This window comes from Butyricicoccus sp. (assembly GCF_977037065.1).
The window spans coordinates 1-54,752 of sequence record NZ_CDRQNY010000016.1; the positions used below are offsets into that span (position 1 = coordinate 1).

Below are 54,752 nucleotides of genomic sequence, written 5' to 3' on the forward strand. Positions count from 1 at the left end.
AATACTTGATGTATTACCGTGAAACTTCGGCAGCGCGGACGGAACTCGCGCAAGGAACCGAAGCCAAAGTCAGGACACAAAATTTCCGCAAAGCACCGCAGTCTTAATTGTGCGGTGTTGCCTTAAAAATGGCAGGCGCATGTCCTGCCATTTTTGTCGCGCACGCGCTCCATTTTATGCGCTCCGCGGCGTGATGGGTTCTCTGGGTGCAGAAATCCCTGCGGGATTTTATGGGATGGCGGAAACGCGGTCGCCAGCGGAAGGCGCGGCGGCACGCGCCGCCTGCCTTGTGGGTGCGGTTATGCAAGCAAACCGCGTATTTTATGCCGCGAACGTGGTTCGCGGTTGGCGTGCTCTTCACGCTCCACACGAATTCGCCATCCTCCATTCCGATTCGCTGAGAGCCGCCCACTGCGGTGGGTATCTCGATTTTTCCATTACTTGATTTCCTACCCAAACGCTTTCTTTTCGCCCTTTGTATGCAAACGGCGAAAAATATTATGCGGTGAGAAGAAATTTATCGAAAAATGATAATGCAATTTGCGGCATACTGTTGTATAATAAAGCTATATCGGAAAATCTGGTCGTATGACCCTTGAGAAACGAAAGGATTTCTGCGATGAATAAAGTAAATGCCGTCATGGTTGGCGGCCTGTTTGACGAAAACGGCATTTCCGCTTTTGCGCGTCCGGTGCTGTTCGGCACTGCGGGCGATGCAATGCGGGATGCGCTGCCTGATGCGGTGGAGGCGTGCTTCTTTGCGCACGACGACAGAGAGTCTGCCGTTGCCGGCGCACAGGACATCGCGCTCGATGCCGCAAATCGTTTTGCCTCGCTGGCTGCGCTGCCGGAGAGCGAGCACGTTCTGGTGCTGGCGGCTCCGTTTGCACTGGCCGAGGAGGACGCTCTGTTCCATCTGGCGGAGACGCACCTGAACACCGGTTACGGCGTCAGCGTACTGTCTGCCGAGCAGCAGGGCTTTGATGCGGAAGGTCAGCCTCTGCCGAGAGACAGCCGCTGCTATGCCGCCATGTTCACCTGGGATATGCTGAAAAAGGCACTCGCGAGCGGCGCTGATACGCTCGACGGCCTGGTTGCGGCGGCTGTTGCAGCCGGTGCGCAGAAGGGCATTGCTATCACCAACAAGATTTACGTCATCTGCGACGGCACTGCCGCCTTTATGGCGCAGGTCGAGATGATGCAGCGTGTCAACTACGGCCTGATTAAAAAGGGCGTGCAGATCTTCGATCTGACCAGCACCTACATTGCGCCGGACGCTGATATTGCACCGGGCGCGACCATTCTGCCCGGCTGTCACATCCGTCCCGGCTGCAAGGTCGGCGCGGGCGCGGTCATCGGCCCGAACACCATCCTCGAAAAGGCCGAGATCGGCGCAGGCACCACGGTAAACAATTCGCAGGTTTATGAATCCACCGTCGGCAGCAATACCACGGTCGGTCCGTTTGCCTATATCCGCCCGCAGAGCGTGGTCGGTGACGGCTGCCGCATCGGCGACTTCGTAGAGCTGAAGAAGTCCACCATCGGCAACGGCACAAAGGTTTCGCACCTGACCTATATCGGCGACGCGACCGTCGGCGAGCGCGTCAACTTCGGCTGCGGCACGGTCGTTGTCAACTACGACGGCTATCACAAGTACCGCACCGAGATCGGTGACGACTGCTTCATCGGCTGCAATACCAACCTCGTTTCGCCTGTCAAGCTGGGCGACCGTGCGTTTACGGCTGCCGGTACGACTGTCACCAAGGACGTTCCTGCCGGTGCGCTGAGCGTTGCACGTTCCCGCCAGACCAATCTTGAGGGCTGGAACGACCGCCGCCGCGCCGCACACGAGAAGGACAAGAAGTAAATCCATAAAACGTATATAAATCCACACGGAACAAAAAATATATTTATATGACGGAGGCAAATCAATGATTTCTCACGGAAAAAACATCAAAATTTTCTCCGGCAACTCCCATCCCGCACTGGCGATGCAGATCGCTTCTGCGCTCGGACTGCCGATCGGCAAGGCTGCCATCTCCACCTTCGCTGACGGCGAAATCTCGGTTTCCATTTCGGAATCCGTTCGCGGCTCGGACGTGTTCCTCGTACAGTCCACCTGCGGTCCGGTAAACAACAACCTGATGGAGCTGCTCATCATGATCGACTCCTGCAAGCGTGCATCGGCAGGCCGTATCACGGCTGTAATCCCGTATTTCGGCTACGCTCGTCAGGACCGCAAGAGCAAGGCGCGTGACCCGATCTCCGCAAAGCTGGTCGCAAACCTCATTACTGCTGCAGGCGCTGACCGCGTGCTGACCATGGACCTGCACGCTGCACAGATCCAGGGCTTCTTTGACATTCCGGTGGATAACATGCTCGGTTCTTCCGTTCTGATCCCGTACATTGCGGGCAAGTTCGGCGTCGGCACCGATGATACCGTTATCGTTTCTCCTGATTTGGGTTCGGTTACCCGTGCCCGCAAGTTCACCCAGAAGCTGGATATGCCGCTTGCCATCATCGACAAGCGCCGTCCGAAGGCCAACGTATCCGAAGTTATGAACATCATCGGCAACGTAGAGGGCAAGAAGTGCATTCTGGTTGACGACCTGATCGACACCGCAGGCACGCTCGTGCACGCAGCGGACGCTCTGGTAGAGCGCGGCGGCGCAACCGAGGTTTACGCCTGTGCAAGCCACGGTGTACTGTCCGGTCCGGCGATCGAGCGCATCCAGAACAGCCCGATCAAGGAGCTGACCATCCTCGATACCATCCCGCTGACCAACGACAAGAAGCTGGATAAGATCAACGTTCTGCCGGTTGCACCGGTGTTCACCGAGGCGATCGCGCGTATCTACGAGGAGACGTCCGTATCTACTCTGTTCGATTAAGTTTTTGCATGGAAAAGAGCTGCTGCATGGGTGCAGCGGCTCTTTTTTGTATATATTTTCTGCACCGACCAGCTGGGGGACACGAACTGCCGTAGGCGTGTTCGCCCCTGACGGGGCGGGGAGTTTTTTGCTGAACCTCAGCGGGGGGATTCGCCGTCTGCGGACGGCGGGAGCGTCGCGGCGCCCGCCGCGGGGGCAAAAAGGAAGGACAACCTGCGGTTTTCCTTCCTCTTTGAACTCCTACCTTTCCCTTGCTTCCTAATCTGGCGCAGATTTCCTATATGTGACCGCTTCGAAAAGGAGTACGGCAGAGGATTTTTTCTTCCGTATCTTTCTCAACCTGTTCGCAGTGTCAGATACATTACTGCTACACATACGGACTACTCTGCGCAAGCGCGGCACTGTCATGCCGCGCCCTGCGGAGATGAAACCACATGTGTAGCAGTACGGTATCTGACGCTGCGAATATGTCTCGGCATGGGAGCACACTGTGCTCCCCTACGATAGAAAAAAATCCTCTGCCGTTTCCTATTTCGCAGCGGTCACATGACGGCAATCTGCGCCAGGCTATCCAAGGGAAAGGGGAGATTCACAAGAGGGTGGAAACCGCAGGTGTCTACCCTCTTGTGCGCCTGCGCGGCGTCAGCGCACTCCCCCGCCGCGGGGCGCGGCATGCTCCCGCCGCAGCGGCGGCGCACTCCTCGCTGAATCCGGCGGAACCAATCAACGGCTTGCAGCAATGATAGAAAGAGGTAATCCATGAAACTATTAGTCATCGGCGATGTGGTCGGTGAGGCGGGTATCGACGCGCTTCACGGCCTGCTCCGCCGCATCAAGCGCGACACCGGCGCAGATTTCGTCATCGTAAACGGCGAAAATGCAGCCGGAAACGGCGTTCTCCCGCGTCAGGCGGATGACATTTTTGCCGCCGGCGCGGACGTGATCACGCTCGGCAACCATGTGTTCGGCAAGCAGCAGATCGTGCCGTATCTGGACAGCCGTTCGGATATTCTCCGTCCGGCCAATCTTGCGCCGCAAAGCCCCGGCCGGGGCTGGGGCATTTATGACGGCCCGCAGGGCATGCGCCTGCTCGTCATGAACCTGATCGGCCGCTGCGACATGAAATTCGGCCCGGATAATCCGTTCCTGTGTGCAGACCGCATCCTCAAGGAAAACGAGGGCATGTACGACGTGGCGCTTGCCGAAATCCACGCGAACGCCACGAGCGAAAAGCTGGCCATGGGCTATTACCTCGATGGCCGCGCGGCGGCTGTCTGGGGCACGCACACCCATGTGCAGACCGCGGATGAGCGCGTCAATCCCAAGGGCACCGGCTACATCACGGACATCGGCATGACCGGCCCGATCGTGTCCGTGCTCGGCGTGCGCGTGGAGCAGTCCATCGCCATGTTTCGCGGTGACCTGACCGAGTATTTCAAGACAGCCGAGGGCGACTGTGCAGTTTCCGGTGCGCTGTTCGATATTACAAGAAACGGAAAATGCAATTCCGTCACCCGCGTGTGGGAGCGCTGGAATGTGAGATAAAGTGTACGCAGATGCACAGTATCGCGCTTTTGATACACGATTGCGCATTATGAAACGGATTTTGCCATTCGGAAACGTTTTCGTAAAAAACTCCTATCGGCGGACAAGTGCCCGTGTCAGGAAAACAGTGAGAAATCCCTCAGGTTTTGTACATTTTGCAAGAACTTGCAATCAAACTTGCAAAAAAGCAAAATCACAGTTGACGAGAGGGTGGGTTTTGCGGTATGCTATAATCGAAAGACAATGGGGCAAGGGTTAAGAAATTTAACCGGCCCGTTTAGCATACCGTGGCGAGGGACTCCGCGGTGCTTAAGGAGGAAATGATACAGATGAACTCATTGCTCACCAAATTCACCTTTACCGATGAATTGACCGATGTCATCGAGAACTGCAAGGGCGTATTTGTTCCCACCAGCAAGGCGGAACTGTACGACATGGTATTCGGTCCGGAACATGCCGACGTGTACGACGTTGTATTCGACGTACCGGGCAAGGGCCAGATCAAGGAAGCTGACGTTGTACGCTGCAAGAACGGCGCATCCGTCAACTTTGCAGAGGATTACATGCGCCGCCGCGAGCCGGACTGCATGCGCATCGCAGACGACAAGCCGACCGACAAGAAGCGCTTTGCGGATGTGTACGGCTACAAGTTCGACAAGCTGCGCCGCGAGACCATGGACTGGTTCAAGACGCAGGAGCTGATCCTCATGCCGTTTAATTCCGGCGGCAACCAGTACGGCTACGGCTCCATGCTCGTATGCCCGAAGCAGTGCGCGTTCTTCGCATTTGCGCTGGCACATCTGCAGGGCTTTGTAAGCGCAGAGGAGACCGAGGGCTACAAGCCGCGTGCGATCATCTATGTTGCACCTCCGTTCCGTCACACCCACTTCGACGGCAAGCAGGTCGTTGTCCACAACCGCCTGGATGACTGCCACGAGGTATTCTCCTATAACCTGTATCCGGGCCCGTCTGCCAAGAAGGGTGTTTACTCCGTACTGCTCGACATTGGCGAGCAGGAGGGCTGGACCACCTGCCATACTTCCGCAGGCCGTCTGATCACCCCGTACGAGAACGAGCTTGTCATCATGCACGAGGGCGCTTCCGGCGGCGGCAAGAGCGAAATGCTGCAGGATATCGCCCGCGAGCCGGACGGCGAGGTGCTGCTCTCTACCAACACGGTAACGGGCGAAAAGACCTACCTGCATATCAGCTCCACCTGCAAGATCGAGCCGGTGTGCGACGATATGGCTACCTGCTATCCGGGTGTGCAGAACAACTCCGGCAAGCTGGTTCTGGTCGATGGCGAGGACGGCTGGTTCCTCCGTATGGACGGCGTAACCCACTACGGCTGCGATCCGGTTTACGAGCGCATCTGCACCGAGCCGAAGGAGCCGCTGTGCTTCTTCAACATGGAAGGCCATCCGGGTGCAACCCTGCTGATCTGGGAGCACACGCTGGATTCCAACGGCAAGCCGTGCTCCAATCCGCGTGCGATCGTGCCGCGCTGGGATGTTCCGAACATCGTCAAGGAGCCGGTAGAAGTAGACGTACGCTCTTTCGGCGTTCGTATGCCTCCCTCCACTCGTGACAACCCGAACTACGGCATCATGGGTATGCTGCATATCATTCCGCCGGCACTGGCATGGCTGTGGCGTCTGATCGCGCCGCGCGGCTTCAATAACCCGTCTATCGTAACCGGCAACGAGCTGAAGAGCGAGGGCGTTGGTTCCTACTGGCCGTTTGCAACCGGCAAGCGCGTAAAGCAGGCCAACCTGCTGCTGCGTCAGATCGTGGACAGCCCGAATACCCGCTACGTCCTGATCCCGAACCAGCACATCGGCGTTTACAAGGTCGGCTTTGCAGCTGAGTGGATCTCCCGTGAGTATCTGGCACGCCACGGCGGCGCGAAGATCCGCCGCGAGCACCTCGAGCCGGCACGCTGCCCGCTGCTCGGCTACGCGATGAAGGATCTGACCATCGACGGCCAGAAGATCCGTTCCAAGTTCCTGCGCGTTGATACGCAGGACCGCGTTGGCACCGACGGCTACGACGCAGGCGCGAAGATCCTGACCGACTTCTTCCGCAAGGAGCTGGCGAAGTTCGATACGCCGGAGCTCGATCCGATGGGCAAGCAGATCATCGATTGCTTCATGAACGGCGGCACGCTGGCGGACTTCGAGAAGATCACGCCGACCGGCCTCTGATAAAACGTAAAAGAAAATCACCGAAACAAATCGTTTCGGTGATTTTTTCGTTTTCGGCACGGAATAGACGGGGAACATGAACCGCCTGCGCGGTTTGTGCGCCCCGTGTAAAATTTACCGCAGAATAGTTAGCGACTCTCGATTTGCAGAACGGTCAGCAAGTCACCTTCCACGGTGAATTTTACCTCAAATCCCGCAAACGGGAACCCGTACACGCGGCCTGCCTCGTGCTGATAGCCCGGTCTCGGATCTTGTGCGAGCACGTTCAGCAGGGTTTGACGGCGTTCCTGCGGCAGCTTTTCGAGCAGGCTTGCCGGACATTCCACGCGCACAGCATCGGTCGTGAGCGCAAAGCCGCCGAGCGCCTCCGGATGCGAATCCGTGTACGCAAGGTACGGCTTGATGTCGAAAATCGGTGTGCCGTCCATCAGGTCTGCGCCCGAGATATGCAGCACCGGGCCGTCCGGGGTGTTGGGCTCCACGCGGTCAAGCCGCACCGAGGACAGTCCGATCTCGTTCGGCCGGAACGGCGAGCGTGTCGCAAACACGCCGATGCGCTTGTTGCCGCCCAGTTTGGGCGGGCGCACAGTCGGGGACCAGCCCTCGCGCACGGCTGCCGAAAACTGCCAGATCAGCCACAGGTGCGAGAAGCCCTCTATGCCGCGCAGCGCATCCGCGTTGCGGTATTCCGGCTCGAATACAATGCGCGCCGGTACGTCCGCCAGCCCGCTCTGCCGCGGAATGCCGAATTTGGTGGGGAAATCGCTGCGTATCCGCGCAATAATGTGCATTTCTACCGTCTGTGACATAAGAATTCTCCTTTTGGGTGATATATTCAGTATAGCACAGGAACTGTCAGGTGCAAAGCGGTGTTTTACAGATTGTTAATGCTTTTTCCTCAAAAACGCGCTATAATAGAATGAGATTAAACTGGGAAAGCAGGGGAGAACTATGCCCAAGAAGATATTGATCGTAGAGGACGAGGCCAACATCCGTGAGCTGCTGCGCCTGTATCTGGAGCGCGAAGGCTACACGGTGCTCGAGGCGGAAAACGGCGTGGAGGGCATCAAAAAGTGGAAGTCCGACAAGCCGGACATGCTGCTGCTCGATGTGATGATGCCGGTGATGGACGGCTGGGCGGTCTGCAGGGAGATCCGCGCGGAGAGCGATGTGCCGATCATCATGCTGACGGCGAAAGGCGAGACCGCGGACCGCGTTTCCGGTCTGGAGATGGGCGCGGATGACTACATCGTCAAGCCGCTCGAAATGCCGGAGGTCATCGCGCGCGTGCGCGCGGTGTTCCGCCGCATGGCGCCGGATGATGCGCCTGAGAAGCTGTCGTTCGACAATCTGGTGATCGACAAGCAGGCGTACGATCTGGTCATCAAGGGCAAGCGCGTAGATGCGCCGCCGAAGGAAATTGAATTGCTGTACTTCCTCGCGTCCAGTCCGAACCGCGTGTTCACCCGCGCACAGCTGCTCGACGATGTATGGGGCTTTGACTATTTCGGCGACACGAGAACGGTTGACGTACACGTCAAGCGCCTGCGCGAAAAGCTGGAGGGCGTTTCGGACAAGTGGGAGCTGAAAACCGTATGGGGTGTCGGCTACAAGTTTGAGACCAAGGAGTAAGCCATGGGCAGACGCAGTTTTTTCTTCAAGGACTATGTGGCCCATCTGATTTTGATCGTGTGCGCGTTTGCGCTGGCCGGCGTGGTATTCTGCTACCAGATGAGCAGCTACGCGCTGCACGCCAAGCAGACCGAGCTGCGCACGACCGTGCAGAACCTTGCCGAGCAGAGCAAGCTGCTCGAGGGCACGGACTCCGACGTGATCCGTCAGATTTACATGCTCTCCATCGCGCGCGTGGCCAAGGAGGATGAGCTGACCGTGCTCATCACGGACGCGGACGGCAACATTGAAATGGGTGCCAAGCCGGACGGCACGACCTACATGCTGCCCGGCTATCATATCTCAGCCGAAGTGGTTGCGGAGATGCACAAAAACGGCAGTTATGCGTCTGTCGGGTCGCTCGGCGTGCTGAGTGAGTCCTCGTTTTACACGGTGGGCACCTGTGTCAAGGATGATAACGGCGATGCGGATTTGATGATCTTCGTCTCCACGCAGGACCCGAATTCGGCAGGCGTGGTGCGCCACTCGACGCAGACGCTCGTGCTCATCCTGCTGGTGACGCTGGTCGTTATGCTGGTGATTTCGTTCATGATCTCTCAGCACGTCACGCGTCCGCTCAAGACGATTGCCGCCGCCGCCAAGGAATTTGCGGGCGGCAACTTCGATGTGCGCGTGCCCGAGGACAACCGCTGCTACGAGATTGACGAGCTGGCGGTCTCGTTCAACAACATGGCGCGTGACCTTGACCAGCTCGAGGAGCTGACCCGCGGCTTTATTTCCAACGTCAGCCACGAGTTCAAGACCCCGATGACGACCATCGGCGGCTTTGTGGACGGCATGATCGACGGCACGATTCCGCTCGACCAGCGCGACAAGTACCTGAAGATCATCGCGGAGGAGACCAAACGCCTGTCCCGCATGGTAAACCGCATGCTGGATGCCGCAAAAATTCAGTCCGGCGAGCTGATCCTCAGTCCGGCGCCGTTCGACTTTACCGAAATGACGGCGCAGATCCTGCTCTCGTTCGAGCAGAAGATTGAGAAAAAGAAGCTGGATGTACAGTGTGAGCTGGACGAGCGCCTCACCGTCATGGGCGACCGCGACCATCTGTACCGCGCGGTGTACAACCTGACCGATAACGCGGTAAAGTTCATCGAGGACGGCGGTACGCTTAAGCTGAAGGTCCATCAGGAGGGACAGCTGTGCGTGTTCGCCATCAGCAACACCGGCATTGGCATCTCAGCGGAGGATCTGCCGCATGTGTTCGACCGCTTCTACAAGACCGACCGTTCGCGCTCGATGGATAAGACCGGCGCGGGTCTCGGCCTGTATATTGTGAAGAACATCATCAACCTGCACGGCGGTGAGATCTCCGTCCGCTCGGGCGGCGGCGAAACCGAGTTTGAGTTCACCCTGCCGCTTGCACCGGAGCAGAACCGACAGAATAACACCTGATTTCCAAACTCTCACAGACCAAAATGGTCTGTGGGAGTTTTTGCGAATTGTGTACCTGCTACACGGAACCTTGACATAGTGTTCAAAAAATATTCATATTGTTTTCAACAAACTGCCACATTGAGAAACTATGATAGAAGCATCAACAGAGGGAACGGAATGTTCCCCCGAATAACAACAGGAGGTCAGTATCATGGACGACTTCAACATGAACAACAAAACACCGCTGAACAGCAGCGATCAGAATAACGAGCAGCCGGCCGCTGAAACCCGGAACACCGCACCGCAGAGCGAGCAGCCCGCACAGGCTCCGCAGAGCGAACAGCCGATGCAGCAGCCGCAGGCGGAGCAGTTCGCACAGGCTCCGCAGAGCGAGCAGCCGATGCAGCAGCCGCAGGCAGAGCAGCCCGCACAGGCTCCGCAGAACGACCAGCCGATGCAGCAGCCGCAGGCGGAACAGCCTGCACAGGCACCGCAGAGCGAACAGCCGCAGACAGAAGAGCCGCGCACGCCGTTCCAGACGCCGGTGCAGCATCCGGAGTTCCGTCAGGCGCAGCAGCAGACCGGCTTCGGCGAGGTTCCGCCGATGAGTCAGAAGCCGCACACCCCGAAGAATAAAAAGCACAGCAGAGGCTTAGCGCTCGGTCTGTGCGGCGTAGCGGCAGCGTGCCTGCTGTTTGCAGGCGGCGCAGTTGTCGGCAATATGGCGTTCGGCGGCAATGCAAACAGCGATTCCGGCGCTTCGGCATCGACCTCGGATTCCGCGCCGACGCTGCAGATCAACAGCAAGCCGGAGTCGGATTCGAGCAATTCCTCGGACAACTACGACACCGCGGACGGCATGGCCGGTGAGGATATCTACAAAAAGGTCAATCCATCGGTCGTTTCGGTTATTTCCACCACCTCTGAGGGCACGGGCAGCGGCTCGGGCGTCATCATGAGCAAGGACGGCTACATCATCACCAACAACCATGTTGTGGACGGCGCGCAGTCGGTTTCCGTACAGCTGAGCGACGGCACCTCTCTTGATGCTGATATCATCGGCACGGATGAGCAGACCGACCTTGCGGTCATCAAGGTAACGCCGACAAGCGATCTGACCGCCGCAGAGTTCGGTGACTCGGATGAGCTGGAGCCGGGCGAGTATGCCTACGCGATCGGTTCTCCCGGCGGCGTGCAGTTTGCGAACACCATCACCGGCGGCCGTATTTCCGCCATCAACCGCGATCTGACCGTCAATGACCGTGTTATGACGCTGATTCAGACCGATGCTTCCATCAACAACGGCAACTCTGGCGGCGCACTCATCAACAAGTACGGTCAGGTGGTCGGCATCACGTCCGCTAAGCTGTCCGGCAATGCGTTCGGCAGCGCCACCGTTGAGGGCATGGGCTTCGCCATCCCGATCAACACCGCCAAGGATATTGTTGATGAGCTGATCCAGAACGGTTACGTTTCCGGTCGTCCGTCCATCGGCATCACCGGCCAGAACGTCGAGTCCGCGGACGGCAAGGTGTCCGGCGTGCAGGTATATTCCATTGATTCCCGCGCAAAGGCAGCCAGTGAGGGTCTGCAGGTCGGCGATGTCATCACCGCTGTTGACGGTACCCCGACCCCGGACATGGATAAGGTAAACGAACTCAAGCAGGATAAGAAGGCCGGCGACAAGCTGACGCTGAGCGTATACCGCATTTCGACCGGCAAGACGCTCAATATCACTATCACGCTGACCGATTCGCACGACCTCGAGGGCGATGACCCGAATGCCCAGACCCAGCAGCGCCAGAGCAGCCAGAGCGATAATTCGCAGCAGAATGACGGCTACGGCAGCTATCGGTTCTCCAGTCCGTTTGGTTCGTTCGGCTGGTAATAAATAATTGAGAATTGAAAATGGAGAATGGAGAATTGATGTAACGGTCAGCCATTCTCCATTTTTTCATTTCGAGAAATATAATAGAGCGGTTTTCCGTAGGGTGCGACAAGGTGAATTGCGGCAACGCCGCAAGAGAAGGTGCTCTGGGGTACGACCTCGGCGCACCGCATCTAACGATTGGCACAATCTATCTCGTAGGGGAGCACAGTGTGCTCCCACGCAACGTAAAATCGAACGTGTTGCGGGCGCACAATGTGCGCCCCTACGGTATACCATGTGCAGATGGTTTACACGGTGCGCCGAGGTCGGCGCACCCTACGGTAGAGCGTATGCAATACCCAAAACATTCCGAAACAACGGAAATGATTCCACAATAGCAACAAAACGCAGACCTATGATTTTAAGGTCTGCGTTTTGTTTTATTTAGATGCAGAAATGAAAAATGAAATCATTCTCCATTCTCCATTTTCAATTACTTGCCATACTGCTCTGCCAGCTGCTGGCTGATAAACTGTCTTGCGGTACGCGGCGAACGTCCGTTACGGCGCAGCGCGAAGCGCTCTGCAAGCAGGTGCAGCTCGTCCGTATCAAGGTTCAGGTCGTTCTCCTTGGCCAGCTGCTCGACGATGTACAGGTACTCGTCCTTATCCGGCACGGAGAAGGTGATCTCCAGACCGAAACGGTCGGACAGCGAGGTAACGGTCTCGAGGGTATCACGCACGCGCACCTCATCGCCCTGACGGTCGGCCATGCTCTCGCGGATGAGATGACGGCGGTTGGATGTTGCGTAAATGACCAGATTGGACGGCTTTCCGGCCAGACCGCCCTCGATAAACGCCTTGAGCGCGGCAAAGTTGTCGTCCTCGCTGCTGAAGGTCAGGTCATCGAGGAACACGATGAAGCGGAACGGCGAACGCAGGGTCTGCTCGAACAGCTTGGGGAAATTCGTGATCTGCCGCGGAGACATCTCGATGATCTTCAGGCCGCGGTCGGCGTACTCGTTGGCAACCGCCTTGACGGTCGAGGACTTGCCGGTGCCCTTGTCGCCGTAGAGCAGGATGTTGTTGGCGTCGCGTCCGTCGAGGAAGGCAAGCGTGTTCCTGAGGATTTTCTGCTTCTGCATCTCGTAGCCGGGCAGGTCGTGCAGACGGATGGCGTCCGGATGTACGATCGGGGTCGCTGAGCCGTCGTCCTGCATGGCAAACGCAGAGGACTGTGCGAAGAAGCCGTAGCCCTCCTCGCGGTAGTAATCGGCAAGAGCCGCACCGGTGGAGAACGGAAGCGAGTCCGCGGCCTCGAAGTCCGGCAGATCCTCGAGGGCAGGCTCGTAGAACTTGTCCGCTGCTGCGGACTTGAAGGCTTCGCCGTCGAGCGCGAGCAGAGCATTCAGCACGTCCAGATCGTGGGTTGCGGCGTTGAGCACAGCCGCTTCCGGTGCGTTGATGGTATCGGTCAGGGTGTTGGTGTCAAAGTGCACGGCATCGAGCACTGCCTGCGCGATATCGCCGCAGGAGAAGCGGGTCGCGCACAGTGCGCCGTAGCGGTCGGCAAAGTCGGCGGCTGTGCTGTCGAGCGCGGTCAGCGTGTCGCCGTAGGCGCGCACCAGCGGATGGGAAAGCAGTCCGCGCAGCACGGAAAGCGCGCGCAGACGCAGGGAAAGGGCGGAAAGCTCCATTGTTTTCAACTCCAGTCGGGATTGTAGTTTATAACCTAATCAGCATAGCACACTTTTTCGCTCATTTCAACATAGTATGAGGGGAGAAACCCTGCGTTTCTCAGAACTGGGAGGGAGGAGTGCCTTTATGGGCGGTTATGCGCTGTTGATCTGCCGCAGTCAGACCGAGGCCATCGGCCTGCGGCGGCATTTGGCGCGGTTGGGTGTACCGGGAGAGGTCGCGCGCCCGCCGCGTCACGAACGAACCGAATCCTGCGGATGGGCGGTGCGCGTGAGCGCGCAGCAGGCGGACTGGGCTGTGCATCGGCTGCGTCAGCTTGGTGTGCCGCCGTGCCGCGTGCTGCGGGAGGACTGACATGATCTATCTGGATAATGCTGCCACCACCTTGTATAAGCCGCGGGCGGTCGAGCAGGCGGTTCGCCGTGCGATGTACGGCGCGGCAGGCTATGCACGAGGCAGCTACGCGGCAGCCAGTCGAGCGGGAGAGCTGGTGTACGCCTGCCGGGAGCAGGCAGCGGCGCTGTTCGGCGTGGGCGAGCCGGAGCGAGTCATTTTCACGCTGAATGCCACGCATGCGCTGAATATTGCGATAAATGCTCTGGTTGCGCCGGATTCCCGCGTCATTGTGAGCGGTTACGAGCACAATGCGGTCATGCGGCCGCTGACGGCTCGAAATATCGAGCCGACCGTGCTGGATACGCCGCTGTGGGACGGCACGGCTATGGTTTCTGCGCTGAAACAGGCGCTTGTGCAGGGTGCCGACCTGATGATACTCAGCCACGTTTCCAACGTGTTCGGCAGCATTGCGCCGCTGGACGAAATCGCGGAATTGCTGACGGAAAAAGGCGTGCCGCTCATCCTGGATGCGTCGCAGTCGGCGGGCGTGGCGGAGATTGACGTAAAGCGCTATCCGTGTCTTGCGGCGGTGTGCATGCCCGGACACAAGGCGCTGTACGGACCGATGGGCACGGGCATTCTGCTGGCGCTCGACGACCGGATTGCCGCGAAGCCGCTGCTGACCGGAGGAACGGGCAGTCTGTCCGAGGAGATGCGCCAGCCGGATTTTCTGCCGGATGCGCTCGAGAGCGGCACGCCGAACGTGCCCGGCATCGCGGGACTCGCGGCGGGCATCGCCTTTGTCCGGGCGGTCACGCCGGCGCACATTGCCGGGCAGGAGAGACGGCTGGTGCATGAGCTGGCCCGTGCGCTCTCCCGCGAAAGCAAAATCGAGTGCTTTGCCGGAAAGGAGCAGACCGGCGTGCTGTCTTTCCGCGTTCCCGGCACGCCGAGTGAGGTGCTCGCGGATATGCTCTCGGACGAGGGGGTGTGCACTCGGGCGGGGCTGCACTGTGCGCCGCTCGCGCACCGGACGGCGGGCACGGAGGACACCGGAACCGTGCGGCTGTCCCTGTCGTTCTACTCGACGGCGCGGCAGCTGGAGCAGGCCGCAGACAAAGTTTGCAGATTGGTAAAAAAACTGTGAACACGCTATACAGAAAGCCGGATTTGTGGTAGTATAAATAAGGTAAAACATGGCTTTCTGTAAAGGTAACAGACTGCGGCTTGTCGAAAAGAAGTCTGTGCTTTACCGATTTGTTTTTTCTTCGCGCGTCAGCGCGCATAAAATAGAATTTGCTCAGCAAATTCATAAAAAACGGGAGCATGTATCTCGTTTTTTATACACTGAGAGGGAGAAAGTTTCCGAATGGGAACTTTCGGACGACTTTGGAACGGCCCACGGTCCGTTCCTGTTGTCGGCCAAACCGTGGTTTGGCGACAGCCAAAAAATGAGGAACAAGTTAGGATAGGTGACAAAATGGGAGCGCTGCAAAATGTATTCTCACCGAATTTATCATGGCGGACCATGATAAGTTCGTTTTTCAGTGCGTTTGATCAATTCCGCACAATGACGCCGATCGACGTGGTGGATATCCTCGTCGTGGCGTATATCATTTACCGTGTTATGAAGCTGCTGAAGGATACCAGCGCCGCACGACTGGCCAAGGGTATTCTTATTCTGGTGCTTATCATGCTGTTCGCCAGCTTCCTGCATCTGACCATGATCTCGTGGCTGCTGCGCAACGCGCTCAGCGTCGGCGTATTCGCCGTTGTGGTCATTTTTCAGCCGGAGCTGCGCCGTCTGCTCGAGCAGATCGGCAAGGGCAACCTCAGCCGCATGCTGATTCCGGATACCGACCCGGATGTGGTAGAGAGCATGATCGTTGCAACCGTTTCCGCGTGCGCGGATATGTCCAGGACCAAGACCGGCGCGCTCATCGTGTTCGAGCGCAAGGAGCGTCTCGGTGAGATCATCGCCACCGGCACGAGAGTGGACGCGGCACCGTCTGCCGAGCTGATCAAGAACATTTTCTTCAAGAACAGCCCGCTGCATGACGGCGCCATGATCGTCCGTGCCGGACGGGTGTGCGCTGCAGGCTGCGTGCTGCCGCTTTCCGGCAATCAGGGTCTGTCGCGCGACCTCGGCACGCGCCACCGCGCGGCTGTCGGCATGAGCGAGACCGCGGACAGCGTGCTCGTTGTCGTCTCCGAGGAGACCGGCGCGATCTCTGTCGCCATCGGCGGCATGCTCAAGCGCCATCTGTCGCCCGAGATTCTGCAGAAGATGCTCGAGAGCGAGCTGCTCGGCGATGAACTCAGAAGCAAAAACGAAAAAAGCCGTATTGCCGCCATCCGCGACAAGTGGAAGGGAGGCGCCGGCAAGTGAAGAAGAATTTTCTGAAAAAGCAGGATTTTCTGCTGAAGATCCTGTCGCTGGCGCTGTCTATCGTTCTGTGGGCAGTTGTTATGGATATCGACAATCCGGAGCGCAACATGCGCTTTGACGATGTGCCGGTGCGCATCATCGGTGCGTCTCAGCTGAAAGCAGCGACCGGTCTGGAACTCATCGAGGGCGAGGACACAACAGTCACCGTCAGTCTGCGCGGTCAGAGCAAGAGCGTCGGCGAGGTCCGCGTCAGTCAGATCACCGCAACGGTGGATATCTCGGGTCTGACCGAGGCGAATGAATATGATCTTCCGGTCACCGTGTCGGTCAGCAAGTCCGGCATTGAGACCAACTACGTCAACCCCGGCAAGGTGCACGTCCGCGTGGACCGCGTGGAGAGCAAGGATGTTCCGGTCGAGGTCAATGTGACCGGCACACCGGGCGACGGCTACCGCGCAGGCAAGCCGACCACGGCAACCAAGAAGGTCACCGTTTCCGGTCCGGCAACCGATCTGGCGCAGGTGTCCAAGGCGGTTGCAGCCGTGGATGTTACCGGCCGCAATTCCTCGCTGACCGACTACGAATGCAGGGTAACCCTGTATGATCAGGACGGTGCGGCGTTCACCTCGAACTATATCACCAGCCAGACCGAAAAAATCAAGGTTTCGGTTCCGATCTACCGCGTCAACAACATTCCGCTGACCGTCACCCTCAAGGACGGCGGCAGCCTGACGCAGAATCAGGTGCAGTGTGTCATCGACCCGGAGAACGTAGAGGTTATCGCGAGCGATCAGGCGGTGCTGAGCGACATCAAGGAGATCAACCTCGGTGAGATCGACCTCGGCAGCGTCCACACGGGCACGCCGATCTCCATGTCCATCAAGGATAAGCTGCCGAGCGGCGTTTCGCTCGTCAGTGGTCAGCCGGAAATGGCAAACGTCATCATCTCGGTGGACGGTATTGCGACCCGCAAGGTTCAGGTCTCCAAGTTCGCGTGGAACGACACCGCGCAGGAGAATACGCCGTACAAGGTCGCTATCCTCACCAAGTCGGTCGAGATGGAGCTGCGCGGCAGTGAAAGCCAACTGCAGAAGGTCGATGTGAATAACCTGTCCATCGGTCTGACCTACGATTCGGTATCGCTCGGCGTCGGCAGGCACAAGGTCAAGGGCGTAGCTACGACCGTCGGTCTGCCGAGCGGCGTAACGCTCGTCGAGGAGGATATCGAGGTCGAGATTGAGATCACCGACCCGCATGTGTCGGATGAGACGATCACCTCGGATAAGACAGACAGCACAGACGATACGGACAGCACGGTCGCAGAGCCGACCGCGCACCGTACAAGGAAGGGCGGTGGCAGCCAGTGAGCCTGATGGTAATCGGCATCCGTCTGCCGTTTGATCTGCCGGAGCAGGCCGCCATTGCGGAGGCACGCCGGCTGACCGGTCTGACGGCAAACGACATACAAGCGGCGGTCTGCCGCGTCAGCATTGACGCGCGGCGCGGACAGATCAGCCGGGTATATTCGGTGCGCCTGGACGCGCCGTTCGACGAAAAGGCATTTGCGGAAAAACTGCAAATGCCCTTCGTGCGTTATAAACCCAATACGAAAATCGTCATTCCGCACGGCGAAAAGCGGCTCGAGCACCGTCCGGTGGTGGTCGGTCTCGGTCCTGCGGGACTGTTCGCCGCCTATGTGCTGGCAAAGCACGGCTACCGTCCGCTCGTGCTCGAGCGCGGCGGAGATCTGGACGAGCGCGACAAGGTCGTGGATGCGTTCTGGAAGAGCGGTGCGCTCGATACCGACTGCAATATCCAATTCGGTGAAGGCGGCGCCGGTGCCTACTCGGACGGCAAGCTGACCACGCGCATCGGTGATCCGCTGTGCGACAATGTGCTGGAAATCCTTGCCGCGCACGGTGCTCCGGCGGATATCGTCAAAAAGGCGAAGCCGCACGTCGGCACGGATATCCTCAAGGATGTCGTTCGTGAAATGCGCCGCGAGATCATCAAAAACGGCGGTGAAGTGCGCTTCCGCACGCCGCTGACCGGCGTTTCGGTCAAAAACGGTGCGCTCTGCGCCGTTCAGGCGGACGGGCAGGACATCGCCTGCGAGCGGGCGGTGCTGGCCATCGGTCACTCGGCGCGCGACACCTTTGCCGCGCTGCACGGAAACGGCGTGTACTTTGAGCCGAAGGCGTTCTCGGTGGGCGTGCGCATCGAGCACCTGCAGACCGAGATCGACCGCGTTCTGTACGGAAAGGCGGCGGGACATCCCATGCTGCCGCCTGCGGAGTACAATCTCTCGCGCAGAGCCGACGGACGCGCGTGCTATTCCTTCTGCATGTGCCCGGGCGGTGTGGTCGTTGCGGCACAGAGCGAGGAGAACACAGTCGTTACCAACGGCATGAGCTATCATGCGCGCGACGGCAAAAACGCCAACGCGGCGCTTGCCGTGTCGGTTGACCCGAAGGACTACGACGACGGCACGCCGTTCGGCGGCGTGGCGCTGCAGCGCCGGATCGAGCACGCGGCGTACGCGCAGACCGGCTCGTACCGTGCGCCGTGCCAGAAGGTCGGGGATTTTCTGAACGGCAAGCCGACCCGAAAACTCGGTGCGGTCAAGCCCAGCTATCCCATCGGCGTGGAGTTTGGAGAGGCGGCAGCCTGCCTGCCGGACTTCGCGCAGACCATGCTGCGGGACAGCCTGCCGTATTTCGGCCGTAAAATCCGCGGCTACGACACAGCGGACGCGCTGCTGACCGGTCCGGAAACGCGGACCTCGTCTCCGGTGCGTATGACGCGCGGCGAGGACCTGTTCGGACTCGGCTGCAGCGGCATCATTCCGTGCGGCGAAGGCGCCGGATACGCCGGAGGCATCATGTCTGCCGCCGTGGACGGAATCAGAGCGGCATTTCGGATTATGGAAGAGTTTGCAGATTGAAAATGGAAAATGGAGAATGAATGTGCTTTGTGCATGACCATAATTTTCAATTCTCCATTCTCAATTCCCCATTACTGCAACTGGTTTTGAATAATAGAGAGGAAGATTTCAACGTGACCCAACAGGGAACCATCAAAAAGCTGCTGCCGAACGGCCTGGCAGAGGTCGAGGTAACGCGCCGCTCGGCGTGCGGCCATGACTGTGCCAAGTGCGGCGGCTGCGGCGGTCTGGAAACCCAGACGCTTTATGTTACCGCACGCAATCACGCGCATGCGTCCGTCGGCGACCGCGTGCTGCTCGAGGGCGAGACCAGGCAGGTGCTCGGCTTTGCCGTGCTCGTGTATCTGCTGCCGCTCGTGCTGTTTTTTGTCGGCTACGGCGTCGGCGCAGGAATGAAACTTGGCGGCGGACTGTCCGCGCTCATCGGCGGCGTGCTGTTCGTCGTCGGCATTCTGGCGGCGATGTGGTACAGCCATAAGCTGAAGCTCAGAAATGAAGCGCCGTTTGCCATCACCGAGCGGCTTTGATGCGGAATAGAGTCGGCGAAACCGTGGTTTCACGACAGGCAGTTTTAATTTTTTATGAATTTTCGCCAATTTTCCGCGTTCGCCCTTGTCAGATACGCAAAAGTTCGGTAAAATAGATTGAATACGAAAGTCCGTGCACACCGCACGGCGGGAAAGGGCTATGCGATGTTTGGCTTTATCCGTCCGGTGAAGGCCGAGCTGCGGGTGAAGGAGGCTGACCGTTTTCAGCAGGTTTACTGCGGCTTATGCCACGCGATCCGCGCAGAATACGGCAGATTTTACACCTTGTTTTTAAGCTACGATATGACGTTTTTTGCACTTGTTGCAGGAAGTGAGGAGGCGGAGACTGCTCCGCCGTGCAGAAAACGATGCGACGCTTCTCCGTTTCGGCGGAAAAGCTGCGCCGAGACAGACGATGCACTTCGTCTGGCGGCGGACGCGAGCATCCTGCTGACCTATCACAAGTTTCAGGATGACCTGGCGGACGAAAAAGGCGCGAAACGCGCGCTTGCGGCGCTGCTGTGCCGCCTCGGCCGCCGCGGCTATGAGAAGGCGCGCGTACGCATGCCCGAAGCGGATGAGGAGATCCGGCAGGCGCTCGAGGATCTGCGCCGTCTGGAGGCGGAACGCTGCCCATCCATGGACCGTGCGGCGGATACGTCCTCGCGCATGACAGCTGCCGTTGTGCCGCGCACCGGAGACACCCGCGAGCGTATTCTGCACCAGATGTTCTACCAGATCGGCAGGTGGATCTACCTTGTCGATGCGGTGCAGGACATCCAAAAGGATATGGAAGAGAACAGCTACAATCCGGTCGTTCTGCGGTACGAGCTGCAAACGCCGGACATCTCTGCGGTAAGGGAACCGCTCGAGCGCACGCTCGAACGCTCACTGGCGGATATCTGCATGGCGTTTGACCTGCTGAGTCCCCGGAGAGATGCGGACCTGATCCGCAATATCATTTTTCTTGGTATGCCGACCGTCACCCGACAGGTACTGAACGGCACCTACCAGACGAACGAAGGAAGGGGCAAACATGGATCCCTATAAAGTGCTCGGTGTAACACCGCAAACAAGTGATGATGACGTCAAGCGCGCGTACCGCGAACTGGCGCGCAAGTATCATCCGGATAACTATGTAAACAATCCGCTGGCAGATTTGGCCGAAACCCGCATGAAGGAGATCAACGAAGCGTACGACATGATCATGAACGAACGCAGGAATCCGGCGGGAGGCAGCAGCGGACAGCAGCAGAGCTATGGCGGCGCATACAACGGTCAGCAGTACGGCGGTTATCAGCAGCGCACCTACACCGGTGCGAATGCCGCGCTGTACAGTCAGGTGCGGCAGGCCATCAATCAGGGCAACCTCGGCATGGCGGAGGCGCTGCTGCAGCGTGCCGCAGGACGGGATGCGGAGTGGTTCTATCTGACCGGCACGGTATACTACCGCAAGGGCTGGTACGATGAGGCCGCCCGCGCGTACACGCAGGCGTGTCAGATGGACCCGAACAACGCGGAGTATCAGCACGCGCTGCAGAATCTCCATCTGTCCGGCGGCTACGGCGGCTACCGGCCCATGCAGGAGACAAGCATGGGCGACTGCTGTGTGCAGACGCTCATCTGCAACTGCTGCCTGAACATGTGCTGCGGCGGAGGCGGCTGCTGATATGAGCACGCGCGAGATCGCCCGCGGCGGACTTCTGGCAGCGGCGGCCACGGCGTGGCTGTATTTCGGCGGTGTGATGCCGCAGATCGGACCGGCGGCCTGCCTGATAGCAGGTGCGGCCTCAGCGATACCGCTGCTGCGCCGCGCGAACGTAAAAACGGCTGTGCTGCTGTACCTCGTCACCTCGGTGCTGGGACTGCTGCTGACACCGCGCAAGCTGATCGCGGCGGCCTATGTGCTGCTGTTCGGCCTGTACCCGATCGTGAAATATCTGATCGAGTGCCGTCTGCCGGTTTTCATGCAGCTGAGCGGCAAGCTGGCGTATTTTAACATTGTGCTGGTGCTCGCGGCTGTTCTGGTAAGCTGCGGTCTGTTTCCGCAGCTGGAAATGCCGGGTATTTTCCGGCTTGCCGGACTGTGGATCGCGGCAAATATCGGCTTTATTGTATATGATATCGGGTTGTCAAAGGTGATCGCGCTGCTGCGCCGCACCCTGCCGCCCGAATAAGAAGGGAAAGAGATATCTATGAAGAGTATGACCGGCTACGGACGTGCCAAGCAGGAGCTGCACGGCAGAACCATCACAGCAGAGCTGCGTGCGGTCAACCACCGCTATCTGGACTGCACGGTAAAGGCTCCGCGTCAGTACGGCTTTCTGGATGATGCCGTGAAAAAAGCCGCCGCGGCGCGCATTGCACGCGGCAAGGTTGAAGTTTACATCGGCGTGGAGACACAGGAGGGCGGCGACATTGCAGTTACGGTGAACCATGCGGTCGCGGAGCACTATCTGGCGGCGCTGCATGAGCTGGCCGACAGGTACGGTCTGCGCGATGACGTGAGCGTGATGAGTCTGGCGAAGCTGCCGGACGTACTCGGCTCCGAGCGCATCGAGCAGGACGCGGACGAAATGACCCGCGATGTGCTGTCCGTATTTGGCGAAGCCTGCGACAATTTCGACGAAATGCGTACCCGCGAGGGTGCAAAGCTGGCTGAGGATGTGCGAAACCGTGCGTCCGAGATCGAGCGCATGGTCGGTGAGGTGGAGGTCCGCTCGCCGGAGCGCGTGCGCGAGTACCGCGAGAAGCTGCTTGCCCGCATGAAGGAGGTGCTGGCGGATACGTCCATCGACGAGACCCGCATCGTCACCGAGGCGGCCATCTACGCGGACAAGACCGCCGTGGACGAGGAGACCGTGCGTCTGCGCAGCCATCTGCAGCAGCTGGACGGCATGCTGAATGAGGTCAAGCCGGTCGGCCGCAAGCTGGATTTCCTTGTGCAGGAAATGAACCGCGAGACCAATACCATCGGCTCCAAGGCAAACGATGTGTCCATGGCGCAGATCGTGGTCAATATCAAGAGCGAAATTGAAAAGATCCGCGAACAGATTCAGAATATCGAGTAATTTACAGTATATCGAGGAGTGAGGTCAGCGATGAAGCTCATCAATATCGGATTTGGCAATATGGTCGCTTCGTCGCGGCTGATCGCCATTGTCAGCCCGGAATCCGCGCCGGTCAAGCGCACCGTGCAGGAGGCCCGCGACCGCGGCATGGTCGTGGACGGCACCTACGGCAGACGCACCCGCGCTGTGCTCATCATGGACAGCGACCATGTGGTGCTCAGTGCTCTGCAGCCGGAGACCGTTGCGGCTCGTTTTGCGGGCGAGACCGAGGAAGGAGAACCAGAAGATGCGTAAGGGAACGTTGTATGTATTCACCGGACCGTCCGGTGCAGGCAAGGGCACAGTGCTGTCCAGGCTGCTGAGCGAGGACGAGAAGCTGTTTTTCTCGATCTCTGCGACGACCCGTGCGCCGCGTCCGGGCGAAAAGGACGGCGTACAGTATTATTTCCTCACGAAAGAGGACTTTGAGGCGAAGATCGCCGCCAATGCGTTCCTCGAGCACGCGAAGTACGTGGATAACTACTACGGCACGCTAGAGGCTCCGGTGAACGAAAAGCTGGAGGCCGGCTATGATGTTATCCTCGAGATCGAGGTGCAGGGCGCGATGCAGGTGCATGAAAAGCGTCCGGATGCCGTGATGGTGTTCATTGCGCCGCCATCGTTCGAGGAGCTCGCAAACCGTCTGCGCGGACGCGGCACCGAGGACGAAGCCAAGGTGCAGAAGCGTCTGGAAACGGCGAAGGGCGAGCTTGCCCAGCAGGATAAATTCGATTACGTTGTCGTAAACGACACGGTGGAGCGTGCGGTTGAAGAATTGCACGGCATTCTCGCCAAGCGTCGATAAGCGACATTATATAAACAGAAACTTTCATAAAATAAAACTATATCTGGTAAATAAGGAGAACTGATTACTATGCTGAACCCTTCTATGCAGGAACTGATGAAACGAGTAGGCAACCGCTATCTGCTGGTAAACCTGGCAGCGCAGCGTGCCCGCGATATTGCCGATGAGGCAGAGGAAAAGGGCGAGCCGCTGCCGGACAAGGCTGTTAAGCTGGCGCTCGACGAGATCGCAGCCGGCAAGATCGTTTACCGTCCGGGTCCGCGTGTGGAGACTGCCATTCCGCAGAACAATGCCATTGCAGCCGCTATGGTTGACGTGGACGACACCCTTGATCTGGATGAGGACGAGGAGCACACCGACTCCGAGGCTGACGAGGACAAGGATGAGAATGCGGACGAGGTGCGCCGCCTGAACGAGTTTGACGACGGCTCTCTGAGCGACGGTGACATTCCGGAGGAGGACCTCTAAGCCATGCGTTTTGCAGGGAAAACGGTCGTTCTGTGCGTGACGGGCGGCATTGCGGCCTATAAAGCTGCCGATCTCACCAGCAAGCTGCACCAGAACGGCGCGACTGTCCATGTGCTGATGACCGAGTCCGCGACCCAGTTTATCGCGCCGATGACGTTTGAAACACTGTCCGGCAACCGCGCGGTCGTGGATACGTTCGACCGCAGCTTTCCGTGGGAGGTGGAGCACATTTCGCTCGCGAAGGCGGCTGACGTGTTCGTTATCGCACCCGCGACAGCCAACGTCATCGCCAAGGCCGCGCACGGCATCGCGGACGACATGGTGACGACCACGCTGCTTGCCACCAAGGCGCCGGTCGTTGTCGCTCCCGCGATGAACACCGGTATGTATGACAATCCGGTGACGCAGGAGAACCTCGCTGCGCTGAGAAAGCGCGGCTTCCACATCATCGAGCCGGACGCAGGTCACCTCGCCTGCGGCGACAGCGGACGCGGCAAGCTGCCGGACACGCCGACGCTCCTCTGGGGCATTGAAAAGGCGCTGACCGAGCAGGATCTGGCAGGCAGGCACGTTCTTGTCACCGCCGGTCCGACACAGGAGGCTATGGACCCGGTTCGGTTCCTGTCCAACCACTCCACCGGCAAAATGGGCTATGCTATCGCGGCCCGCGCAGCCATGCGCGGCGCTGACGCAACGCTTGTTTCCGGACCGACGGCGCTCGATACGCCGCACGGCGTCACTCGTGTGGATATTGTTTCCGCGCGGGATATGTACGACGCGGTGACGAGCCGCGCACCCGAGCAGGATTTCATCATCAAGGCTGCCGCCGTCGGTGATTACCGTCCGGCGCAGACTGCGGATGAAAAGCTCAAAAAAGGTGACGGCGAGATGAATATCGAGCTGACCCGCAATCCGGATATCCTCGCCGCACTCGGCAAGGATAAAAAGCCGGGACAGCTGCTGTGCGGCTTTGCGATGGAGACGCAGAACCTTCTCGATAACGCCGAGAGCAAGCTGCGCCGCAAGAACTGCGATATGCTTGTAGCGAATTCGCTGCGCGATAAGGGTGCGGGCTTCGGTACGGATACCAATGTGGCTACCTTGCTGTTCAAGGACGGACATAGAGAGACCCCGCCGATGATGAGTAAGGAAGATCTGGCGGACCTGATTCTCGATAGACTTCTCTCGATGAGTAATTGAGAATTGAAAATGGAGAATGGAGAATTAACGTCATGTTTTCCGTTTATCCGCAACCGATGAAAACAATGCCGTAGGGCGTGACGACCCCGGCACGCCGTATGGAACGGTATGCACCGATTGACAGCGGCGCGCCGAGTCGTACCCCAGGGCACCTTCTCTTGCGGCGTTGCCGCAATTCACCTTGTCGCGCCCTACGATAAACTGCAAGCGACGATAAAAGAAGAAGCGAAAGGTTGTGATTCTATGGCGGAAAAAATCTGTGCGGCCGCTGTGGATGCGGCAACCTATGCCATCGACAAGCTATATTCTTACCGTGTGCCGGACGAGCTGCGGGAACAGGTGCAGATCGGCACCCGTGTTCTCGTGCCGTTCGGCTTTGGCAATAAACGGGCGGAAGCGGTGGTGCTCGCCTTCCGCGAGGATGCGGGCGAGTTCAAACTCAAGCCCATCGTGGAGGTGCTGGACGAAACGCCGATCCTGACCGCCGAGCAGCTGAGACTCGCGGCGTGGATGCGGGAGAGATTGTACTGCACCTACTTCGACTGCGTACACGCCATGCTGCCCGCCGGCTTGTGGTTCAAGCGAAACGAGACGTACACGCTCGCGCCGGACGCGGATTTGGCGGCTCTGCGGGAGCGGGACGGCGAAGACGGCCAGGTGCTGGCGCTGTTTGAGCAGCCGGGACAGACGCTCTCGGTGAGCGAGATACGCGACCGGCTCGGCAAAGGCGCGGGACAGACACTGGACGCGCTGGCAGGCGAGGGGATACTCGTTTATCACAGCAATACGGCGCAGAAAACCGGTGATAAGACCGAGAAAATGCTCCGTTTGGATATGGAAGCAAGTGAAGCCATGTCGCACATCAGCCGCCGCAGTCCGGCGCGGATGGACGTGGTGTCGCTGCTGTCGGACGGCGGTGCGATGAGCCAGAAGGAAATCGTCTACATGACCGGTGTGAGCGACGCTGCGCTGCGCGACATGGTGAAAAAGGGCATCCTCCGCGCGGAATACGAGGAAGTGCTGCGCGCACCGGACTTTTCTGAGGTGCCGCGCACCGCGGCTCCGGTGCTTTCGGCGGCGCAGCAGCAGGCGTATGACGGCATGGCGGCGCTTATGGACGAAAACGCGCCTCGTGCGGCGCTGCTGTTCGGCGTGACCGGCAGCGGCAAGACGCAGGTGTACCTGCAGCTCATCGCGCACGCGCTCGAGCAGGGAAAGAGCGCCATCGTGCTCGTGCCCGAAATTGGACTGACACCGCAGCTTCTGCGGCAGTTTGCGGCTCGATTTGGCGAAGAAGTCGCGGTTCTGCACTCGGCGCTGTCCGCCGGTGAGCGGTACGACAGCTTCAAGAAGATAAAAACCGGCAGAGCAAGGGTGGTCATCGGCACACGCTCGGCGGTGTTCGCGCCCGCGAAGAACCTCGGCGTTATCATCATCGACGAGGAGCAGGACGCGGCGTACCGCTCGGAGCAGTCGCCGCGCTACCATGCGCGGGATGTGGCAAAGTACCGCGCGGCGCAGACGAACGCGCTGCTCGTGCTCGGCTCGGCAACACCGTCGGTCGAGACGTATTACGGCGCAAAACAGGGGAAATACCCGGTTTTCACGCTCACCGAGCGGTTTCTCGGTGCCGGACTGCCCGAGGTTATCATCTCGGACATGCGCGGTCTGGCCCGCGAGGGACGGAGCGGCATCATCGGACCTGACCTCGAGCGCGAACTGATCAGCACGCTCGAAAAGGGAAAGCAGGCCATCCTGTTCCTCAACCGGCGCGGCAACAGCCGCGTGATCGGCTGCGGCGTGTGCGGCTGGGTGCCCGAGTGCCCGTCCTGCTCGACCACCATGACCTACCATTCGGTGTCCGGCCGCGCGATGTGCCACTACTGCGGCGCATCCATTAAGATAACCGGCAAGTGCCCGCAGTGCGGCAGCACGAGCCTGTTCACCGAAACGCCCGGCACGCAGAAGCTGGAGGAGGAGCTGCACGAGCGGTTCCCGTCCGCACGGGTGCTCCGCATGGACGCGGACACCATGACTGCCAAGGGCGCACACGAACGCCTGCTGAATAAATTCGGCAAAGGCGAAGCCGATATCCTTATCGGCACCCAGATGGTGACCAAGGGACTGGATTTTGAGAACGTCACGCTGGTCGGTGTGCTGGACGCGGACCAGAGCCTGTACGCGCAGGACTACCGCGCACATGAGCGCACGTTTTCGCTCGTCACGCAGGTGGTCGGCCGCGCCGGACGGCGATTTGATACCGGACGCGCCGTGATCCAGACGTACAGCCCGCTGCATCCGGTCATTTTGACCGCCGCGCGGCAGGACTACGAGGCGTTCTACGAGAGCGAAATGCAGACGCGAGAAGCGCTTCGGTGCCCGCCCGTGTGCGACATCACCATGATCACCGCCGTCGGTGAACTGGAGCAGCAGGTGCTCAGCAGTCTGCTCGCGCTCAAAACACGCCTGCAGAGCCTGATGGAAGGGCAGTTTGCCGATGTGAAAGCACCCGTGCTCGGCCCCGCCGCGGCGCAGATGGTCAAGGTGATGGGACGGTATCGCTACCACCTCACCATTCGTGCGAAGGACTGTGCAAGATGGCGCAGGCTCATCTCGGGCGTACTGCGGGAGTTTATGCAGGACGGTAAAAACCGGGGTGTTACCGTGTTCGCGGATTCTAATAATGAAATGTAGCAGTAATTGAGACCCCGGCAAAGAAGGTTAATTCAATGAGCAAATTTGTAATTCGCAAGGCAACAGAAAACGATGCAGAATCGCTTTTGAAGATTTACGAGCCTTACATAACGAATACAACCATCACGTTTGAATATGATGTGCCGACGGCTGAGGCGTTTGCGGACCGTATCCGCGAAACGGCGGCTGCGTTTCCGTATCTCGTCTGCGAGCAGGACGGCATGATCATGGGTTATGCCTACGCGCACCGCATTCGTGAGCGCGCGGCGTACGACTGGGATGCGGAGCTGTCCATCTATCTGGCACAGGGCACCCACGGACATGGTGTGGGCACGACCGTGCTGGCGTGCCTGATCGACCTGCTCGAGCTGCAGGGGCTGCGCCACCTGTACAGCTGCGTGACCCTGCCGAACGAAAAGAGCATCCGCATGCAGCGCAGACTGGGCTTTGCGGACGCAGGTGTGTGGCACGACTCCGGCTGGAAGTTTGACGGCTGGCACGATGTGGCATGGCTGGAAAAGCATATCGGCAGCGGAAAACCGCAGCCGGTGACGCCGTTTCCGGCGCTCGATGAGAAAAATATACAGGAATGTTTACAAAAATACATGGATAAGCTGAATCAAGTGGAGGAATAAAACAATGGCACTGAGAAAGATTTTGACCGAGGGCGACGAGCAGCTGCTTAAGCACAGCCGCAAGGTAGAGAAGTTTGACGACCGTCTGCATACGCTGATCGACGATATGCGTGAGACGCTCGAGAACTCCGGCGGCGTTGGTCTGGCAGCACCGCAGGTGGGAATCCTGCGCCGCGTTGTTGTGCTGCTGGATGTGAACAAGGAGCCGGAGGAGATGGTCGAGCTGGTAAACCCGGAAGTCATCGAGCAGAAAGGCTCCGAGCGCGTTGTCGAGGGCTGCCTGTCCGTGCCGGGCGTTTACGGCTATGTGACCCGTCCGACCTGGGCGAAGATTCGCGCACAGGACCGTTTTGGCAACTGGTTCGAGCGTGAAGGCGAGGGCATTGTAGCGCAGTGCTTCTGCCACGAGACCGAGCATCTGGACGGTCATCTGTTCACCGAGAAGGTTGAGGAGTATATCGACCCGGAGGATATGCAGGGTGGTGACGAGGAATAATGCGTATCGTATTCATGGGCACGCCGGACTTCGCCGTGCCGAGCCTGCAGGCGCTCATCGACGCCGGACATGACGTCTGCGCCGTGTACACCCAGCCGGATAAGCCGCAGGGCCGCAAGCAGATTCTCACTGCACCGCCGGTGAAAACGCTCGCACTTGAGCATGATATTCCGGTTTTCCAGCCGAATACCCTCAAAAATGAGGACGAGCAGGCGCGTCTGCGCGAGCTTGCACCGGAAGTCATTATTGTTGTCGCGTACGGCAAGCTGCTGCCTAAGGCGGTACTCGACATTCCGCCGCACGGCTGCATCAACGTGCACGGCTCGCTGCTGCCGCGCTGGCGCGGCGCCGCTCCGATTCAGTGGGCGGTTATCGCGGGCGATGAAATGGCAGGCGTTACCACCATGCAGATGGCAGAAGGTCTGGACACCGGCGATATGCTGCTCACCTATGAGACCAAGGTTGGTGAGAAGGAGACCGCAGGCGAACTTTTTGACCGTCTGGCACAGTCCGGTGCGGAACTTTTGACCCAAACGCTCGTCAAATTAGATGAGATCACGCCGCGCCCGCAGGACGATGCGCAGAGCTGCTACGCCCACATGCTGGATAAGCAGATGGCGGTGATCGACTGGAGCAAGTCCGCACATGAAATCGACTGCCTGATCCGCGGCCTGAATCCGTGGCCGATCGCGCTGACCACGCTTTCCGGCGAAAGACTGAAGGTGTTCGCCGCCGAAAAGGCAAACGGCAATGGCGAGCCGGGCACGGTGCTCGAAGCTGACCCGAAAAAGGGTCTGACCGTGGCGTGCGGAGAGGGCGCGCTGGGACTGACCGAGATTCAGCTGGTCGGCGGCAAACGCATGAAGGCTACGGACTTTCTGCGTGGGCACGCAATCGAAGTCGGCACTAAGCTGGGAGACGAATGAAAAAGCGTGAGGAGTGAAGAACAGAGAGGACGTAAGTTCCAATCTTCAATTCTCCGCTCCGGTATGGAGGTTTTCTTATGCCTTATCATGGTTACTACTACGGCATTGACATGTACTACATCGTACTGGTTCTGCCGTGCGTTTTGTTTGCATTCTGGGCGCAGAACAAGGTAAACAGCACGTTTAACCGCTACTCGCGGGTGCAAAATCTGCGGGGACTGACCGGCGCACAGGCGGCGGAGGCGGTGCTGCGGTACAACGGCGTGTCCGGCGTGCGCATTGAGTACGTTTCCGGCAAGCTGACCGACCATTTTGACCCGAGAAGCAATGTTATTCGCTTATCGAGTGCGGTGTACTCGTCCACGTCGGTGGCGTCCATCGGCGTTGCCGCGCACGAGGCAGGGCACGCTGTGCAGTACGCCATCGGCTATGCACCGATCAAGCTGCGCGCGGCGATCATCCCGCTGACGCAGTTCGGCTCGATGGCGGCGATGCCGCTGCTGATCCTCGGCCTGATCCTTAACACGAGCACGCTCGTCACGATCGGCATTGCGGCGTTCGGTCTGTCCACGCTGTTCCAGCTGCTGACCCTGCCGGTGGAGTTGGACGCGTCCCGCCGCGCTTTGCATACCATTCAGCAGAACGGCCTGCTGACCGCAGACGAGTACCCGATGGCGAAAAAGACGCTCACGGCGGCGGCGCTGACCTATGTTGCCGCGCTGGCGACCTCGCTGGCACAGCTGCTGCGTCTGGTGCTGATTTTTGGAGGAAGAGACCGCAATGATAGATAAACGTCCCACAACACCGCGTGAGGTGGCGGCATTCTCGCTGTTTTCCATGGCAGAGGAGGCTGCTTGGTCGGACGGTGCGCTGCACCACTATTTATCCCGCGCGGGACTGGACAGCCGCGATGCGGCGCTGGCCTCGCGGCTGACCTACGGCACGGTGCAGAACCAAATTTTACTGGACTGGTATCTGCGGCACTTCTCGAGCGTGCGGCTGAAAAAGATCGCGCCGCGTGTGCTGGCGTGCCTGCGGATGGGTCTGTATCAGCTCATCCTGATGGATAAGATACCGGCGCATGCGGCGGTTGCCGAGACGGTCGCGCTGGTCAAGCACTACGGCCACGCAAATGACCGCACGGTCGCCTTTGCCAATGCGGTGCTGAGAAATGCCGCAAATGCGGCGCAAAACGGCTCTTTGCCGCGCCTGAACTGCCCGGATAAGGAAAGTTACTACGCGCTGCAGTACAGCCACCCGGAGTGGCTCGTGCGCCTGCTTTCCGAGCAGTACGGCCAGAAGCTGACGCAGAAAATCTGTCAGGCGGATAACGCGGACGCGCCGATTTCGGTGCGCGTGAACACAATGAAATGCACGCCTGCCGAGGCTCAGGCAGAGTTGGAGGCCGCCGGACTGACCGTGCAGCCGCACGAGGCGTTCCCGGAAATCCTGCTGTGCAGCGGCGGAGACGCAGCCGCGCTTCCGGCGTTTATCGAGGGCCGCGTGACCGTGCAGGACGCGGCAAGCGCACTCGCGGCGGCGGTCGCTGACCCGAAACCGGGCAGCACCGTGCTCGACTGCTGCGCGGCGCCCGGCGGCAAGAGCTTTGCCATGGCTGAAAAAATGCAGGGGAAAGGCAGCGTCACCTCGTGCGATATTTACGAGCACAAGCTGAAGCGCATCCGCGACGGCGCAGCCCGCCTCGGACTGCCAAATATCCGCACCGAGCTGCAGGACGCATCGGTCTGCCGCGAGGAGTGGAAGGACAGCGCGGACGTTGTGCTCTGCGATGTACCCTGCTCGGGACTGGGCATTATCCGCAAGAAACCCGAAATCCGGTTCAAGAATCCGGATGAAATCCGGACTTTGCCGGAGATTCAGGCGAGAATCCTTGCAAACTGTGCACAGTATGTAAAGAAGGGCGGCACGCTCGTCTACTCGACCTGTACCATCCTGCAGCGGGAAAACGAGGACGTTGTCCGCGCGTTTCTCACCGAAAACCCGGAGTTTGAAGCGGTTTCGTGGACGCATCCGGTCTGCGGAGAGAGAGCAGACGGTATGGTGACGCTGCTGCCGCCCGTTCACAATACGGATGGATTTTTTATTGCGAAAATGCACCGGAAGTGATACCGGAACCGCAGGGCGGGGCATCCCGCCCTACGGTATATTTGTTAAACGGTTATAATAAATTAACAATCGGCGGAACATTCTGCCATATAAGAAACAAGAGAAGATTTGAAGGAGAGACACATGGTCGAAATCAAATCCCTTACAATAGATGAACTGAAAAGCGCCCTGAAGGAAATGGGCGAAAAGCCGTTCCGTGCGGGACAGATCTTCAAATGGCTTCACGAGGGTGTGGAGTCCTTTGAAGAGATGTCCAACTTATCCAAGGACTTACGGGCGCGTTTGGCGGAAAATTTCCTGCTGACCGTACCGGAAGTCGCCCGCAAGCAGGTGAGCCGCGTTGACGGCACGGTGAAATACTTATGGCGTCTGCGGGACGGCAACTGCGTGGAGTCCGTACTGATGCACTACGAGCACGGCGTGTCCGTCTGCGTTTCGACGCAGGTCGGCTGCCGGATGGGCTGCAAGTTCTGTGCGTCGGGACTCAACGGACGCACGCGCAGTCTGTCCGCAGGCGAGATTCTGGACGAAATCCTGTTCATGCAGAAGGACAGCGGCGAAAAGGTCTCCAACATTGTGCTGATGGGCACCGGCGAGCCGCTCGATAACTACGACAACGTGCTCAAATTCCTGCATCTGGTGAGCTGCCCGGAGGGAATCAACATCGGACAGCGCCATATCTCCTTGTCAACCAGCGGAATTGCTGATAGAATAGAGATGTTAGCACGGGAAAAGCTGCAGATCACGCTGTCCGTATCGCTGCACGCGCCGGATGACGAAACACGCTCGTCCATCATGCCGGTGAACGACGCGTATCCGGTCGAGCGCCTGATGAAGGCGTGCCGGTACTATTTCGACACCACCGGACGGCGTATTTCCTACGAGTACATGATGGCGCGCGACAAGACCGACCGCCCGTGGCAGGCCGACCTGCTGGCGAAGCTGCTGAAAGGAAGACCGGCGCACGTCAACCTCATTCCGCTGAATGAGGTGGCGGAAAGTCCGCTGAAGCCGTCCAGACCGGAAACCGTCTGCAGGTTCCAGCAGGCGCTCGAGAAGCGCGGCGTTACCGCGACCGTGCGGCGCAAGCTGGGTCCGGATATTGATGCGGCCTGCGGTCAGCTCCGTCAGCGACAGCTGAAGGAGGACGGAAAGAGCAGTTCTCGTGATTAACTTGAATATTCTCACATATAAACACAATCGAAGGAGGTTGTGAAATGGAATATTTCGGCTTGACCGATAAGGGACGGGTGCGCCCGACCAATCAGGATATTTTTCAGATCGAAGCGCGGGAGGACAACCGGACCGCGCTCCTCGTCGTGTGCGACGGCATGGGCGGTGCAAATGCGGGCAACGTAGCCAGCCGCTTTGCCGCGCAGAGCTTTATCGAGTCCGCGGGTGACGCTTTAAGCGGCACGCTGGACGAAACGGCTCGGCAGAACCTGCTGACGCAGGCGCTCAAGCAGGCGAACGAGACGGTTTTCTCTCTGGCGGGCAGACAGCCGGAGTTCCGCGGCATGGGCACGACCCTGGTTGCCGCGCTCATTCAGGGCGACTGCGCGACCGTTATCAACGTGGGCGACAGCCGCGCGTACCGCTTTGACGGCGAAGCCATGCACCAGATCAGCGAGGACCACTCCTATGTGGAGGAAATGCGCCGCCGCGGCAAGATCACCGAGGCGGATGCGCGCACTCATCCGCAGAAAAACCTCATCACCCGTGCGGTAGGCGTGGAGCCGTGTGTCGAAGGCGACCTGTTTGAAGTGCGCCTGAACGAAAAGGACATGCTGCTGCTCTGCTCGGACGGTCTGACCGGCATGGCGGAGGACAGCCGGATCGCGGAGGTGCTGGCAAACGCGCCGACGCTCGAGCTGGCCGGTGACGCGCTGCTGCAGCTGGCGCTTGACGGCGGCGGCCGCGACAACATCACCGTTGCGCTGTTCACCCTCGGTAAAAAGCAGGGAGCGTGACGTACTATGGATAAATATATCGGCAGTATGCTCGGCGGACGCTATCAGATTGAGGAAATCGTTGGCGTCGGCGGCATGGCGGTCGTTTACCGGGCGCGGGATACCATTCTCGGGCGCGATGTGGCACTCAAGGTGCTCAAAAAAGAGTTCGCGGAGGACCCGGATATCCGCAAGCGGTTCTCCATTGAGTCGCGCGCCGTTGCCAAGCTGAGCCACCACAATATTGTTTCCGTGTTCGACGTCGGCAGCGAGGACGGCACGGATTATATCGTTATGGAGCTGATCGAGGGCATCACCCTCAAGCAGTATCTGCAGCGCAAGGGCCATCTGTCGTGGGAGGAGACCATTTTCTTCGCTGAGCAGGTTGCCCGCGCACTCATGCACGCACACTCGCGCGGCATCATCCATCAGGACGTTAAGCCGCAGAACGTTATCATCCTGCGGGACGGCACGGCAAAGCTGACCGATTTCGGCATTGCCTCGTTCGCTGCCGCGCAGGAGACCCGCGTGGTGCAGGAGGCCATCGGCTCGGTGCACTATATCTCGCCGGAGCAGGCCAAGGGCAGCAAAATCGACTACCGCACCGACCTGTACTCGCTCGGCGTGATGATGTACGAAATGCTGACCGGCAAGCTGCCGTTTGAGGGCGAAACCGCGCTCCAGATCGTCATGCAGCACATCAATGAGGTGCCGATCATCCCGAGTGCATTTGTGCCGGGCATTCCCAAGGGCATGGACGACATTGTCATGCACGCCATGAGTGCGAATATCAGCCGCCGGTACGAGTCCGCGGAAAAGATGTACGAGGACATGGAGGTGCTCCGCTCGGACCCGAATGCACGCTTCCACTATGTAGCAAGCGAGGACAACTCGGGCGAGACGCAGATCATCGGCGCGGACATTCAGCGTGCGGCGCGCCGCAGTGCGGCAGAGCATGAAGCCGCTTCCGTTGAGGGCGCAGCTGCGCCGCGCACCCGCACACGCGCGCGGACCCGCACCCGCACCGGTTTCCGCAGGAAGGAGCAGGATGAGCCGGACGGCTTTTTTGAAAAGCTGGCCGAGCGGCCCGGAATGGCGGTCGGCATGGCGGTCGGCGTGATTGCGGTGATCAGTCTGCTGCTGGTCGGCATTCTGATGATCACCGGCAGCAGCGACAAGTCGGAGAAGATTATCGTGCCCGACCTCATCGGACGCAATATCGACGAAGTGATGGCCGACCCGGATATAACCGACAACTTCACGGTAAAGGAAGCGACCGAACGGCAGGAATCCGACCGTCCAGTCGGTGAGATACTCGAGCAGAACCCGAAGGCCGACGGTAAGAAAAAGGCAACCAAGGGTACGATCATCACGGTAACGGTGTCCTCGGGCGGCGAAAACGTCAAGGATACCTACAAGGTGATCGACTTTACCGGCAAGACGCTCGATTATGTGCAGGCGGCGCTGGCGTCGCACGATATCAAGTGCGAGGTCGTTGAGGAATACAGCGACGACGTGGAGGAAGGCAAGGTCATCCGCACCGACCCGGAGGCGGGCGCCGAGCTGGAAAAGGGCGCGACGCTGACCGTCTATATCAGCAAGGGCAAGCAGAAGGACGATAACGAAAACGTCTCCGTGCCCGGTCTGCTCGGCATGACAAAGGACGCGGCGGAAAAGGCCCTGACGGAAAAGGGTCTGTCCATCGGCTCGGTGAACGAGGTCGAGAGCACCGCTGAGGCCGGTTCGGTCGTATGGCAGTCGCAGGATGCGGGCGCGGAGGTCGCAAAGGGCACTGTCGTCAACATCCAGATCTCCAAGGGCAAGAGCACATCGAACAATAACTCGCCGGATAATAACAGCGGCGGCAATTCCGGCGGTCAGGACAACGGCGATGGCGACTACGACGATACGCCGAGCCTCGGCAGTGCGACCATTCCGGTTTCGCTGCCGGACAACACGGATACCGCGCACGTTATCATCTATGTGGACGGCGTGATCCAGTATGACGACACCTGCAGCACGAGCGGCGGCAGCACGTCCATCTCGGTGAGCGGCTCGGTGGGCGACCATGATGTTACGGTCAGCGTGGACGGTTCGACTACCTCGCAGACGTACACATTCAGTTAAAAAACGGAGGAATTAAGTTTGATCGAAGGGATCATTCTGAAGGGCATCGGCGGTTTCTACTATGTGGATACCGCCGAGGGTCTCATTGAATGCAAAGCACGCGGACGGTTCCGCAAGACCGTGGGCAAGCCTATTGTCGGGGACCGTGTGACGCTGGAAATTCAGCCGGAGGACGGCACCGGCTATCTGCAGACGATCGCGCCGCGCAAGAACAGCCTGATCCGGCCGGCTGTGGCGAATCTGGATCTGGTCGTTGCCGTGGCGAGCGCGGCACCGCCGGTAACCGACCCGTTCCTGATCGACAAGGTAACGGCGATCGCGGTGCACAAGAACATGGACGCACTGGTCGTCATCAACAAGACGGATGCGAATCCGGGTGACGAGCTGTATGAAACCTACCGCAGAAGCGGCATCGAGGTGCTGCGCGTGAGCGCGCACACCGGCGAGGGCATTGACGCACTGCGCGAACGCATCTGCAGCAGGGTGAGCGCGTTTGCGGGCAACTCGGGTGTCGGCAAGTCGAGTGTGCTCAACCGTCTGGACAGCTCGTTCGGCGCCGAGGTCGGTGCGATTTCGGACAAGATCGGCCGCGGCAAGCACACCACCCGCCATGTGGAGCTGCACCCGATCGAAGGCGGCGGCTATATCGCGGACACGCCCGGCTTCTCCTCGTTTGAGACCGAGCAGATGGATTTGGTGCTTGCCGAGGATCTGCAGTACGCATTTCCGGAGTTCGAGCCGTACATCGGGCAGTGCAAATTCACCGGCTGCGCGCATGTCAAGGAGAAGGGCTGCGCCATCCTTGCGGCGGTGGAAAACGGCGAAATTGCGAAAACCCGTCATGAAAGCTATGTAAAGCTGTACGAAAGTGTAAAGGATCTGAAGGAATGGGAACTTACCAAGGGCGGCACGCGCTGATTTTTGCGGCTGCACCGGAAACCGATTACGGTTACATCCGCGCGTTTCTGCGCGAGCATCCGTCCGCGCTTGTTGCGTGTGCGGACGGTGGCCTGCGGCATGCGCGGGCGCTCGGTCTGCATCCGGATTTCATGATCTCCGACCGGGATTCCATGACCGAGGTGGAGGGAGAGGACGTTATCCTCTTGAAGCCCGAAAAGGACGATACGGATTCGCAGAGCTGTCTGCGGGAGGTGTTCCGCCGCGGCTGCCGCGAGGCGACGCTCGTGTGTGCGACCGGCGGGCGCATCGACCATATGCTGGCAAATCTCTCGCTGCTTGAGGAAGCAAAGACGCTCGGCGGCCACCTGACCATCCTCGATCCGTACAACCGCGTTGAGCTGCATCAGGGCGGACGGCAGGAATTCATCATGCCGGAGACGTTTACTTACTTCTCGGTCGTGCCGATGGACGCGGTGCTCGAGGGCGTGACCATCGAGAATGCAAAATATGAATTAACGAACGGCACGGTTACCCGTGTCGGCATGATCTCCACCTCGAACGAGGCAAAACCGAACAGCCGCTTTGCCGTCACGATTGAACGGGGAACGGCTCTGATTATCTTCTCGCGCGACCGTGTTTTGTGAAAATTCCACACCTGACCCGCCAATATCGGCGGGTTTTTTTATTGTGACGATTTTGCAATTTATTAAGTCAGGACTTGCAAAAATAAGTTCGCAGGCATATAATAAAAACACATGATAACTGATGAGAGATATAAGGGAGTGCTGAGCATGGCATTGAAGCCGATTTCCAAGATTGCAGCAGGTGTGCAGGCGTCCACGACGCTGGCCATTGATTCGCTGTTCAAGCAGATGAAGGCAGAGGGCAAGGACGTTGTCGGCTTTGGTGCCGGTGAGCCGGATTTTCCGACGCCGGAGCACATCAAGCAGGCCGGTATCGAGGCAATTGAGAACAACCAGACCAAGTACACGCCGGCAGCCGGTCTGATGGACCTGCGCAAGGCAGCCTGCTACCGTCTGAAGGAGGACTGCGGTCTGGACTATGAGCCGACGCAGATCGTTGTGGCTTCGGGTGCAAAGCACTCGGTTTATATCGCGCTGATGACGCTGTGCAACCCGGGCGATGAGGTCGTTATCGCGGCTCCGTACTGGGTAAGCTACTCCGAGATGGTAAAGCAGGCAGGTGCAATCCCGGTCATCGTAGCCGCAACCGAGGAGGCGCACTTCAAGATCACCGCAGAGCAGCTGGATGCCGCCATCACCGACAAGACCAAGGTGTTCATGCTGAACTCTCCGTCCAATCCGACCGGCATGGTATACACCAAGGCCGAGCTGGAGGCGATCGCTGAGGTTTGTTGCCGCCATAACATCTACGTTATCGCGGATGAAATTTACTGCAACCTTGTATATGATAACAATGAGTTCGTTTCGTTCGCTTCTCTGGGCGAGGACGTGAAGGAGCGCACCATTCTGGTCAACGGCGTGTCCAAGAGCTACGCGATGACCGGCTGGCGTATCGGCTACAGCGCGTCCAATCCGCAGCTGGCCAAGGTAATGGCGAACTACCTGAGCCACTCCACCTCTGCACCGTCCACCATTTCCCAGCAGGCGGCTATCACTGCACTGACCGGCCCGCAGGAGGATATGCAGGTGATGAAGCAGGCGTTCGAGCAGCGCCGCGACCATCTGGTAGAGCGCATGAACAAGATCGAGGGCGTTTCCTGCATCAAGCCGGAGGGCGCGTTCTATGTTATGATGAACATGAAGGGCTTCCTCGGCAAGACCATGTACGGCAAGGTCATCGAGAGTGCCGAGGACTTCGCGCAGCTGTTCCTTGAGAAGGGTCTGGTTGCGACCGTTCCGTGCACCGCATTTGCCGCGCCGGGCTTCGTCCGCTGGAGCTATGCGACCTCGCTCACCGAGATTGACAAGGGTCTCGACCGCCTCGAAGCGTTTATCAAAAACGCGTAAGCATTCGTAATTCTGAGCAGCACTCTGAAAAGGGTGCTGCTTTTTGGTTTCTGCACCGAACCTCTGGGGCACTTGAACCGCGCAGGCGGTGCAGGAAAAAGGGGAGGACGCAAAATCTAACGGCGAAACCGCTGCAAACTTTGTTTATTGCTACAAGATAGCGCAAAACCGGTCGGTTTTGCTTGAAATGACCGGTGTAAAGTGTTAAACTAAAATCGGACTGTTATGGAAGATTAGATACCATCCAAGTCCGTTATTTCGTTATAATTTGGATAAAATACACACCGGAAAGGACGAATAACATGAACAACGTGTACGAAAGCCCGCTTTCCTCGCGCTACGCTTCCCAGGAGATGCTCTACACCTTCTCCTCGGATATGAAGTTCTCCACCTGGCGTCGGCTGTGGCTGTCGCTGGCTAAGGCGGAGCTGGCGCTCGGTCTGCCGATCACGCAGGAGCAGGTGGACGAGATGGCCGCGCACCTGACCGACATCGACTACGATGTGGCTCGTCAGCGCGAGAAGGAGGTACGCCATGACGTTATGGCGCACGTTTACACCTTCGGCAAGGCGGCTCCCAAGGCGGCCGGCATTATCCACCTCGGCGCTACCAGCGCGTATGTCGGTGACAATACCGACATCATCCAGATCCGCGAGGGTCTGCTGCTGGTTCGCAAAAAGCTGGCGACCGTACTGGACAAGCTGGCGCAGTTCGCGGACGCGCACAAGTCCCAGCCGACCCTCGGCTTCACCCACTTTCAGCCGGCACAGCTGACCACGGTCGGCAAGCGCGCTACCCTGTGGATGAACGAGCTGCTGATGGATTTGAACGAGGTAGAATACCGCATCGAAAACCTGCGCATGCTCGGCAGCAAGGGCACGACCGGCACGCAGGCGTCCTTCATGGAGCTGTTTGACGGCGACGAGAGCAAGGTTAAGGAGCTCGAGAAGCGCATTGCCGATGATTTCGGCTTTGCAGGCGTGGTTCCGGTCTCCGGCCAGACCTACTCCCGCAAGATCGACGCGCAGACGCTCGCAACGCTCGCCGGTATCGCAGAATCCGCTTCCAAGTTCGCAACCGACCTGCGTCTGCTGCAGCACCTGAAGGAAGTAGAGGAGCCGTTTGAGAAGAACCAGATCGGCTCGTCCGCCATGCCGTACAAGCGCAACCCGATGCGTTCCGAGCGTATTTGCGCACTGGCGCGCTACGTCATCTGCGACAGCCTGAACCCGGCGTTCACCTCGGCTACCCAGTGGTTCGAGCGCACGCTCGACGACTCTGCGAACAAGCGCATTTCCGTGCCGGAGGCATTCCTTGCCGTTGACGCAATCCTCAACATCATGATCAACGTCGTTTCCGGTCTGGTCGTTTACCCGAAGGTCATCGAGGCGCACGTTATGAACGAGCTGCCGTTCATGGCAACCGAGAATATCATGATGGACGCCGTAAAGCGCGGCGGCAACCGTCAGGACCTGCACGAGCGCATCCGCGAGCACTCCATGGCTGCGGGCAAGCGCATCAAGGAGGAGGGCCTCGAGAACGATATGGTTGACCGCATTGCCGGTGACCCGATGTTCGGTATGACCCGTGAGCAGATCCTCGAGCACCTTGACCCGTCCGCTTATATCGGCCGCTGCCCGTCTCAGGTAGACGAGTTCCTGAACGAGTGTGTTCGTCCGGCGATCGCACCTTATCTGACCGGTGAGGACGTAAAGGTAGAGATCAACCTTTGATTCGTTTCAGATCACAGTCTGAAACGAGATAGGATGTACCGCACATGGCGCGGATACATCCCGGGCGCATATTTGCGCGTCGCACGCGGCACATAAATATGATTACCGGTATAAAAACCGGTGCTAACCTTGCGCGGCATTAAAAAGCCGCGCTGCACAGGTACATGCCCCACGGTTTTTATGAATATCCCGCGCAGCGGGATATTCTATTGCACACGCGCCACAGGCGCGGAATTGTTATACAATATGTGCGGAATGATTGACTTTTTGGCTATTATGCTGTATACTAAATCAGTTGTGTAACAAAAAAATTAAAGGAGGCACTTGCAAGTGAAAAAGAGTGTAACTTCCTTTATCGCGGTCATGCTGATCATCATTTTCCTCGGCGTGACGGCGGTAACAGGAGTGTACATTCCGGGCGGCTGGACCATGCCGTTCCGGAACACGGCAACGTCCGACACGTCTGCGACGGATACGAGCGATACCTCGTCTACCGACAGCAGCGCAGACAAGGCGGACAACAAGGCAGACAGCACGGATGCGTCTGCTGACACCTCTGCTGACTCGGCTTCGACCGATTCCGCAGACACGACAGACTCCGGTCTGAAGGCCATCATCCCGAGCGTACTCGATACCGACAACGGTATCCGTCTGGGTCTGGATCTGGTCGGCGGCTCCCGTATCGTATACGAGGCCGAAATCCCGGACGGCTACGACACCAGCAACCTGTCCGACGACATGAACTCGGTACAGAAGGTCATCCGTCAGCGACTGACCGGTAAGGGCTTTACCGAGGCTACCGTATCCCTCAGCGGCGACAACCGCGTAACGGTCGAAATCCCGCAGATCACCAACCCGGAGGAGGCCGTACAGACCCTCGGCACCACCGCACAGCTCACCTTTGTTGATGCTGACGGCAAGGAGTGGCTGACCGGCTCTGACGTTAAGAAAGCTACTTACGGCTATGGCCGCCCGACCGGCAACGAAGTTGCGGATACCCATTATGTAGAGGTACAGTTTACCTCTGAGGGCAAGCAGAAGTTTGCTGAAGCGACCGAGAGCATCGCGGCTCGCACTGACGGCACCAACGTGATGGCTATCGTCATGGACGATCAGGTTATTTCCGCACCGTCCGTTTCTTCCAAGATCGACAGCGACAGCTGCGTAATCTCCGGCTCGTTCACCCGCGACAGCGCGACCGAGCTGGCAAACCTCATCAACGCAGGTCAGATTCCGTTCTCGCTCAAGCAGGTAGAGCTTCGCTCTGTCGGCCCGCAGCTCGGCGCTGATGCGATGAGCTCCAGCCTGAAGGCAGGTATGATCGGTCTGGTACTCGTTATGCTGTTCATGATCATCATGTACCGCATTCCGGGCTTTGTTTCCTGCCTGGCTCTGTGCTTCTACATGGTTATCGAGGCGCTGCTGTTCAGCCTGATCCGCGTAAACCTGTCCCTGCCGGGCATTGCAGGTATCATCCTGTCCATCGGTATGGCGGTTGACGCAAACGTCATTATCTTCGAGCGAATCAAGGAGGAAATGGCTGCCGGCAAGACCGTCAAGAGCGCCATTGACTCCGGCTTCAAGCGTGCATTCACCGCAATTCTGGACTCCAACATCACCACCCTGATCGCGTGCGGCGTGCTGTTCTTCCTTGGCACCGGCACGATCGTCGGCTTCGCTACCACGCTGGGCATCGGTGTTATCGTGTCCATGTTCACCGCGCTGACCATCACGCACTTCCTGCTCAACCGCATGGTGGATTTCCACATCCGCAACCCGAAGGCTTACGGTCTGCGCGAGCGCAAGGAAGAGAAGAAGCATTTCCCGATCCTCAAGAACTTCAAGATCTTTGGCGGTATCTCTGTCGTACTGGTCGCTACCGGCCTTGTCGCGCTGATCCTGCTGCCGTTCGGCAAGAACCTGTTCAACCTGAGCATCGACTTTGCCGGCGGTACCGAGATGGAGTTCAACATGCATACCGCTGTTACGCAGGATATCCAGACCGAGGTCAGCGATCTGTTCAAGGACGCAACCGGTGTGGACGCATCCTCTGTAACCTCCTCCGGTGATGGCAACGAGGACGTGCTGATCCGCTCCACCTCGATCGATTCCGAGCAGCGTGCTGCCGTGATCGACAAGATGCTGGAGAAGTACAGCCTTGCTGATACCGATATCCTCAACAACAACGACGTATCCGCTTCTGTCGGCAGCGACCTGCAGCGTTCGGCATTCATCTGCTCGATCCTTGCAATCCTGCTGATGCTGGTGTACATCACCTTCCGCTTCGAGCTGACCAGTGGTCTGGCTGCGATCTGCTGCCTGGTTCACGACCTGCTCGTTATGCTGAGCGTTTACGTTCTGCTGCAGATTCCGCTCGACAGCAACTTCATTGCTGCTGCACTGACCATCCTCGGCTACTCCATCAACGCGTCCATCATCGTATTCGACCGCGTTCGTGAGAACCTTCGCACCGCGCGCAAGGAGCCGTTCGAGGTCATCGGCGAGAAGAGCATCTGGCAGACCATGGGCCGTACCATCAACACCACGCTTACCACGCTGTTCACCATCGGCATGGTATACATCCTCGGTGTTCCGTCGCTCAAGCAGTTCACCCTGCCGCTGATCGTCGGTATCCTGGCCGGCGGCTGGTCGTCCGTTATGCTGTCTACCGGTCTGTGGGGCTTCTTCCGTAAGAAGTTCCGCCGCCGCCGCAAGATCTAACGACTATCGAAAAGGCACCCGTTCGGGTGCCTTTTTTGCGTCCGGAGGGCAGTGCAGGAAAAGGTGCCGCTTTATCACAATAAAAAATTGACTTAACAGCACCCCGCGTAGTATAATAACAGCAGACAGATAACAAACCACGCGCGTGAAGCGGTGTTCACAAGGGGGAAGTACGATGAAGTGCCCATTTTGCAGCTTTGAAGACAGCAAGGTCGTGGACTCCCGTCCGACGGACGAGGGTACCAGCATCCGCCGCCGGCGTGAATGTCTCCACTGCGGAAAACGCTTTACCACCTACGAGACGGTGGAGCGCATGCCGCTTATGCTGATCAAGCGCGATGGCACTCGGCAGGCGTATGACCGCCAGAAGCTGCTCAACGGTCTGGTGAAGGCGTGCGAGAAACGCCCGGTTTCGCTGATGCAGCTGGAACAGATCGTCGATCACGTCGAGCAGAAGCTGTTCGGCTCGCTCGAAAGCGAGGTCTCCAGCAAGGTCATCGGTGAGCTTGTCATGGAGCAGCTGCGTAAGGTTGATGAGGTCGCGTATGTGCGGTTTGCCTCGGTCTACCGCCAGTTTAAGGACATCAACACCTTTATGGAAGAGCTGAACACGCTCCTCAAAGATAAATAATTCGGCGGGTATGGCGCAGGCTGTACCCGTTTTTTCATATCGAAAGGAAGATGGATTTATGGACGAACGGCTGCAGAAACAGCTGAATTTCATTCTCGAGATCGACAAGGAGAAGAACATTTTCCGGCAGACGCATCTCTCCGGCCACGGCCGCCGCGAGAACGACGCCGAGCACGCATGGCACATGGCTGTCATGGCGTACCTGCTGCAGGAATATTCCAACGAGCCGGTGGATGTGGCGCGCGTCATGCTCATGTGCCTGCTGCACGATGTGGTGGAGATTGACGCAGGCGACACCTACGCCTACGACGCCGACGGCCTGAAGACGCAGAAGGCACGCGAGGACGCGGCAAAGCAGCGCATTTATTCGCTTCTGCCAGACGACCAGAAACGCGGGCTGATGGCTGTTTTTGACGAATTTGAGGCCGACGAGACCGCCGAGGCGCACTTTGCCCACGCGATGGACAATCTGCAGCCGCTCCTGCTCAACAACAGCAACGGCGGCAGCGACTGGGCCGACCACGATGTGACCGCAAAGCAGGTCTACGGCCGCCAGAGCCGCACGGAGAAAGGCTCGGCGTACCTGTATAAGCTGACGGATACCATTCTGCAGGCGAACATCAAAAAGGGTGCGCTCAAAGAGAAATAAAAAAATAAGAAGAATTTTCGACCGAGTTGACCATTCGTGGTCAATTTTCGCCGCCGAACGGCGTATAAGTGCAGGCACTTATGCGAAGCAAGGAGGTGAAAACGTGTCAGCTGAGATCATCATTGCGGGACTGAGCCTGCTGGGGACGCTGGCGGGCACGGCCGGCGGCATTATCGTCTCCGGCAAGCTGGTCAATTACCGCATCGAGCAGCTTGAAAAGAAGGTCGAAAAGCACAATAACCTCATCACCCGAACCTTCAGGCTGGAGCAGGCAGTCGCGCTGCTGGACGAGCGTGTCCGCGTGGCTAACCACCGCATCAGTGATTTGGAAAAGGAGGAAGTCGAGTGAACTGGAAGGTGCGATTCAGGAATCCGGTGTTCTGGGTGCAGATCGTCATGAGCGCGTTCGCCGCAGTGCTGGCATATGCCGGTCTGACCGCCGCTGACCTCACCACCTGGGAGAGCGTCGGCGCGCTGCTCTGCAATGCGGTGCGCAATCCGTATTGTCTGCTCCTCGTGCTGTCGAGCGTGTGGAACGCCGTCAATGACCCGACCACCAAGGGCATCGCGGACAGCGAACGGGCAAGAAAGTACGATATGCCGGGTGAATAGACAAAAAATCCCTCTCGTTGAGAGGGATTTTTCGTTATCAAGCGATTAGCACGCGCGTAACCGTAGGGGCGACCAGTGGTCGCCCGAATCAAACGATATGCAAGCGGCGTTGCGTGGAAGCACACTGTGCTCCCCTGTGCAGACCGGTTACAAACGGTGCGCCGAGGTCGTACCCCAGGGCACCTTCTCTTGCGGCGTTGCCGCAATTCACCTTGTCGCACCCTACGATGGCATATTCAGAGAGATAAAATTAGAGCAGGATTTCTTTCAGTGCTGCAATCAGCTTATCCATCTGCTCATCTGTGCCGACGGTGATACGCAGGTAATTATCAATGCGCGGCAGCTTGAAATAGCGGATAAAGATACCCTTTTCGCGCAGGGCGGCGAAGATATCCGGCGCTTTCTTCTCCGGGTGGGTGACAAACAGGAAATTGGTCAGCGACGGCAGCACGGTAAAGCCGAGCGCCCGCAGCGCCTCCGCCGAGCGGTCACGGGTGGTGCTGACCTTGCGGCAGGTCTGCTGGAAATAATCCTCATCGCGGATGGATGCCTCACCGACGGCAAGTGCGATTGCGTCCATCGTGTACGAGTTGTACGAGTTTTTCACCGCCTCAAGCGTGGAAATCAGCGTCTCCGAGCCGAGCGCGTAGCCGATGCGCATGCCCGCGAGCGAGCGCGACTTGCTGGTCGTCTGCACGATGAGCAGGTTTTCGTACTTGGCAAGCAGCGGAACCGCGCTCTGCGCGCCGAAGTCCACATACGCCTCGTCGATGATGACAACGCAGTCCTGATTGTGCTGCAGCAGGTCCTCGAGAAACTCGAGCGACACGCCGCGGCCGGTCGGCGCGTTCGGGTTCGGCAGCACGATACCGCCGTTCGGCTTGTCGTAATCGCGCACATTGACGCAGAAATCCTCGTCAAGCGGCATGTTTTCGTACGGAATGCGGAACAGGTCGCACCAGACCGGATAGAACGAGTAGGTGATGTCCGGATAGAGGATGGGCTTGTCCGAGCAGAAGAACGACTGGAACGCCAGCGCAAGCACATCGTCCGAGCCGTTGCCGAGGAATACCTGCGTCGGCTGCAGGTCAAACCGTTCTGCAATAGCGGTTTTGAGTGCTTTTGCGTTCGCATCCGGGTAAATCGCGAGTTTTGCGGTGTCAAACGTGCGCAGAACCTCGGTTACGCCCGGCGCGGGCGGGTACGGGTTCTCGTTGGCGTTCAGCTTGATGATATCGGCGGTTTTCGGCTGCTCGCCCGGCACATACGGGTCGATCTTGCGCAGCTTATCGAGAAAAGGCTTGTCCATGGGAAGACCTCCTGTGTTCGTTTTCTTTGATGGGGATAGTTTATCATAATAAAGCGATAAAGTCAAGTCCCGTTTGTGAATCAGGGTAGAGTGTGGTATAATTTTTACATACATCAACACTTGAAATGATATACCGTAGGGCGGGGTGCCCTCACCCCGCCGTTCCCCAAATGAACCGTTTGTTTTCATGGCGGATACAGGGGTTACGGTTTACAGGATATCCGTTGTTTTTAGGTATGCATTCCGGTTTATACGGCGGGGTGAGGGCACCCCGCCCTACGGAGAAGATTATGATTGAGGGAAGAAAATGTACCAACCTTTAGCAGACAAAATCCGTCCGAAGACATTGGACGATGTGGTCGGGCAGCGGCATTTACTAGGCGAAAACGGCCTTTTGCGCCGCGTCATTGAAAGCGGCAGCATCCCGAACCTGATATTTTACGGGCCGTCCGGCGTGGGCAAGACCACGGTCGCGTCCATCATCGCGCAGCAGACCGACCGCAAGCTGTACCACCTGAACGCCACCACGGCGGGCATCGCGGACATCAAGGCCATCATCGATGAGCTGGACACGTTCCTCGCGCCGAACGGTGCGCTCGTGTACCTCGATGAGATCCAGTATTTCAACAAAAAGCAGCAGCAGAGCCTGCTGGAGTTCATCGAAACCGGCAAGATCACGCTGATTGCGTCCACAACGGAAAACCCGTATTTTTACATCTACAACGCGATTTTAAGCCGCTGCACGGTATTCGAGTTCAAGCCGGTCGAGGCGGCCGATATGCGCCGGGCGGTGGAACGCGCGTTGAAACTTGCAATGGGAGAAGATGCAAAGCCGGTCGAGGACGGCGTGGCGGAGTACATCGCGCAGGCGGTCGGCGGCGACGTGCGAAAGGCGCTCGGCGCGGTCGAGCTGCTGGTCTCCGGTGCGGGGGCGGACGGCATCACGCTCGCGGACGCGCAGCAGGCGGCGCAGCGCTCGAACATGCGATACGACCGCGACGGCGACAGCCATTACGACATCCTGTCGGCGCTGCAGAAGTCCGTGCGCGGCTCGGACCCGGACGCGGCGCTGCATTATCTCGCGCGGCTGCTCGAGGCAGGCGATATGATCTCTGCGGCGCGGCGCATGCTCGTTATCGCGAGTGAGGATATCGGTTTGGCGTACCCGCAGTGCGCCGCCATCGTCAAGGCGTGCGTGGACAGCGCGTTCCAGCTGGGATTGCCCGAGGCGCGGATTCCGCTTGCGGAAGCGATCATTTTGATGGCAACTGCGCCCAAGTCCAACAGTGCCATCAATGGTATTGATGCCGCCATTGCCGACATTCGGGCGGGCAGGGCAGGCGATATTCCGGCGCACCTCAAGGATGCGCATTACGGCGGCGCAAAGAAATTAGGCCGCGGCCTGACCTATCAGTATCCGCATATGTACCCCAACCATTGGGTGCAGCAGGAGTATCTGCCCGAGGAGCTGCGCGGCGCACAATACTACGAATACGGCCCGAATAAGACCGAACAGGCCGCGAAAGCGTACTGGGATAGAGTGAAGAATCAGAAATGATTAAAATGGAAAATGGAGAATGAGACGTGAAGGTTTCATTCTCCATTTTTTCATTTGCGTGGATTGCCTTTGGTACGTTTTTCGTAGGGCGCGACAAGGTGAATTGCCCAGCAGGGCAAGAGATGGTCCTCTGGAGGATGACCTCGGCGCGCCGCATAAACCGTCTGCACACCGTCACAAACGGCGCGCCGAGTCGTCGCGCCTTACGGCAGCGGTTATCCAAATATAGTTTCAACAATTTTTTTATCGCACCCAGCCGGCGTATACGTCCACTCCTCAATATGTCCGTCCGTGATGAAATACCGTGGCGGTGTCGGCGCGTCATACGGCGAGAGAACGTCGATGATGGTCAGCTTTACCTTCATCCGCTGCGGCAGGATGGACTTGATGTACACGGATACCGCCATGCCGGGCCGCAGGTCCGCGCGCGGCTCCGCGAGACCGGACAGGTTGGGCGTAAGCTCGATGAACACGCCGTACGGCTCGATGGAGCGGACAACGCCGCGCACGGTCTCACCGACGGAGAACAGCGCCGCGTTCTGCGCCCATGTGCCGAGCAGCTCGCGGTGGGTGAGTGAAATTCGCCGGTTTTCCGGCTCCACGGTGCGGACAGCGGCCAGAATGGACTGCCCGACGGTCAATCGGTCGCTCGGGTGGCAGATGCGCGACACGGACAGATTTTCGATGCCGATGAGCGATGGCACGCCGCAGCCTGCGTCCACGAATGCGCCGAACGGCTCCAGATGCGTTACACGCGCCGGAATCACGTCACCCGGACGGAGGGAATCGAGCATCCGGTCCTGCGCCTTCTGCTGGACGATGGTGCGCGACAGCCACGCTGTGGGCGGGTCCGTGCTCTCGTCGATATCGGTGACGACGAAGCAGGTGGGCTTGCCTACACGCGACAGGATGGCAATCTCGCGCGTGTCGCCCTCCGCCACGCCGAGCGCGCAGGATACGCGCGGCAGGATGCCCTGTGCGATGCCGAGGTCGAACAGCAGGTCATGCGCGGCGGTGCACCGCTGTGCGACAGCTTCCAGAATGCGTCCCTCGTCCTGCGCCTGCCGCAGCGCGCCGAGCGTGGAAAATGCCTGCCGGACCGCAGGCTGTACCATGTAGCTGCCCTCGGGCAGATAGGATTCGCTTGTTTTCATATGCAGCCGAGCCTCCTTTGGGGTCTGCCTTACTATATGTGCAGGCAGGGTAGAGTAGCACCAAATTTCGCAAAAGTGCATAGTCTGTAAGCAGAAATTATGGATAAGGGGCTGATTGGAATGGCCAATTCGGCAAATATTTCGCTGTCGGCGCTGCGGGACGGACAGCGGGCGCGGGTCGCAGCGCTGCATCTCAGCGGCGGCATGCGGCGGCGCGTGCAGGATTTAGGGTTAGTGCCGGGCACGCGCGTAACCTGTGTGCGGCGTGCGCTCTCGGGCGACCCGATCGCGTACCGGATACGCGGCGCGGTGGTTGCTCTGCGTAAAGGCGATGCCGCTCAAATCGAGGTGCAGCCATGAGGCGCACCGTGGCGCTGGCGGGCAACCCGAACGTCGGCAAATCGACCGTGTTCAACGCCCTGACCGGCAGCCGCCAGCACACCGGCAACTGGAGCGGAAAAACGGTCGCGTGCGCCGAGGGCAGGCTGCGCGGCGGCGGTCTGACGCTGACCGACCTGCCGGGTACTTACTCGCTGCGGGCGCACTCGGAGGAGGAGCGTGCCGCGCGGGAATTTTTGGTTTCGGGTCAGGCGTGCGCGGTGGTGCTCGTGGCGGACGCGGGCTGTCTGGAGCGCAGTCTCATCCTCGCTTTGCAGGTACTGGAGGTACAGAAAAACGCCATTCTGTGCCTGAATCTCATGGATGAAGCCGCGAAAAAGGGCATTGAGATTGATGTTGCCGCGCTCGAGCGGGAGCTTGGCATACCGGTGATACCGTGCGCCGCACGGCAGGGAAAGGGTCTGCACGCGCTCGAAGCCGCGATACGCCGAGCGGCGGCAGGCGAAAATGAAACGCACCCGACCGCCATCCGCTATCCGGCGATGGACGAGGATTTGACGGAGGAACAGAGGGATGATATTGCAACCGCAGCGGCGGCACTCCGCGCGGAGGAGATCGCGCTGACGTGCGTCAGACAGCCGGAATGCGCCTGCGCGCGGGATGACCGAGCGGACGATGTGATCCTCAGCCGGAGGCTCGGCGTGCCGCTCATGCTTTTGCTGCTCGCAGGCGTGTTTTATATCACTCTATTCGGCGCAAACGTACCGAGCGAGTGGCTGAGCACGCATCTTCTGGCACTCGGCACGCCGTTTGCGGGTGCGCTTGCGAAGCTGGGACTGCCGCCGTTTTTCGTCTCGATGCTGACCGACGGGCTGTGGCGCGTACTGGCAACTGTTGTCTCGGTCATGCTGCCGCCGATGGCGATCTTCTTCCCGCTGTTCACGCTGCTCGAGGACGCAGGCTACCTGCCGCGCGTGGCGTTTCAGCTTGACCACGCCTTCCAGTGCGCGAGAGCGAGCGGCAAGCAGAGCCTGACCATGTGCATGGGTTTCGGGTGCAACGCCTGCGGCGTGACAGGCTGCCGCATCATCGACTCGCCGCGGGAGCGGCTGATCGCCATCCTCACCAACAGCTTTGCGCCGTGCAACGGACGGTTTCCGCTGCTTATTTTCCTGTGCTCGGTGTTTTTCGCGGGCAGCGCGGCAGGCGGCGCGCTGCTGCTGACCGGCGTCATCGCGGCAAGTGTTGGCTTGACGCTGCTCGTGTCTCGCATGCTCTCGGCAACGGTTTTGCGCGGAGAGGCGGTGTCGTTTGCGCTTGAGCTGCCGCCGTACCGCATGCCGCAGATTGGGCGCGTTATCGTGCGCAGCGTGCGCGACCGGACGCTGTTCGTCCTTGCGAGAGCCGCCGCCGTGGCGGCTCCGGCGGGCGTGCTCATCTGGCTGCTCGCCAATGTGCAGATAGGGAATACCGCTATCCTGTCGCACATCACGGCATTTTTAGACCCGGCAGCGCGGGTGTTCGGGATAGACGGCGTGATACTGCTTGCGTTTATCCTCGGCTTTCCGGCGAATGAGCTGGTCATGCCGCTCATCGTGATGGGCTACCTTTCATCCGGCACGATCGCCTCCGGCGTGGACTTTGCCTCCTTCCGTGCGCTGCTGCTGGCAAACGGCTGGACGGTGCAGACCGCGCTCTGCACACTGGTGCTCACTGTGGCGCACGCGCCGTGCTCGACAACCTGCCTTACCATCCTGCGGGAGACGCGCAGCGCAAAGTGGACACTGGCGGCGGTGCTGATTCCTGCGGGAATCGGGCTTGCCCTTTGCATATTGATACACTGCATGTTTACACTGACAGGCTGAAAAGCAGGCGAAAAGTGCGGTTTTTTTTTTTTTTTTTTTTTTTTTTTTTTTTTTTTTTTTTTTTTTAGGGTAAACCGTATAAAAGTTAAAAAAATATGCATTTCCGAAACAAAACAGCTTGCATAAACCTGCAAAGAATGTTATCATACTAATGGATTCTTTTAGCATTATCCCTGCCGGGTTTCTGCCCTGCAGACCTCGGCTTTTATGCATGCAGATGCATACAGGAACACAATTTGTTTTATGCGGCCTGTGATCAATCAATCACGGCATCTATTGCTTGACCGGCAGGAGGTTTTAGCACGAATGAAAGAAAAAAGCACGATTCTGATCGTAGATGATTCCGAGCTGAATCGCATGATCTTAGCCGATATACTTGGTGACGAATACAATTTTATCGAGGCAGAAAACGGCGCACGCGCGATCGAGCTGCTGCGGACGCACACCGATATCGACCTTATCCTGCTGGATATGGCCATGCCGGAGATGAACGGCTTTGACGTGCTGACCGCGATGAACAACAACCGCCAGATCGAGGATATCCCGGTGGTGATGATCTCGGCGGAGAACGGCATTGAGCACATCGAGCGCGCGTACGACCTCGGCGTTACCGACTATATCAGCCGCCCGTTCGACCGCATGGTCGTCCGGTGCCGCGTGGTCAACGCGCTGATACTGGCCGCCAAGCAGAAGCGGCTGATGCGGCTTGCCGCCGAGCAGATTTACGAAAAAGAAAAGATCAGCGACCTGATGATCAATATCTTCAGCCATATTGTCGAGTTCCGCAACGGCGAGAGCGGCCCGCATGTGCTGCACATCCGCATCATCACCGAGGTTCTGCTGAATCGTCTGGTGCAGAAGACCGACCGCTATGCGCTGACGCAGGAGGATATTCAGCTGATCTCCAATGCGTCCGCCCTGCACGATATCGGCAAGGTCAGCATTCCGGATGAGATCATCAACAAGCCCGGCAAGCTGACAAAGGAAGAATTCGAGATCATGAAGTCGCACACGACGGTCGGCGCGGATATCCTGCACAGCCTGCCGTTCTCCAATGAGGAGCCGCTGCTCAAGACCGCATACGAGATCGCGCGCTGGCACCACGAGCGCTATGACGGCCGCGGCTATCCGGACGGTCTGACCGGCGAGGCGATCCCGATCGCGGCGCAGGTCGTTTCGGTTGCCGATGTGTACGACGCGCTGACAAGCGTGCGCTGCTACAAGCCCGCGTATGACCACGAGACCGCCCTGCGGATGATCGTAAACGGCGAGTGCGGCACGTTCAATCCGCTGCTGCTCGAGTGCCTGCTCGATGGGTCGCTGCAGCTCAGGGAGCGTCTGCTCGAGGCAAACGAGGGATATACGCACACCACGGCGCGCACACAGCAGCTTTCGACCGAAATGATGCTCAAGCAGGCGACGCCGCAGGTCGGACGCTCGATTCAGGCGCTCGAGACCGAGCGCCTCAAGACCGACTTCTTTGCCAGGCAGTCCTGCGGCATTCAGTTCGACTATGACGCGGCAACGCATACCATCTCTGTGACAGACCACACGGATACGCTGCCGTTTACCAGCCGCCTGTATGATACGGAAAAATTCACGATATTCAGCAAGGATGACCTGAACCGCCTGGAAAACGCGCTGTCTGCCACCACGCGGGATGCTCCGGATGTCAGCATGCCGATCACCCTGCGGTTTCAGGAGGTCGGCTGGGAACACGAGTACATGCTCGCGGCCCGTGCGCTCTGGTCGAGTGACGCCCAGCCGCGGTATCTCGGCGCTGTCGGTCAGTTCCGCGAGATGCAGACCGATATCATGCTGCCGGAGATGGAGCTGCCGGATTCCGGCGCTGTCACCGGCAGGCAGCTTGTGGATTCGATGGAGAGCATGAGCCGCATTTTTGATGTGGTGCGGCTGGTTGATCCGAAAAAGGGCGAAGTCCTGCAGCTGAATGCGGACGGCACGTTCTCGGACAGCGTCCAGCCGTGCTTTCCGGTGTGGAATCACGGAAAGAGATGCAGCAGATGCATTGCCTGCCGCTGCATGGAGGACAAGACGCGCATGAGCAGGCTGGAGCTTACCGACGAGTGCGCGTATCAGCTGATTTCGCGGTATCTGATCGTGGACGGACGCGAGTGCGTGCTCGAGCTGGGCAGCAGACTCAGCGACAGCGTTTGGGTGACGAGCGGCGGACGGCGGTTCCGGCTGGATGCCTCGCACGGAGAGGATTTTTATCTGGACCCGGTGACGGGCGCATACGGGCGCCGCTACCTCGAGGACCAGCAGCCCGAGCTGGAAAAGGCGGAGGCGCTGGCGGTGATCGACATTGACCACTTTAAGCAGATCAACGACGAATACGGCCACCTTGCGGGCGATGCGGTGCTGCGGCACGTTGCGAATGTCATTCTCTCGCGCGTCAACACAGCGGACACACTCGTCCGCTACGGCGGCGATGAATTTGTGCTGCTGCTGGCGCATATCCCGCCGGAGAAATTCCGTTCGACACTCGAGCGCATTCGGGGAGCCGTGTATACGACCGAAATCCCGCAGTACGAGAATATCCACCCGACCGTCAGCATCGGCGGTGTGTATCAGGTGCATCCGCTGGTCGATGCCATCCGCCGGGCGGACAAGCTGATGTACTGGGCAAAGCAAAAGCGCAACAACGTACAGACCTGAGGAGGAGTACATACATGAATCTGGAAGAGTTTTACGCACAGATCGGCGGCGATTATGCGGACACGCTGCAGCGCCTGTGCAATGAGAGCATGGTGAAAAAGTTCGTGAAGAAGTATCAGGGCGACCCGACCTGCGCCGATCTGCACAACGCGGTTCTGCAGCAGGACTGGGAAGCTGCCTTCCGCGGTGCGCATACCCTCAAGGGCGTAGCACAGAACCTCGGCTTTGAGCGGCTGTATCAGGTCAGCGCTGTGCTGACCGAGGCCATGAGAGGCAATAAGCCGCTCGAGGACAGGAGCCTGCTCGACGCTGTGGAGCAGCAGGATGCCGCAATCCGCAGAGCGATTTTGGAGCTTGAGTAAAAGCAAAGGACGAACCGTTGGGTTCGTCCTTTTGAGACTGTCGAAAAACTTCGTTTTCCGAACAGTCTCTCGCTCGAAACCACGCTTTCGAGCGAAACCGAAGAAAAACCGCGCCCTACGGGCACATTTTTTCTTCCCTTGTATAAATTCCGAGATACACAAGGTGAATTGCCGCATAGCGGCAAGAGAGGGTGGTCTGGACCATGCTCCCGGAATTTATGAATTTGCTTCGCAAATTCT

The 54,752-nt window shown here is 58.8% G+C and carries 48 protein-coding genes; 44 read left to right on the forward strand and 4 right to left on the reverse strand.

Annotated features, from left to right (window positions below):
* Positions 1–619 precede the first annotated feature (619 nt).
* The 4 genes from ACWVX6_RS06890 to ACWVX6_RS06905 all read left to right on the forward strand — a co-directional run bounded on the left by ACWVX6_RS06890 (position 620) and on the right by ACWVX6_RS06905 (position 6,640).
* Complete coding sequence (locus tag ACWVX6_RS06890; protein WP_270383570.1) at positions 620–1,867, forward strand: DapH/DapD/GlmU-related protein; 1,248 nt, start codon at positions 620–622, stop codon at positions 1,865–1,867.
* 64 nt (positions 1,868–1,931) lie between these two features.
* Positions 1,932–2,891 (forward strand): ribose-phosphate pyrophosphokinase, encoded by a 960-nt coding sequence (locus ACWVX6_RS06895; protein ID WP_110435147.1) that lies wholly within the window; start codon positions 1,932–1,934, stop codon positions 2,889–2,891.
* A 759-nt stretch (positions 2,892–3,650) separates the two neighbouring features.
* Positions 3,651–4,436, forward strand: a complete 786-nt coding sequence (locus tag ACWVX6_RS06900) for a TIGR00282 family metallophosphoesterase (protein WP_455152729.1) — start codon at positions 3,651–3,653, stop codon at positions 4,434–4,436.
* Between the two features lie 329 nt (positions 4,437–4,765).
* Positions 4,766–6,640 carry a DUF4914 family protein gene (locus ACWVX6_RS06905; protein WP_455152730.1) on the forward strand — a complete coding sequence of 625 codons (1,875 nt, stop codon included), beginning with the start codon at positions 4,766–4,768 and terminating at the stop codon, positions 6,638–6,640.
* A 128-nt stretch (positions 6,641–6,768) separates the two neighbouring features.
* On the opposite strand, the gene tsaA is transcribed toward ACWVX6_RS06905, so the two are convergent.
* Complete coding sequence (gene tsaA / locus ACWVX6_RS06910; protein WP_455152731.1) at positions 6,769–7,449, reverse strand: tRNA (N6-threonylcarbamoyladenosine(37)-N6)-methyltransferase TrmO; 681 nt, start codon at positions 7,447–7,449, stop codon at positions 6,769–6,771.
* 142 nt (positions 7,450–7,591) lie between these two features.
* On the opposite strand from tsaA, the gene ACWVX6_RS06915 reads away from it, so the two are divergent.
* The 3 genes from ACWVX6_RS06915 (at position 7,592) to ACWVX6_RS06925 (ending at position 11,597) form a co-directional block, all read left to right on the forward strand.
* On the forward strand, positions 7,592–8,272 hold the full coding sequence (locus ACWVX6_RS06915; protein WP_110435133.1) for a response regulator transcription factor: 681 nt from the start codon (positions 7,592–7,594) through the stop codon (positions 8,270–8,272).
* 3 nt (positions 8,273–8,275) lie between these two features.
* Positions 8,276–9,727: a HAMP domain-containing sensor histidine kinase gene (locus ACWVX6_RS06920; RefSeq protein WP_455152732.1), complete on the forward strand. Its 1,452-nt coding sequence runs from the start codon at positions 8,276–8,278 to the stop codon at positions 9,725–9,727.
* Between the two features lie 193 nt (positions 9,728–9,920).
* Positions 9,921–11,597 (forward strand): trypsin-like peptidase domain-containing protein, encoded by a 1,677-nt coding sequence (locus ACWVX6_RS06925; RefSeq protein WP_455152733.1) that lies wholly within the window; start codon positions 9,921–9,923, stop codon positions 11,595–11,597.
* Positions 11,598–12,072: 475 nt separating this feature from the next.
* Here ACWVX6_RS06925 and ACWVX6_RS06930 read toward each other — a convergent pair whose 3' ends face one another.
* Positions 12,073–13,275 carry an ATP-binding protein gene (locus ACWVX6_RS06930; RefSeq protein ID WP_455152734.1) on the reverse strand — a complete coding sequence of 401 codons (1,203 nt, stop codon included), beginning with the start codon at positions 13,273–13,275 and terminating at the stop codon, positions 12,073–12,075.
* Between the two features lie 145 nt (positions 13,276–13,420).
* Here ACWVX6_RS06930 and ACWVX6_RS06935 point away from each other — a divergent pair, with 145 nt between their 5' ends.
* The 32 genes from ACWVX6_RS06935 to ACWVX6_RS07090 all read left to right on the forward strand — a co-directional run bounded on the left by ACWVX6_RS06935 (position 13,421) and on the right by ACWVX6_RS07090 (position 45,246).
* Positions 13,421–13,630 carry a putative Se/S carrier-like protein gene (locus ACWVX6_RS06935; protein ID WP_158575054.1) on the forward strand — a complete coding sequence of 70 codons (210 nt, stop codon included), beginning with the start codon at positions 13,421–13,423 and terminating at the stop codon, positions 13,628–13,630.
* A gap of 1 nt (position 13,631) precedes the next feature.
* Positions 13,632–14,759: an aminotransferase class V-fold PLP-dependent enzyme gene (locus ACWVX6_RS06940; protein WP_455152735.1), complete on the forward strand. Its 1,128-nt coding sequence runs from the start codon at positions 13,632–13,634 to the stop codon at positions 14,757–14,759.
* 381 nt (positions 14,760–15,140) lie between these two features.
* Positions 15,141–16,001, forward strand: coding sequence for a diadenylate cyclase CdaA (cdaA, locus tag ACWVX6_RS06945; RefSeq protein WP_118647630.1), 861 nt, complete (start codon positions 15,141–15,143; stop codon positions 15,999–16,001).
* Positions 15,998–17,368: a CdaR family protein gene (locus tag ACWVX6_RS06950; protein ID WP_455152736.1), complete on the forward strand. Its 1,371-nt coding sequence runs from the start codon at positions 15,998–16,000 to the stop codon at positions 17,366–17,368. Before cdaA ends, ACWVX6_RS06950 begins: the two co-directional genes overlap by 4 nt.
* A gap of 5 nt (positions 17,369–17,373) precedes the next feature.
* The gene (locus tag ACWVX6_RS06955; RefSeq protein WP_455152757.1) at positions 17,374–18,945 is read left to right on the forward strand and encodes an NAD(P)/FAD-dependent oxidoreductase; all 1,572 of its coding nucleotides are present in this window, start codon (positions 17,374–17,376) and stop codon (positions 18,943–18,945) included.
* A 113-nt stretch (positions 18,946–19,058) separates the two neighbouring features.
* Positions 19,059–19,472, forward strand: coding sequence for a SoxR reducing system RseC family protein (locus tag ACWVX6_RS06960; protein ID WP_116704627.1), 414 nt, complete (start codon positions 19,059–19,061; stop codon positions 19,470–19,472).
* 117 nt (positions 19,473–19,589) lie between these two features.
* On the forward strand, positions 19,590–20,522 hold the full coding sequence (locus ACWVX6_RS06965; RefSeq protein ID WP_455152737.1) for a DUF5685 family protein: 933 nt from the start codon (positions 19,590–19,592) through the stop codon (positions 20,520–20,522).
* Positions 20,509–21,141, forward strand: coding sequence for a DnaJ domain-containing protein (locus ACWVX6_RS06970; RefSeq protein ID WP_455152738.1), 633 nt, complete (start codon positions 20,509–20,511; stop codon positions 21,139–21,141). Before ACWVX6_RS06965 ends, ACWVX6_RS06970 begins: the two co-directional genes overlap by 14 nt.
* Before the next feature lies 1 nt (position 21,142).
* Positions 21,143–21,649 carry a hypothetical protein gene (locus ACWVX6_RS06975; RefSeq protein ID WP_455152739.1) on the forward strand — a complete coding sequence of 169 codons (507 nt, stop codon included), beginning with the start codon at positions 21,143–21,145 and terminating at the stop codon, positions 21,647–21,649.
* 18 nt (positions 21,650–21,667) lie between these two features.
* A complete protein-coding gene (locus ACWVX6_RS06980; protein ID WP_110435120.1) occupies positions 21,668–22,543 on the forward strand; it encodes a YicC/YloC family endoribonuclease in 876 nt (291 codons plus the stop codon).
* Positions 22,544–22,573: 30 nt separating this feature from the next.
* Positions 22,574–22,837: a DUF370 domain-containing protein gene (locus ACWVX6_RS06985; protein ID WP_110435119.1), complete on the forward strand. Its 264-nt coding sequence runs from the start codon at positions 22,574–22,576 to the stop codon at positions 22,835–22,837.
* The gene (gene gmk, locus ACWVX6_RS06990) at positions 22,830–23,387 is read left to right on the forward strand and encodes a guanylate kinase (RefSeq protein ID WP_110435118.1); all 558 of its coding nucleotides are present in this window, start codon (positions 22,830–22,832) and stop codon (positions 23,385–23,387) included. The genes ACWVX6_RS06985 and gmk overlap by 8 nt, the downstream gene beginning before the upstream one ends.
* Before the next feature lie 69 nt (positions 23,388–23,456).
* Complete coding sequence (gene rpoZ / locus ACWVX6_RS06995; RefSeq protein WP_118285692.1) at positions 23,457–23,855, forward strand: DNA-directed RNA polymerase subunit omega; 399 nt, start codon at positions 23,457–23,459, stop codon at positions 23,853–23,855.
* Positions 23,856–23,858: 3 nt separating this feature from the next.
* Positions 23,859–25,055 (forward strand): bifunctional phosphopantothenoylcysteine decarboxylase/phosphopantothenate--cysteine ligase CoaBC, encoded by a 1,197-nt coding sequence (gene coaBC, locus ACWVX6_RS07000; protein WP_118360828.1) that lies wholly within the window; start codon positions 23,859–23,861, stop codon positions 25,053–25,055.
* A 243-nt stretch (positions 25,056–25,298) separates the two neighbouring features.
* Positions 25,299–27,749 (forward strand): replication restart helicase PriA, encoded by a 2,451-nt coding sequence (gene priA, locus ACWVX6_RS07005; RefSeq protein ID WP_455152740.1) that lies wholly within the window; start codon positions 25,299–25,301, stop codon positions 27,747–27,749.
* A gap of 35 nt (positions 27,750–27,784) precedes the next feature.
* Positions 27,785–28,384: a GNAT family N-acetyltransferase gene (locus tag ACWVX6_RS07010; RefSeq protein WP_195386246.1), complete on the forward strand. Its 600-nt coding sequence runs from the start codon at positions 27,785–27,787 to the stop codon at positions 28,382–28,384.
* 4 nt (positions 28,385–28,388) lie between these two features.
* On the forward strand, positions 28,389–28,880 hold the full coding sequence (gene def, locus ACWVX6_RS07015) for a peptide deformylase (protein ID WP_118761038.1): 492 nt from the start codon (positions 28,389–28,391) through the stop codon (positions 28,878–28,880).
* On the forward strand, positions 28,880–29,806 hold the full coding sequence (gene fmt, locus ACWVX6_RS07020; protein WP_455152741.1) for a methionyl-tRNA formyltransferase: 927 nt from the start codon (positions 28,880–28,882) through the stop codon (positions 29,804–29,806). Before def ends, fmt begins: the two co-directional genes overlap by 1 nt.
* Before the next feature lie 77 nt (positions 29,807–29,883).
* Positions 29,884–30,597, forward strand: coding sequence for a zinc metallopeptidase (locus ACWVX6_RS07025; RefSeq protein ID WP_455152742.1), 714 nt, complete (start codon positions 29,884–29,886; stop codon positions 30,595–30,597).
* On the forward strand, positions 30,587–31,933 hold the full coding sequence (gene rsmB, locus ACWVX6_RS07030) for a 16S rRNA (cytosine(967)-C(5))-methyltransferase RsmB (RefSeq protein ID WP_455152743.1): 1,347 nt from the start codon (positions 30,587–30,589) through the stop codon (positions 31,931–31,933). The genes ACWVX6_RS07025 and rsmB overlap by 11 nt, the downstream gene beginning before the upstream one ends.
* A 123-nt stretch (positions 31,934–32,056) precedes the next feature.
* Entirely contained in the window at positions 32,057–33,106 is a 1,050-nt protein-coding gene (gene rlmN / locus ACWVX6_RS07035) for a 23S rRNA (adenine(2503)-C(2))-methyltransferase RlmN (RefSeq protein ID WP_455152744.1), read from the forward strand.
* 44 nt (positions 33,107–33,150) lie between these two features.
* Complete coding sequence (locus tag ACWVX6_RS07040) at positions 33,151–33,903, forward strand: Stp1/IreP family PP2C-type Ser/Thr phosphatase (RefSeq protein ID WP_118647658.1); 753 nt, start codon at positions 33,151–33,153, stop codon at positions 33,901–33,903.
* Between the two features lie 6 nt (positions 33,904–33,909).
* Positions 33,910–36,009: a Stk1 family PASTA domain-containing Ser/Thr kinase gene (gene pknB, locus ACWVX6_RS07045; protein ID WP_455152745.1), complete on the forward strand. Its 2,100-nt coding sequence runs from the start codon at positions 33,910–33,912 to the stop codon at positions 36,007–36,009.
* An 18-nt stretch (positions 36,010–36,027) separates the two neighbouring features.
* Entirely contained in the window at positions 36,028–36,927 is a 900-nt protein-coding gene (gene rsgA / locus ACWVX6_RS07050) for a ribosome small subunit-dependent GTPase A (protein WP_455152746.1), read from the forward strand.
* Positions 36,897–37,553 carry a thiamine diphosphokinase gene (locus ACWVX6_RS07055; RefSeq protein ID WP_117488788.1) on the forward strand — a complete coding sequence of 219 codons (657 nt, stop codon included), beginning with the start codon at positions 36,897–36,899 and terminating at the stop codon, positions 37,551–37,553. Before rsgA ends, ACWVX6_RS07055 begins: the two co-directional genes overlap by 31 nt.
* 147 nt (positions 37,554–37,700) lie before the next feature.
* Positions 37,701–38,900 carry a pyridoxal phosphate-dependent aminotransferase gene (locus tag ACWVX6_RS07060; RefSeq protein ID WP_199667353.1) on the forward strand — a complete coding sequence of 400 codons (1,200 nt, stop codon included), beginning with the start codon at positions 37,701–37,703 and terminating at the stop codon, positions 38,898–38,900.
* A 302-nt stretch (positions 38,901–39,202) separates the two neighbouring features.
* A complete protein-coding gene (gene purB / locus ACWVX6_RS07065; RefSeq protein WP_118761034.1) occupies positions 39,203–40,633 on the forward strand; it encodes an adenylosuccinate lyase in 1,431 nt (476 codons plus the stop codon).
* A 330-nt stretch (positions 40,634–40,963) separates the two neighbouring features.
* The gene (secD, locus tag ACWVX6_RS07070; protein WP_455152747.1) at positions 40,964–43,354 is read left to right on the forward strand and encodes a protein translocase subunit SecD; all 2,391 of its coding nucleotides are present in this window, start codon (positions 40,964–40,966) and stop codon (positions 43,352–43,354) included.
* Positions 43,355–43,529: 175 nt separating this feature from the next.
* Positions 43,530–43,985 carry a transcriptional regulator NrdR gene (gene nrdR / locus ACWVX6_RS07075; protein WP_116704615.1) on the forward strand — a complete coding sequence of 152 codons (456 nt, stop codon included), beginning with the start codon at positions 43,530–43,532 and terminating at the stop codon, positions 43,983–43,985.
* A 58-nt stretch (positions 43,986–44,043) separates the two neighbouring features.
* Complete coding sequence (locus ACWVX6_RS07080; protein ID WP_455152748.1) at positions 44,044–44,634, forward strand: HD domain-containing protein; 591 nt, start codon at positions 44,044–44,046, stop codon at positions 44,632–44,634.
* Positions 44,635–44,737: 103 nt separating this feature from the next.
* Positions 44,738–44,983 (forward strand): hypothetical protein, encoded by a 246-nt coding sequence (locus ACWVX6_RS07085; protein WP_117752359.1) that lies wholly within the window; start codon positions 44,738–44,740, stop codon positions 44,981–44,983.
* A complete protein-coding gene (locus ACWVX6_RS07090) occupies positions 44,980–45,246 on the forward strand; it encodes a phage holin (protein WP_455152749.1) in 267 nt (88 codons plus the stop codon). Before ACWVX6_RS07085 ends, ACWVX6_RS07090 begins: the two co-directional genes overlap by 4 nt.
* A 250-nt stretch (positions 45,247–45,496) precedes the next feature.
* Here the strand turns inward: ACWVX6_RS07090 and hisC are convergent, their stop codons facing one another.
* Complete coding sequence (hisC, locus tag ACWVX6_RS07095) at positions 45,497–46,555, reverse strand: histidinol-phosphate transaminase (RefSeq protein WP_455152750.1); 1,059 nt, start codon at positions 46,553–46,555, stop codon at positions 45,497–45,499.
* A gap of 307 nt (positions 46,556–46,862) precedes the next feature.
* Here hisC and ACWVX6_RS07100 point away from each other — a divergent pair, with 307 nt between their 5' ends.
* Entirely contained in the window at positions 46,863–48,113 is a 1,251-nt protein-coding gene (locus tag ACWVX6_RS07100) for a replication-associated recombination protein A (RefSeq protein WP_455152751.1), read from the forward strand.
* A gap of 215 nt (positions 48,114–48,328) precedes the next feature.
* Here the strand turns inward: ACWVX6_RS07100 and ACWVX6_RS07105 are convergent, their stop codons facing one another.
* Positions 48,329–49,267, reverse strand: coding sequence for a S1 RNA-binding domain-containing protein (locus ACWVX6_RS07105; protein ID WP_455152752.1), 939 nt, complete (start codon positions 49,265–49,267; stop codon positions 48,329–48,331).
* A 120-nt stretch (positions 49,268–49,387) separates the two neighbouring features.
* Between ACWVX6_RS07105 and ACWVX6_RS07110 the strand changes: the two genes are divergently transcribed.
* From ACWVX6_RS07110 to ACWVX6_RS07125, 4 genes are all read left to right on the forward strand, one after another.
* On the forward strand, positions 49,388–49,627 hold the full coding sequence (locus ACWVX6_RS07110; protein ID WP_455152753.1) for a FeoA family protein: 240 nt from the start codon (positions 49,388–49,390) through the stop codon (positions 49,625–49,627).
* On the forward strand, positions 49,624–51,471 hold the full coding sequence (gene feoB / locus ACWVX6_RS07115; RefSeq protein WP_455152754.1) for a ferrous iron transport protein B: 1,848 nt from the start codon (positions 49,624–49,626) through the stop codon (positions 51,469–51,471). Before ACWVX6_RS07110 ends, feoB begins: the two co-directional genes overlap by 4 nt.
* A 306-nt stretch (positions 51,472–51,777) precedes the next feature.
* Complete coding sequence (locus ACWVX6_RS07120; protein ID WP_455152755.1) at positions 51,778–54,150, forward strand: diguanylate cyclase; 2,373 nt, start codon at positions 51,778–51,780, stop codon at positions 54,148–54,150.
* 14 nt (positions 54,151–54,164) lie between these two features.
* Positions 54,165–54,512: an Hpt domain-containing protein gene (locus ACWVX6_RS07125; protein WP_455152756.1), complete on the forward strand. Its 348-nt coding sequence runs from the start codon at positions 54,165–54,167 to the stop codon at positions 54,510–54,512.
* Positions 54,513–54,752: the final 240 nt, after the last annotated feature.

Excerpts from the sequence above, each read along its gene's own strand:
- ACWVX6_RS07125 (WP_455152756.1), top strand. The coding sequence starts at position 54,165 with ATGAATCTGGAAGAGTTTTACGCACAGATCGGCGGCGATTATGCGGAC.
- ACWVX6_RS07025 (WP_455152742.1), top strand. The coding sequence starts at position 29,884 with ATGCCTTATCATGGTTACTACTACGGCATTGACATGTACTACATCGTA.
- pknB (WP_455152745.1), top strand. The coding sequence starts at position 33,910 with ATGGATAAATATATCGGCAGTATGCTCGGCGGACGCTATCAGATTGAG.
- gmk (WP_110435118.1), top strand. The coding sequence starts at position 22,830 with ATGCGTAAGGGAACGTTGTATGTATTCACCGGACCGTCCGGTGCAGGC.
- ACWVX6_RS06890 (WP_270383570.1), top strand. The coding sequence starts at position 620 with ATGAATAAAGTAAATGCCGTCATGGTTGGCGGCCTGTTTGACGAAAAC.
- rpoZ (WP_118285692.1), top strand. The coding sequence starts at position 23,457 with ATGCTGAACCCTTCTATGCAGGAACTGATGAAACGAGTAGGCAACCGC.
- ACWVX6_RS07110 (WP_455152753.1), top strand. The coding sequence starts at position 49,388 with ATGGCCAATTCGGCAAATATTTCGCTGTCGGCGCTGCGGGACGGACAG.
- ACWVX6_RS06970 (WP_455152738.1), top strand. The coding sequence starts at position 20,509 with ATGGATCCCTATAAAGTGCTCGGTGTAACACCGCAAACAAGTGATGAT.
- ACWVX6_RS06900 (WP_455152729.1), top strand. The coding sequence starts at position 3,651 with ATGAAACTATTAGTCATCGGCGATGTGGTCGGTGAGGCGGGTATCGAC.
- purB (WP_118761034.1), top strand. The coding sequence starts at position 39,203 with ATGAACAACGTGTACGAAAGCCCGCTTTCCTCGCGCTACGCTTCCCAG.
- ACWVX6_RS07060 (WP_199667353.1), top strand. The coding sequence starts at position 37,701 with ATGGCATTGAAGCCGATTTCCAAGATTGCAGCAGGTGTGCAGGCGTCC.
- def (WP_118761038.1), top strand. The coding sequence starts at position 28,389 with ATGGCACTGAGAAAGATTTTGACCGAGGGCGACGAGCAGCTGCTTAAG.
- nrdR (WP_116704615.1), top strand. The coding sequence starts at position 43,530 with ATGAAGTGCCCATTTTGCAGCTTTGAAGACAGCAAGGTCGTGGACTCC.
- ACWVX6_RS07105 (WP_455152752.1), bottom strand. The coding sequence starts at position 49,267 with ATGAAAACAAGCGAATCCTATCTGCCCGAGGGCAGCTACATGGTACAG.
- ACWVX6_RS06975 (WP_455152739.1), top strand. The coding sequence starts at position 21,143 with ATGAGCACGCGCGAGATCGCCCGCGGCGGACTTCTGGCAGCGGCGGCC.
- ACWVX6_RS06985 (WP_110435119.1), top strand. The coding sequence starts at position 22,574 with ATGAAGCTCATCAATATCGGATTTGGCAATATGGTCGCTTCGTCGCGG.
- ACWVX6_RS06955 (WP_455152757.1), top strand. The coding sequence starts at position 17,374 with ATGGTAATCGGCATCCGTCTGCCGTTTGATCTGCCGGAGCAGGCCGCC.
- ACWVX6_RS06915 (WP_110435133.1), top strand. The coding sequence starts at position 7,592 with ATGCCCAAGAAGATATTGATCGTAGAGGACGAGGCCAACATCCGTGAG.
- ACWVX6_RS06980 (WP_110435120.1), top strand. The coding sequence starts at position 21,668 with ATGAAGAGTATGACCGGCTACGGACGTGCCAAGCAGGAGCTGCACGGC.
- ACWVX6_RS06925 (WP_455152733.1), top strand. The coding sequence starts at position 9,921 with ATGGACGACTTCAACATGAACAACAAAACACCGCTGAACAGCAGCGAT.
- coaBC (WP_118360828.1), top strand. The coding sequence starts at position 23,859 with ATGCGTTTTGCAGGGAAAACGGTCGTTCTGTGCGTGACGGGCGGCATT.
- rsmB (WP_455152743.1), top strand. The coding sequence starts at position 30,587 with ATGATAGATAAACGTCCCACAACACCGCGTGAGGTGGCGGCATTCTCG.
- hisC (WP_455152750.1), bottom strand. The coding sequence starts at position 46,555 with ATGGACAAGCCTTTTCTCGATAAGCTGCGCAAGATCGACCCGTATGTG.
- ACWVX6_RS07080 (WP_455152748.1), top strand. The coding sequence starts at position 44,044 with ATGGACGAACGGCTGCAGAAACAGCTGAATTTCATTCTCGAGATCGAC.
- ACWVX6_RS07040 (WP_118647658.1), top strand. The coding sequence starts at position 33,151 with ATGGAATATTTCGGCTTGACCGATAAGGGACGGGTGCGCCCGACCAAT.
- fmt (WP_455152741.1), top strand. The coding sequence starts at position 28,880 with ATGCGTATCGTATTCATGGGCACGCCGGACTTCGCCGTGCCGAGCCTG.
- cdaA (WP_118647630.1), top strand. The coding sequence starts at position 15,141 with ATGATAAGTTCGTTTTTCAGTGCGTTTGATCAATTCCGCACAATGACG.
- ACWVX6_RS06930 (WP_455152734.1), bottom strand. The coding sequence starts at position 13,275 with ATGGAGCTTTCCGCCCTTTCCCTGCGTCTGCGCGCGCTTTCCGTGCTG.
- ACWVX6_RS07120 (WP_455152755.1), top strand. The coding sequence starts at position 51,778 with ATGAAAGAAAAAAGCACGATTCTGATCGTAGATGATTCCGAGCTGAAT.
- ACWVX6_RS07100 (WP_455152751.1), top strand. The coding sequence starts at position 46,863 with ATGTACCAACCTTTAGCAGACAAAATCCGTCCGAAGACATTGGACGAT.
- ACWVX6_RS06940 (WP_455152735.1), top strand. The coding sequence starts at position 13,632 with ATGATCTATCTGGATAATGCTGCCACCACCTTGTATAAGCCGCGGGCG.
- ACWVX6_RS06920 (WP_455152732.1), top strand. The coding sequence starts at position 8,276 with ATGGGCAGACGCAGTTTTTTCTTCAAGGACTATGTGGCCCATCTGATT.
- ACWVX6_RS07010 (WP_195386246.1), top strand. The coding sequence starts at position 27,785 with ATGAGCAAATTTGTAATTCGCAAGGCAACAGAAAACGATGCAGAATCG.
- priA (WP_455152740.1), top strand. The coding sequence starts at position 25,299 with ATGGCGGAAAAAATCTGTGCGGCCGCTGTGGATGCGGCAACCTATGCC.
- feoB (WP_455152754.1), top strand. The coding sequence starts at position 49,624 with ATGAGGCGCACCGTGGCGCTGGCGGGCAACCCGAACGTCGGCAAATCG.
- rlmN (WP_455152744.1), top strand. The coding sequence starts at position 32,057 with ATGGTCGAAATCAAATCCCTTACAATAGATGAACTGAAAAGCGCCCTG.
- ACWVX6_RS06905 (WP_455152730.1), top strand. The coding sequence starts at position 4,766 with ATGAACTCATTGCTCACCAAATTCACCTTTACCGATGAATTGACCGAT.
- ACWVX6_RS06895 (WP_110435147.1), top strand. The coding sequence starts at position 1,932 with ATGATTTCTCACGGAAAAAACATCAAAATTTTCTCCGGCAACTCCCAT.
- ACWVX6_RS07055 (WP_117488788.1), top strand. The coding sequence starts at position 36,897 with ATGGGAACTTACCAAGGGCGGCACGCGCTGATTTTTGCGGCTGCACCG.
- tsaA (WP_455152731.1), bottom strand. The coding sequence starts at position 7,449 with ATGTCACAGACGGTAGAAATGCACATTATTGCGCGGATACGCAGCGAT.